This is a genomic window from Dechloromonas sp. A34 (genome assembly GCF_026261605.1).
GTDB lineage: Bacteria > Pseudomonadota > Gammaproteobacteria > Burkholderiales > Rhodocyclaceae > Azonexus.
The window spans coordinates 1,521,455-1,576,483 of the sequence record NZ_CP102486.1; the positions used below are offsets into that span (position 1 = coordinate 1,521,455).

Consider the following 55,029-nt stretch of genomic DNA (forward strand, 5'->3'; position numbering starts at 1 on the left):
TTTTGTCGATGACTCGATCGTTGCCCGGCGCAAAATTGCCGAGGTTCTCGATAAACTCGGGGTGCGGCACAAGCATGCGACCAATGGCATGGAGGCCTGGACTCGTTTGCAGGGCATTGCCGCGCATGCGCTGCAGAGTGGAACCAATATCCGTGACGAGATTCGCCTGATCCTGGTCGACGCCGAAATGCCGGAAATGGATGGCTATGTGCTGACCAAGAATATCAAGCTGGATCCTCGCTTCGAGGGCGTGCCCGTCGTGATGCACTCTTCGCTCTCGTCGGAAGCCAATCGTGCCATGGGCAAGTCGGTGGGGGTGGATGCCTATGTTGCAAAATTTGATGCCGAGGCGCTGGCCGATACCTTGCGCCCGCTGATTGAACGATGAAAAGTAATAAAAACTTCGGAGTACCGCATGGCAGCTGATCCAAAAATGAGATTTCTGGTGGTGGATGATTTTTCCACCATGCGTCGCATTGTTCGCAATCTGCTCAAAGAACTTGGCTTCACCAATGTGGACGAAGCTGAGGACGGTGCCATCGCCCTCCAGAAACTGCAGGCCGGGGGTTTCGAGTTTGTCGTGACTGACTGGAATATGCCCAACATGGACGGTCTGACTTTGTTGCAGACCATCCGTGCAACGCCCAATCTTAAGCATTTGCCTGTCCTGATGATTACTGCCGAGGCCAAGAAGGAAAACATCATTGCCGCAGCCCAGGCCGGAGCCAGCGGCTATATCGTCAAGCCTTTCACGGCGGGAACCTTGTCGGAAAAACTCAACAAGATTTTCGAGAAAATGGGCCACGCCTAAGGTGGAATCATGACTGCAAATAACGATTCCAACGACCTCGAAGCCCTGTTCGACTCCATCGCAGCCGACTTTTCGCCGCCAGCGCCGACTCCCGTTGCTCCCAAGGCACCGGCCTCGGTCAGTGCTCCGTCGTCCGACGCCGATAGCGACGATTTACAGGCGCTGTTCGACAGCGTTGCGGCTGATGCGCAGGCTGCCACGGCGCAGGGCTCGGACGAGTCCGACACCGACTCGTCTACTGATGCCTGGCCACAGCAGGAAGTGGTGTTCAATCGTATCGGCCATATGGCCCGTGCGCTGCACGATACCCTCGGGCAGCTCGGGTACGACAAGGTGCTCGAAAAAACGGTATCGGCCCTGCCCGATGCCAAGGATCGCCTGGCCTATGTCGCCAACCTGACTGAGCAGGCAGCTTGCCGCGTGCTCAACGCCACCGATATTGCCAGTCCGCTGGTCGATGATATCGAAAACCGCTCGCGTGCACTCGGGGCTGGTTGGGACAAGGTATTTGCCAATCAAATGGGCCCGGAGGCATTCAAGCAATTGGCTACCGAAACCCGCGCCTTCCTGAATGAGCAGTTGCCGCAAAAGGCACAGGCCACGCACGCGCAACTGACCGAAATCATGATGGCGCAGGATTTTCAGGATCTGACTGGTCAGGTCATCAAGAAAATCGTTGCTTTGGCGCAGGAGCTGGAAGCTGGGCTGATGACCGTCCTCCTAGAGGTGGTGCCGGAAACCCGGCGGACCGACGAAGTGAATAGCCTGATGAATGGCCCGGTAGTGAATGCTGAAGGCCGCACCGACGTGGTGGTTAATCAGGAGCAGGTTGATGATTTGCTTGATAGCCTCGGTTTCTGAGGGGGAGCGAAAATGAGCGACTTTGCCGGAATGGAAGACCTACTGCAGGACTTTCTACAAGAGGCCTCCGATTTGCTGTCCGATGTGGACAACAAGCTGGTTGATCTTGAAAAGACGCCTGATGATCGCGGGCTGCTCAACGACATTTTTCGCGGGTTTCACACCGTCAAGGGAGGGGCCGGGTTTCTCAACGCCGCCGAACTCGTGACGCTGTGCCACCTCACCGAAAATCTGTTTGATCGCCTGCGCAATGGCGAATTGGAGCTGACTCCGGAGCTGATGGATATCATCATGGCGGCCACCAAAGGGGTGCGCGACATGTTTGGCGAGTTAGGCCAGATGGTGCTGCCGCAACCGGCGGATCCACAGGTTATCGCGGCGCTGAAGGGAGTTTTGAGCGGCGAGCCGCCGGCTGCTGTGGCGACTCCGGATTTGGGGGAGGGCGAGCCCGTTGCTTCGGTAGCGCAGGCGGCCACTGTGGCCTCGGGGGAGCCCGACTGGAATGTTTTGCACGCTACCTTGACTGGGGTCTCTACTGCTGCGGCGCAGGGCGAATTGATCACCAAGGCGGAAACCGAGACGCAGCAGGCCGTTGCGACAACGCTGGCGACGACGGCTGAGGGGGCAGCGGCCGCGGTTGCTGCCCAAGCGGGGGCGCCGTCGGCTTTTGGTCGGCGGGCAACTGACCGGCCGGGCGGGCAGCCCACCACGGCACGGCGCGCTGAAGAGCGCGGGGTCCGGGAAAACACAATACGGGTTGATACTTCACGCCTTGATCAGGTTTTGAACCTGTCGGGGGAAATTGGCCTGACCAAGAATCGACTGACCAGCTTGCGGGCCGATATCCTGGCCGGCAAGAACGATTCGGAAACGCTGCATGCACTCGATCAGGCGGTCAGCCAGCTCGACCTGCTGGTGTCCGATCTGCAGAATTCGGTAATGAAGACGCGGATGCAGCCGATTGGCCGGCTGTTCCAGAAATACCCGCGGATCGCTCGCGATCTGGCACGCCAGTTGGGCAAGGACGTTGAATTGGTGCTGGCTGGCGAGGAAACCGAAGTCGACAAGACGATGATCGAGGATCTCGCCGATCCGCTGATTCACCTGATTCGCAATGCAGTCGATCATGGTGTCGAAATGCCGCTCGAACGGCAGGCGGCAGGTAAGCCCCAGAAGAGCCTGGTGCGGTTGGAGGCGCGTCAGGAGGGGGATCATATCGTCCTGATCATTGCCGACGACGGCAAGGGTATGAGTGCCGAGCGCATCCGGGCTAAGGCGGTCGAGAAGGGTCTGATTTCCGAAGAGGAGGCCAATACTCTCGACGAACGGCAAAGTCTGAATTTGATTTTCCTGCCAGGGTTCTCGACCAAATCCCAGATTTCCGACGTTTCCGGGCGCGGAGTCGGGATGGATGTCGTCAAAACCAACATCCAGAAGCTCAACGGCTCGATCGAAATTCGCTCGGAGCCGGGCAAGGGATCGATCTTCATCATTTCCCTGCCGTTGACCCTGGCCATTCTGCCGGTGCTGCTGGTCCTGCTCGGCGATCAACCGTTCGCGTTGCCGCTGTCGCTGGTCCGGGAAATCCTGCCGATCGAGCAAAGCCGGATCCAGGAGGTCGGGGGTAAGGAGACCCTGGTCGTCCGCGGCGAGGTTTTGCCGGCCATCTCGCTGGCACGTATGCTGGGCTGGCCGCTGACGCAATATCCTGAATACGGCGTCTTCATGCAAACGGCCGAGCGCAGCTTCATTCTCGGCGTCGACAGCTTCGCTGGACGCGACGATGCGGTGATCAAGTCGCTTGAAGATTTCCGGCCGAAGGGAGTGGCGGGGGTGACCACGCTGTCGAACGGTCAGATTGTGTTGATTCTGGACATGAAAGAATTGCTGGCTGATCTCGGGCAGCATCCGGACATGGCTGCTGGTTTGCGGGCGCTCGACTTCGCCTGATTCCCGTTTTAGGTCAACGAGTTGAGAGGGGGCTTGCCCCCTCTTTTCTTTTTTGCAGGTTTACCATGTTGTCATGCGCTTGCAGCTGGCATCTGAGAAACCGGCTAAATAAACACACGTACCTCTTTAATTTTTCTAGTTTTTTCCTATAATAGCCTCATCGATACCTGATGACGGCTATGGCGGAAGAGAGCGACCTCGAGAAAACAGAAGAGCCTACTGGCCGCCGCCTAGAGCAGGCGCGCGAGAAGGGTCAGGTCCCCCATTCCCGCGAACTAGGTACTTTCCTGGTCCTGATCTCGGCCGGTGCCGCGTTCTGGATGATGGGCAGTTGGTTCATGCAGCGTTCCATGGCTATCACGCGCAAGGCCTTGTCGATTGAGCCCGAATTCATGCGCGAACCTTCTCTGATGTTGCCGCGCCTGGTGGAGATTTCCGGCGACGCCCTGCTTGCCTTCTCGCCCTTTTTTGCCTTGCTGCTCCTTGCCGCGGTGCTGCCGCCATTTTTCCTGAACGCCTTCGTGTTTTCAACGCAGGCGCTGACCCCCGATTTGAAGCGCCTGAATCCGCTGGCCGGCATCGGCCGGATGTTCTCCTGGGGAAGCCTGATGGAATTGGGCAAGGCGGTCCTCAAGGCCAGCCTGGTGGGTGGCGTTGCCATCCTGCTGATCTGGAAGGAGCGCGACGAGATCTTCGGCCTGCTGGCTGAGCCGCTCGAAGCCGGATTGGCGCATGCCGGGCAGCTGGTGACATTTTCTTTTCTGATGCTGGTCGCGACGCTGATCCTCGTTGTTGCAGCCGACGTGCCTTTCCAGCTCTGGCAGTACTTCGACAAGCTGAAAATGACCAAGGAAGAGGTCAAGCAGGAAATGAAGGAAATGATGGGCGACCCGCAGCTCAAGGGACGCATCCGTAGCCTGCAGATGCAGGCCGCCCGTAAGCGCATGATGGCGGCGGTGCCGCAGGCCGACGTGATCGTCACCAACCCGACGCACTATGCCGTGGCGCTGTCCTACAAGGCCGGAATGTCGGCACCCAAGGTGGTGGCCAAGGGAATGGGCGCGATTGCCCTGAAGATCCGAGAAGTCGGGATGGCGAACGCCGTACCGATCATGGAAGCGCCACCGCTGGCGCGGGCGCTGCACAAGCATGCCGACCTCGACCGCGAAATACCCGGCGCCCTCTATAACGCAGTTGCCGAAGTACTCGCCTACATCTATCAGCTGGCCAACTGGCGGCAGGCGGGCGGGGCCTATCCGACGCCCCCGCGTGAGTTGCCCGTGCCGCTAGAACTTGTGCCGGAGGCCGCATAAATGGCCGCCTCCTCACTCAGCATGCAGGGCATCCTCGGGCGTCTGACCGGCACGCAGATTGCTGCACCGGTACTGATCCTGATGATCCTGTCGATGATGGTCCTGCCCTTGCCGGCCTTCGTCCTGGATTTGTTTTTCACCTTCAACATCGCCATCTCGGTGCTCGTGCTGCTGGTCGCCGTCAATACTCAGAAAACTCTCGATTTCTCGGTGTTTCCCACCGTCTTGCTGGTGACGACCCTGATGCGGCTGTCGCTCAATGTCGCCTCGACCCGAGTCGTGATGCTCGAAGGCCACACCGGTCCGGATGCCGCCGGCAAAGTGATCGAGGCCTTCGGTCACTTCCTGGTCGGGGGTAATTTTGCGGTCGGGATCATCGTTTTCATAATTCTCGTCGTGATCAACTTCGTCGTGATCACCAAGGGTGCCGGGCGGGTTGCCGAAGTCGCCGCCCGCTTCACCCTCGATGCCATGCCCGGCAAGCAGATGGCCATCGATGCCGACCTCAATGCCGGGCTGATCGGTGAAGAGGACGCTCGTCGCCGTCGTTCCGAGATTTCCCGCGAAGCCGAGTTCTTTGGCTCGATGGATGGTGCTTCGAAGTTCGTGCGTGGCGACGCGATCGCCGGCATCGTCATCATGTTGCTCAATGTTGTCGGCGGCTTGATCGTCGGGGTCCTTCAGCACGACATGGCGATAGCCCAGGCCGCCAAGAACTACACCTTGCTGACCATTGGCGATGGCTTGGTGGCGCAGATCCCCGGCCTGATCATTTCGATTGCCGCCGGCATGGTCGTCACCCGGGTCTCCGATGATCGCGATATCGGCCAGCAGGTGGTGAGCCAGATGTTCGGCAACAGCAAGGCGATTGCCATTACCGCCGCGATCGTCGGCACCCTCGGTCTGATCCCGGGTATGCCGAACCTGGTCTTCCTGCTCCTGGCGTCGACCTTGGGCTGGCTGGCCTGGACGATGGCGAAGGCCGAACGGACGATCGTCGAAACACCGGTCAAAGTCGCGCCGGCACCGATGCAGGAAGCGGTCGAGGCCAGCTGGAGCGATGTCGCACCGCTCGATGTGCTTGGTCTGGAAGTGGGCTATCGCCTGATTCCACTGGTCGACAAGTCGCAGGATGGCGAGTTGCTGCGGCGTATCCGTGGGATTCGCAAGAAATTTGCCCAGGAAGTTGGCTTCCTGGTGTCGCCGGTCCATATCCGCGACAACCTCGAATTGAAGCCGAATGCCTACCGCATCCTGCTCAAGGGGGTCGAAGTCGGCACCGGCGAGGCTTTTGCCGGTCAGTTCCTGGCCATCAACCCGGGACGCGTTGCCGGAACGCTCAACGGTGCAGCGACCAAGGACCCGGCCTTCGGCCTGCCGGCGGTGTGGATCGATGCCGCCCAGCGCGAGCAGGCCCAGGCCTATGGCTACACTGTGGTCGATGCCTCGACTGTGGTCGCCACCCATCTCAATCACCTGATCCTGACGCACGCCGCCGAATTGCTGGGACGTCAGGAAGTGCAGCAACTGCTTGATCACCTGGCCAAGGACATGCCCAAGCTGGTCGAAGATCTGGTGCCCAAGGTGCTGCCCCTGGGCACGCTGCAAAAAGTTTTGCAGAACCTGCTCGACGAGGGCGTCCATATCCGTGATATGCGTACCGTCATCGAGACGGTGGCCGATCACGCCACACGTACCCAGAATGCCGACGAACTCACGACCCAGGTCCGCAATGCATTGGGCCGGGCGATTGTCCAGCAGATCTTCCCGGGTAATGCCGAAATGCAGGTCATGTCGCTCGATCCCACCCTGGAACGGCTGCTGGCTCAAGCCGTCAGCGGCGGATCGGATAACACCAGTTTCGAGCCCGGGCTGGCGGATACGCTGGTCCGCGAGACTGCGGCGGCGGCCCAACGACAGGAAGGCCTGGGGCTGCCCGCCGTCCTGCTCGTTCCGGCCAGCCTGCGCCTGCTGCTTTCCCGTTTCCTGCGCCGCACCGTGCCGCAACTGAAGGTGCTGGCCCATAACGAAGTTCCAGAAAATCGAATTATCAAGGTGACCTCGGTTATCGGAGGTAGAACATGAACGTCAGAAAATTCATCGCCGCCAATGCAAGGGACGCCTTGAGAAAAGTGAAGGAGACGCTCGGCAACGACGCGATCATCCTTTCCAATCGTGGCATTCCCGGAGGGGTCGAGATCATGGCGGTGGCCGCCCGTGACATGGCCATGATCGTGCCGACCCAGGTTGCTGATTCAGCCGCCGCCGAACGTCGTCCGTCGCCGCTGGAAGTCGAAGACGACTACCGGGTTTCGCTGAGTAGCGCTCGCGCCCAGGCCGCCCAGCCGATTCAGCGGCACGCCATCCCGCACACGGTGGTTACCCCGCAGCCCCGCCCGCCGATTCAACCGGCACCGGTGCCCGCCGCCCGCCCGCAGGGGTCGGTCAATGCCGGCATTCCGCGTACCGGATCGCTGCGCAACCTCGAGACGGCGCGTCCGCAGCAATCAACCGGCACCATGCCGCCCGCTGCCAATCCCGCCCGGCCACGCGCATGCAGGCTCCGGCCAGCCCGCCGCCGCGCCGGACCGAGGCCGATGTCGTGCCGATGGAAGTCATGGAAGAAATCCGTTCCCTGCGCAAGATGGTCGAACAGCATCTGGCCGGTTTTGCCTGGGGCGAGGCCTCGCGTTCGGAACCCGTGAAAACCGATGTCCTGCGGCAGATGCTGGATGCCGGGTTTTCGCCACAGTTCTCACGCGACCTGCTGACCGATCTGCCGGTCGAAATGGATGCTGTCCAGGCCATGGCCTGGGTCAAGGGAGCGGCCGACCGCGCCTTGTTCACCATCGGCAACGAGGGTGACATCGTCGATCGCGGTGGCGTCTATGCTCTGGTCGGTCCGACCGGGGTCGGCAAGACGACGACGACCGCCAAGCTGGCGGCGCGCTGCGTCCTGCGCCATGGTCCGAGCAAGGTCGCGTTGGTGACAACTGACGGTTACCGGATTGGTGCCCACGAACAATTGCGCATCTACGGCCGGATCCTGGGGGTTTCGGTCTATCTGGTGAAGGACGCAGTCGAACTGCGCCAAACCCTGAAAGAGCTGCAGCACAAGCACATGGTCCTGATCGACACGATGGGCATGAGCCAGAAGGACAAGCTGGTGCCGGAACTCACCGACATGCTGGCCGGTTGCGATGTGCAGCGCCTGTTGTTGCTCTCGTCCACCTCGCGCGGTGATACGCTTGACGACGTTGTGCGTGCCTATGAAGGTGACAATCTGGCCGGCTGTATCCTAACCAAGATCGACGAGGCGGCTACCCTGGCAACGCCGCTCGACGTCATCATGCGCCACGGCCTGAAGCTACATTACGTTTCCAACGGTCAGCGCGTCCCGGAAGACCTGCATCTGCCCAATCGCGGCTACCTGATGCACCGTGCCTTCAAGGATGTGCCGGAAAGCTCTCCGCACAAGCATACCGGTGTCGAGCCTGCGCTGATGATGGCCAATGCCGGCATGGTTTCGGTCGGAGGTCGTCGTGGCTGACTTCCGCGTTGACCAGGCGGCCGGACTGCGCCGCCTGCTCGGAGGTGGTCAGCAGTTGCAGGTGGTGACCTTCGTCGCCGGTTGCGAGGGGGTCGGGCGCAGCGTCGCGGTCGCCAACCTCGGTGTCGCACTGGCGCGTCTCGGCAAAGAGGTGCTGATCATCGACGAGCATGCCTCGCGCGACGACATTGCCTCATCGTTCGGCTTGGTTTCCCGCTACGACCTGCTCAATGTGGTGCAGCGCGAATTGGCCCTGTCGCAGGTTCTGCTTCAGCCGATGCAAGGCCTGCGCGTGCTGCCGGCCGCCAAGGCAGTTCGCAAACTGGGCCGTCTCTCCTTGCCGCAGCAGCAGACCCTGCTCGATGCGATGTCCGGTCTGGAGCGCCCGATCGACATCATTCTGGTCGATGCCTGCATGGCCCACCCCAACGGCTTCTCGCCTTTCGGTCTGGCCTCGCAGGAGGCCGTGGTCGTGCTGTCCGGCAATAGCGCCTCGATCACCGAGGCCTATTCGCTGATCAAGAAAGTCAGTCACGCCTTTGCGCGCAAGCACTTCCGCATTTTGGTGAACAAGGTGCGCAGTCAGCCGGATGCCCGTTCGATCTACGAAAATATCGCTCAGGTCGCAGCGCAGCGTGGTATCGCCCGTCTTGACTATGCTGGCGCCATTCCTCTCGACGAGTCCCTGCGTCAGTCCTTCCAGCTCGGTCGCCCGGTTCTGATCCAGGCGCCCGATTCCGCATCGGCCGCCGCCTTCCGCGATATCGCCTCCGATCTGCTCTACTGGCAGCGTGGCGAAGGCGAGACCGGCGGGGTCGAACATTTCATGCAGCAACTGCTACACTTGAGCCAACGCATAACCCCGAACGTACTACGAGCCTGATGTATACCGCTGCCGGGCAGCCAGACAGGGACCAGTTGGTTCAGCGCTTCGTACCGCTGGTGAAACGTATCGCCTATCATTTGATGGCGCGCCTGCCGGCAAGCGTACAGCTCGATGATCTGGTCCAGAACGGCATGATGGGCCTGCTCGATGCCATGGACCGTTATCAGGAAGGCTTCGGGGCGCAGTTTGAGACCTATGCTACCCAGCGCGTGCGGGGTGCCATGCTCGATGGCCTGCGGGAGAACGACTGGTTGCCGCGCAATCTGCGTCGCGAACTGCGTCGTATCGAAGGGGCGATCAACCAACTGGAGCACGAGCACGGCCGCGCCCCGTCGGAGCGCGAGCTCGCCGACGCCTTGGGCATGTCGCTGGCGGATTACCAGAAGACCCTCCAGGATGCGCGCGGCCATCAACTGGTCTACTTCGAAGATTTTGCCGGCGAAGGTGATGACGACTTTCTCGAGCGCCATTTCACCGACAACAAAGCCGATCCGGCCAATATTCTCGAAGACCGTAATCTCCGGGAGATGTTGGTAAAAGCCATCGGCCAGCTTCCGGACCGGGAAAAAATGATGATGGCGCTCTACTACGAACAGGATCTCAATCTGCGCGAAATCGGCGAGATCATGGAGGTCACCGAATCCCGGATCTGCCAGTTGCATAGTCAGGCGATCGCCCGCCTGCGTAGTCAGGTTCTTGGCGAACTGCCGGCGGTGAAGAAGCGGAGTAAGGAGAAGAAGCTTGGATAAGATCAGTCTGGCCGGCCTTGCTCTAGGCCTGATCGCCATCCTGGGCGGCCAGATTCTCGAGGGCGGGCATGTCGGCTCACTGGTTCAGCCAACCGCACTGCTCATCGTTCTCGGCGGGACCTTGGGTGCCGTCCTGTTGCAAAGCCCATTCCACGTCTTCAAGCGTGGTGTCTTAATGGCGAAATGGGTCTGGGTGCCGCCGGTCATCGAGCAAAAGCGGATGATCGACCAAATCCTGACCTGGAGCCAGCAGTCCCGTCGCGAAGGGCTGCTCGCCCTGGAGAACTACATTCCCGGCATCAAGGATGAATTCACTCGGAAAGGCTTGCAGCTCCTGGTCGACGGCGCCGATCCGGAGCGCATTCGGGAGCTCATGGAAGTTGAGATCGGCACTTTTGAAGACGAGTGGCGGCAGTCGGCAAAAATTTGGGATTCCGCCGGCGGGTATTCGCCGACGATCGGGATTCTGGGCGCGGTCATGGGGCTGATCCACGTCATGGAGAACCTTTCCGATCCGACCAAACTGGGGGCGGGCATTGCCGTGGCTTTCGTGGCGACCATTTATGGCGTCGGTCTTGCCAACCTCATCTACCTGCCGATCGCCGGCAAACTCAAGTATTACATTTCGCGGATGGTAGCCTCCCGTGAAATGCTGATCGATGGCCTGGTCGGCATCGCCCTGGGGGACAATCCGCGGATCATCGAGGGCCGCCTCAGGGGTTATCTGCTCTAATGGCCCGTCGCCGTCGCGAGGAAGAGCACGAAAACCACGAGCGCTGGCTGGTTTCCTACGCCGATTTCATTACATTGTTGTTTGCCTTCTTCGTCGTCATGTACGCCATTTCGTCGGTCAACGAGGGCAAGTACAAGGTGCTCTCCAATTCGCTGTCCAATGCGTTCACCAATACCACCGCCCAACCCGGCGGGCAGCCCATTGCCACCATTCAGGGGCGCCGCCGATTCCGCCGCGGCCGATTGCCAAGCCCGACAAATTGCCTGATCAGAAGAAGGTCGAGCAGCGCAAAAAAATGAAAAATATCGCCAGCGAGATCATGAATGCCTTGCAACCGCTGGTCGCCCAAGGCAAGGTGCGCCTGCTCGAAACCAGCCGCGGCGTGACCATCGAAATCAACGACAGCATCCTGTTTCAGCCTGGGCAGGCCAAGCTCCAGTCCGCGTCGGTCGGTGCGATGCTGGCGATCGCCCAGGTTCTGGCGGTTTCAGATTTTCCGATCACCATCGAGGGGCACACTGACAACATTCCGATCGCGACACCGCAGTTCCCCTCGAACTGGGAATTGTCGGCGATGCGGGCGACTACCGTACTTCGTCTGTTCAATGATGGGGGGGTTGGCGCCGAACGCCTGACGGCAATCGGCTACGGCGAAACGCGGCCGTTGGAAACCAATACGACCGTGGAAGGTCGGGCGCGCAATCGCCGGGTGAGTGTCCTGATCGATTCGAATCGGCCAGAGGAGCCGACCGAAATCGGGGGCATCGCGCCGCCGGGTTAAGCCGCTAGGCCCTCAGGCCGAGTCGACAATGCTGCTCCCGCTACTCGGCGCGGCCTGGCCATCACTGCCGTAGAGCAAATGTTGCGGGGGCTGGCGCGTCAGGATGCTCAGTGCTTCCTTGGTCTGTTGCAGGTGCATGTCCACCAGGCTGGCGTTTATTTGATGTAGTTCCTTGGCCTCGCTCGCCAGGGCGAGCAACTCCGTCCACCGGGCGGCAACCACGTGCTCGGCCGGATGCTCGGCCAACCAGCGCGTCATGGCGGCACGGGTGTTGTCGTCGCCGCTGCCACCCAGCGCCGAGCGCCGTTCGTCTTCCAGGGCGTTGAGTTGGATGACCAGTTCCGCCTTGGCGGCTCCGGTCTCCGGCAGGGCGGAAGCGTCGCCCTGCTTGAGCGCTTCTTGCTCGTTCTTCAGGAGCGCCACAAAGCGCGAAATCAGTTCAACTTCCCGCTTGGTAATCGCTGCAACTGTCGTCATCAGGCTTGGCGATTGCCGCTGATATTCACCAGGTCGCGCGCCGACTCGATCAGGCGGTCAGCGATGGCTTCCGGATTGATCTTGAAGCGACCTTCCGAAATGGCCTGCTTGATTTCCTGAATGCGCGCCGAGTTGATCGGCGGTTTCTCGCTCCCCTGCAGGCTGCCGGCCAGTTGACTCAGACTGACCGCTTCCGCCGTCGTCGCGGCCGGGGCTGGCTGGGCGGCGGGCGCCTTGGGGGCCAGGCTCGGGGTCGTTGGCTTGTATGAACTGTCGATCTTCATGATGGTCATCTCAAAACTTTAGGGCTTGAACTGATTATCGGCTGCAACGGGAGAAACTTTAATCTAATAAGATATTTCAACGCTGCCATCGGCGCGGGCCATACCGCTGACGGTTTGGCCGGAGTTAAGCCGGATTTGTGCCATCTGGCCTTCGGCAGCGTTGTTCATTGCCTTGCCTTCGCCGCTTACGGCAAATCCCGGACCTTTCGAGATGACGCGAACCGACTGCCCCTGACGAACAACCAGGGGGGCGAGCAACTGATCGCTGCGCAGCGGCTGGCCGGCGCCCAGTGAATTGCGCAGGACCTTGCCGATGGCGTTCTGCGGGTCTGTCACGACTCCGGTTGGCAGGCTGGACATGTCGCCGGAGAGCGTTGCCAGATCGGTCTCTTGAACGGACTGGCCGGCAGACAGCGCGCGCGCGGTCGTGACGTAATTGCCGGTGACGGCAATTTGTACCGGCACCAGGACATTCCAGATATTCGGCCCGAGGCAGCGGACGCCGACATGGGTCTTGCCACTCAGGCGAGCCCCCGGTGGCAGATAGGCTTCGTGGGCGGAACAGGCCGGGAGTCGGCTGAGATTGAGACTGCCCATGGTGATCTTCACTTTGCCGGGGAGGCCTTGCGTTTGCAGGCGAACAAAGCGCTCGGCGGTGTCGAGCACGATATCCGCTTCGGCCGCCAGGGTTGGTGCGGCAAGGATGGCGATAAGGATGATCAGGAGATTGCGAGGCAGCATCCGGCTATTTTGCCTGATCGATGAATGTCGTGGGGGCTTCGTCCGGCAAGTTTTGCCGAGCCGGAGCCTCTGGGTTTGCCGAAAATCGCCGGCAAACCCAGACAATTGGCTGTGGCATGGACTGTGCTTTTATTCCATCGAATCTTTGGAGCGAATGATGGCAAGCCTTGAACAGCACGTTTCCGTATTAAGCCAGGCCCTGAATCTGCGGACCCAGCGCCATCAGGTGCTGGCCTCCAATATCGCCAATGCCGATACCCCGCATTTCAAAGCGCGCGATTTCGACTTCGAGGCCGCCATGCAGCAGGCGATGAGTGGTCGAAAAGGCGTCGGCGAGGTCAATCTGGCGACCACCTCGGCCGGGCACCTCCAGGGTAGTGGCAACAGCGGTCCGGCCATCCTCAAGTTCCGGACGGAAACCCAGTCGGCGGTCGATGGTAATACGGTGGACATGGATGTCGAGCGGACCCAGATCACTGAGAACGCCATGCAGTACCAGATTCTTACCCAACTGATCAGCGATAAGTTCCGCGGCGTACGCAGCGCGCTCGCCTCGACCAATAGCTAAGGAGCCATGAATGAGCCTGTTCAACGTCTTCCAGGTTTCATCCAGCGCCATGACGGCGCAGTCGATGCGCCTCAACACCGTGGCTTCCAACCTGGCCAACGCGGACAGCATCGTTTCGTCCGACGGCAAGCCGTACCGCTCGAAACAGGTCGTCTTTGAGGCGACGCCGATGGGCAATGCCGGCGAGATGTCGAAAGGCGTCCGCGTCCGGCAGATCGTCGAGGACGCGGCCCCTCCCCGGATGGTCTATGACCCAAAGAATCCGGCGGCCGACGAAAAAGGTTACGTCGCCTTTTCTAATGTCAATGTGGTCGAGGAAATGACCAACATGATTTCCGCCTCGCGTTCGTACCAGACCAACGTCGAGGTCATGAATACCGCCAAGACCATGATGCTGCGAACCTTGCAGATCGGCCAGGGCTGAACTTAACCGGAGGCAATGATGGCCAATGTAAACAATACGGCAGCAACCAGTTCAGCGGATCTGTTCGCGGCAATCGGTGGCGGCAGCAGCACCAAGTCCACCACCAGTACCACGGCCGACATGGAGAACCGCTTCCTGACCTTGCTGATGACCCAGATCAAGAATCAGGACCCGCTCAATCCCCTCGACAACGCCCAGGTGACGACCCAACTGGCACAACTGAATACGGTCAACGGCATCGAGAAGCTGAATTCGACCTTGAGCACGCTGCTCGACGGCTATAACGAAGCCCAGGCTATGCAGGCGGCCGGCATCATCGGCAAAAATGTGATGGTGGCCGGCAATAATTTGCCGCTGGCCGGCGGTCAGGCGGTTGGTGGCGCTTCGCTCGAGAGTAAGGCGGACAAGGTTACGCTGACCATCAAGGATGCCAGCGGCAAGCTGGTCCAGACTGAGGAACTGGGCGCCAAGGATGCAGGCACCTTCTACTTCGGTTGGGATGGCAAGGATACCGCTGGCAATGTGATGAAGGACGGCAATTACACCTTCACGGTCGAGGCAACGGCGGCCGGCAAGAAAGTGAACGCCTCGGCCATGCAGATTGGCACGGTTTCTGCTGTTGTTAGAAGCAGTAACGGATTCCTCCTTGATCTGGGCGCGTTTGGCGATGTCGCCTTCAAGGATGTGCAGCAAATTCTCTGAATGGAGTAAAAAATGGCATTCCAGCAAGCATTGAGCGGTCTCAATTCCTCTTCCAAGGCGATTGACGCGACCAGCCACAATATAGCGAACTCCAGTACCGTCGGCTTCAAGGCCTCGACCGCCCACTTCGGTGATGTCTATGCGGCATCTCTGGCCGGAGCCGGGGCCAGCCAGATCGGTATCGGCGTCAATCTCGCCGCCGTTCAGCAGCAATTCACCCAAGGCAACATCACCTCGACCAACAATCCGCTGGATATCTCGATCAACGGTGCCGGCTTCTACCGCATGGATCAGAACGGGGCGACGACCTATACCCGCAACGGTCAGTTCCATCTCGACAAGAACGGCTTCATCATCAACGATCAGGCCATGCAGCTGACCGGCTATCCGGCCCAGGCCGGCATCATCGTGCCCACGACGCCGCAGCCCTTGCAGATTTCGGCATCGGACCTCGCGCCGCAGGCGACCGGTCTCAATGCCAGCAGCACTTTCAACGGGATCAAGGCCAATCTGAACTTCGACTCGCGGTCGACCGTGCCCGCCTCGCCCTGGGTCAATGGCGGGGCTGCCGGCAGCGTGGGGGCCTACACCCCCGATCCGCAGACCTATAACTACTCCACGGCCTTGTCGATCTACGACACGCTGGGCAATGCCCACACCATGACCTATTACTTCCGCAAGACGGCAGCTGCTGGTCAGTGGGAGGTTTACGCGAATGTCGACGGGACGACCAACCAGAACATTACCCCTGGCGGTGGCCCGATGGGCACCCTGACATTCGGGACAACTGGTGCGATCACCGCCGGCAACCCGATGAACGTCTCGGTGAACATGCTCGGCATCATGCAGAGTCTGGGCCAGCCCGCAGGCAATGGCGCCCAGGCCGTGCAAGCCTTTCCGGTCGACTTCACCGGGACGACTCAATTCGGCAGCGCCTTCGGCACCAACCGCCTGGAACAGGACGGCTACGCGGCCGGGCATCTGGTCGGGCTTTCGGTCGGCTCGGACGGCATCATCCAGGGGCGCTACAGCAACGGTCAGACCTTTGCCCAGGGCCAGATCGTGCTGGCCAATTTCACCAACCCGAATGGCCTGCAGGCGCTGGGCAACAACCAGTGGAGCGAGAGTTCGAGTTCCGGGGCGCCTTTGGTCGGCGCGCCCAATACCTCCAGTCTGGGCGTCCTCTCCTCATCGACGGTGGAAGAGTCGAATGTCGACCTGACCGCCGAACTGGTCAACCTGATCACCCAGCAGCGCAACTACCAGGCCAATGCGCAGTCGATCAAGACCCAGGACCAAGTGATGCAGACCCTGGTCAATCTGCGTTAATCGACCGACTGAGCCGCTGACATGGATCGTCTGATCTACACCGCAATGACCGGCGCCAAGCATGTCTTCATGCAGCAGGCCGGTACCGCGAACAATCTGGCCAACGCCAGCACGATCGGCTTCAAGGCCCAGGAGCACCGCTTCCGGGCCGTGCCGGTGCTTGGCGAAGGCATGCCCACGCGGGCCTTCGTGGTCGATGCTTCAGTCAGCGACGTAATGAATGAAGGCCCGCTGATGTTCACCGGGCGCAACCTTGATGTCGCGGTCAACGGCAGGGGCTGGATCGCCGTACAGTTGCCCGATGGCAGCGAGGCCTACACGCGTGCCGGTAGTCTGGATGTCGATGTCACCGGCTTGTTGCAAACCAAGAGCGGTCACACGGTGGCCGGCGATGGCGGTCCGATCAACATCCCGCCCGATAACGTCATCGAGATCGCACCGGACGGCACGGTTTCCGTCGTGCCATCTTTCGGTACCCCCAACAACGCCAACGCGATTGGCCGGATCAAGCTGGTCGATCCCCCGGAAACCGACTTGGTGCGCGGTGCCGACGGCCTGTTCCGGCTGCGCGACGGGCAGGCCGCACCGGCCGAGGAACGCGTCAAGCTGGCCTCCGGGACGCTTGAAGGCAGCAACGTCAATGTGACGGATGCCATGGTCAATCTGATCAGCCTGGCCCGTCAGTTCGAGATGCAGATCAAGATGCTGCAGACCGCCGATACCAATGCCCAGCGCGCCGACCAGTTGCTGTCGCTGAACGCCTGATAGGACATAAATCATGATCCGTTCCCTATGGATTGCTCGCACCGGCCTCGATGCCCAGCAGACCCAGCTCGACGTCATCGCCAACAACCTGGCCAACGTCAGCACCAATGGCTTCAAACGCTCGCGGGCGGTATTCGAGGATCTGCTTTACCAGACGCTCCGCCAGCCCGGCGCCCAGTCGTCGCAACAGACGCAGATACCGACCGGCCTGCAACTGGGGACCGGCGCCCGGCCAGTGTCGACGGCGCGCATCTTCACCCAGGGCAATATTCAGAAGACCGACAACGCGCTCGATGTCGCCGTCCAGGGCAATGGCTTTTTCCAGATACTGCTGCCTGACGGAACGACGGGCTATACGCGCGACGGTTCCTTCCAGAAGGATAACCAGGGACAGATCGTGACGTCGGACGGTTATCCCCTGTCACCGAATATCACGATCCCGGCAGACGCGCTGTCGGTTTCGATTGGTAGCGATGGTACGGTGTCCGTTACCCAGCCGGGCAATGCGGCCACGACCCAGATCGGCAGCATCCAACTGGCTACCTTCATCAATCCGGCCGGCCTGCAAAGCATGGGCCAGAACCTGTACCTGGAAACCGCGGCTAGCGGCACGCCGACCCCGAACACCCCGGGAACCAACGGTGCCGGCAATGTCAATCAGGGTTACGTCGAAACCTCCAACGTCAATGTGGCGGAGGAACTGGTGACCATGATCCAGACCCAGCGCGCCTACGAACTGAATTCCAAGGTGATTTCGACATCAGATGCCATGCTCGGCCGCCTGACCCAGCTCTGAGGTAAAGCCATGAAACGTCTTGTCCTGCTCAGCCTGGTGGTGACTGCGGGCTGCACGACGGTACCGCCGACCAACATCCATCAGCCGATGTCGGCCCGCCCGGCGCCGCGCTACGAGAGCACGCTGGCCAATGGTTCGATCTATCAGGCGGCGAGCAGTCGGCCGCTGTTCGAAGACCGGCGGGCGCGCTACGTCGGCGACACGATTACCGTGACCATCACCGAAAACACCACGGCCTCGGCCAAGTCGAACAACAAGCTCGACAAGTCGAATGTCGGCAAGGCGTCGGTCGGTGCGCTATCGGTCTTGCCGGGGCAGAGCCTGCTCGGCCTCGACTACAACACCTCCAGTTCGAATGCCTTCAGCGGCAAGGGCGAGGCGGCCAACAACAACGTCTTCACCGGCAGCATCACGGCGACCGTGATCGATGTCCTGCCCAACGGCAATCTGCTGGTTTCCGGCGAGAAACAGTTGGCCATCGGCCACGAACAGGAGTTCGTGCGGATCTCCGGGGTGATCAATCCGAGCTTTGTCGATGCCAGCAATACCGTGGCTTCATCGAAGATCGCCGACGCCCGTATCGAGTACAAATCGGCCGGGCAGATCAGCGAAGGCCAGATCATGGGCTGGCTGGCACGCTTCTTCCTTAATGTGATGCCATTCTAGGAAAGTTCTCGCGGAGGCGCATCATGATTACCAACAGCGGCAAATGGTACCGGCAGGCGGCAATTGTGGCCGCTTGTCTGCTGCCGCTTTGCAGCCAGCCAGCGCTGGCCGAGCGCATCAAGGACCTGGCCAGCATCCAGGGGGTGCGTAACAACCAGCTGATTGGTTACGGCATCGTGGTCGGCCTCGACAATACCGGCGACCAGACGACCCAGACCCCGTTTACCACCCAGGCGATCGGCAACATGCTGTCGCAGATGGGGGTCAACCTGACCACCGAGCAGTCGCAGAAACTGCAGTTGAAGAATGTGGCGGCGGTGATGATCACCGCCAATCTGCCGGCCTTCGCCAAGCCCGGCCAGCCGATCGACGTCACCGTCTCGTCGATGGGCAATGCCAAGAGCCTGCGGGGTGGCACCCTGTTGTTGTCGCAGCTGAAGGGCGCTGACGGGCAGGTCTATGCCATGGCCCAGGGTAACGTCCTGGTCGGTGGTGCCGGCGCCTCGGCGGGCGGCTCCAAGGTCACTGTCAACCATTTGTCGGCGGGCCGGATTCCCAGCGGAGCGACAGTCGAACGCGCCGTTCCCACCGCCGTTGGGCAAGGCGGCTATGTCTTTTACGAACTGGCCGATAGCGATTTCGGTACGGCCCAGGTCGTTGTCGATGCCATCAACCGGAGCATGGGGCCGGGCACGGCGCAGGCGGTGGATGGCCGGCGGGTTGCCGTCCGGGCGCCAGAAGAGATGGATGCGCGGGTCGCTTTCCTGGGGCGGGTCGACAATCTGGATGTCAAGCGGGGCGCTGGCCTGGCCAAGGTGGTGGTCAATCCGCGTACCGGTTCGGTGGTGATGAATCAGAAAGTCACCCTCGAAGCCTGTGCGGTCGCTCACGGCAGCCTTTCGGTGGTAGTCGAAGGGGCGCAACCCCGGTTTGGGCAGAATGCCGACATTCAGGTCAAGCAAGACAACGGCAGCCTGATGAACATCAAGGCCGGGGCCAACCTCTCCGACGTGGTCAAGGCGCTGAATGCGCTGGGTGCCAACCCGCTTGATCTGCTCGCCATCCTGCAGGCGATGAAAGCTGCCGGCGCGTTGCGCGCCGAGCTCGAAATCATCTGAGGTCCGGCCATGTCGATCAAAATTCAGGACCTCCCGAATCGCGCAGCGTTCGATGTCAAATCGGCGCAGGATTTGCGCACCCAGTTCGCGAAGGATCCACAGCAGGGGCTGAAGGCGGCGGCGCAGCAATTCGAGACCATGTTTCTGCAAATGGTCATGAAGAGCATGCGCGATTCGGTACCCCAGGATGGCTTGCTCAACAGCGAGCAGTCGCGTTTCTATACCGGTCTGCTCGATCAGCAAATGGCCCAGAATCTGGCGACCAGCGGCAAGGGTGTCGGTTTTGCCCGGCTGATCGAACAGCAACTGGGGCGAACGGTCACCAGCCCCGGCGAACTGTCGGCACCGGCTGAAGCGGCAAACACTGCCGGCAACGCCTTGCCGCTGTCCACCTCGGATGGCCGTCATCTGCAATACCGGACCGTGCTGAACAACCTCCCCACTTCGGCCTCCTATGGCGCGCCAGCGGCCGCCCCAGCTGCCAGCAATGGCGACGTGCCGGCCACGAGCAAGGATTTCGTCAATCGGGTCTGGCCGCACGCGGTCGAAGCGTCGCGCTCGACCGGCATCCCGCCGCAGTTCCTGGTCGCCCATTCGGCCCTGGAGAGCGGCTGGGGCAAGAACGAGCTCCGCCGGGCCGATGGCTCGAGCAGCCACAACCTGTTCGGTATCAAGGCCGGAAAGAACTGGTCTGGACAGACGGTTGAGGCGACGACCACCGAGTATGTCGACGGCAAGCCGCAGCAGGTGGTCGAGCGGTTCCGCGCCTATGCCTCGTATGAAGAGGGTTTTCGCGATTACGCCAATCTGCTGCGCGGCAACTCGCGCTATAGCGATGTGATCGGCTCCCAGGATGGCACGGAGTTTGCGAGACGTTTGCAACAGGCGGGTTATGCCACGGATCCGATGTATGCAGACAAACTCTCGCGCATCATCAATGGCCCGACCCTGCGGCAAGCACTGATCGGTTGATCGTCCTAAACTTTTGGGGCAATCGGTCGTTAACCTCAATGAGGTGAATGATGAGCACAGGGATTTTCAGCGTCGGCATCAGCGGTATCGCAGCAGCCCAATTGGGCTTGCTGACGACCGAGCACAATGTCGTCAATGCCAGTACGCCGGGTTATACCCGCCAGCGTACCGTCCAGGCGACCAATCTGGCGGTCAATACCGGGGCCGGGTCTATCGGGCAGGGCGTCCATGTGCAGACGATCGAGCGGCTGTACGATCGTTTTCTGACTGGCCAAGTGACCTCCGCACAGTCTTCATTGAGCGAGATCGAGGCTTACTACACCGAAATCAAGCAAATCGACAATCTGCTGGCCGATCCGAGTGCCGGCCTGAGTCCGGCCTTGCAGGATTTCTTCAGTGGTGTTCAGCAGGTCGCGTCCAATCCTTCGCTGCTTTCCGCTCGGCAGTCGATGATCTCGTCGGCACAGACACTGGTCTCACGGTTTCAGTCGATCGATGCGCGACTCAGCGATCTGACCAGCGAAGTCAATGGGAAAATCCAGGATGCGGTCAGTTCGGTCAATTCCTACGCGACCCAGATCGCCGATCTGAACCAGCGCATCCTGGTTTCCGAGTCGTCCTACGGGCAGCCGGCCAACGATCTGCTAGATCAGCGCGACCAGCTGATCAACGACCTGAACAAGCTGATCAAGGTGTCGACAACGACCAACAGTGATGGCGGTTTCAACGTTTTCATCGGCTCCGGGCAGCAACTGGTGGTCGGTAACATCGCGATGCGAATGAGCTCGACGATGTCGAGTGCCGATCCCGAGAAAATGGTAGTTGGCCTGGAAACGGCAAACGGGGGCGTTCAGGAGCTGCCAGAGCGCTTGATCGTCGGTGGCGAGCTTGGCGGCTTGGTGAAATTCAGATCCGAGTCGCTGGACCGGGCGACCAACGAGCTGGGGCGGCTTGCCGCTTCAGTCGCCTTGACCTTCAATGCCCAGCATGCCTTGGGACAGGATCTGTTGGGACAGGCCAACGGCGATGCCGGCTTTAATGCCGACTTCTTTTCCGTTGGCTTGCTGAAACCTGAAGTCAGCGCCAACGCCAACAACGACAACACCGGTACGCCCGTGATTCAGGCCGCCTTCGCACCGCCGACCTACGGGCCGGAAGTCAATAACGGCAATTTCTTTACGAAGCTGACGACCAGCGATTATCAGCTGGCCAACACGGCGACCGGTTATACCTTGACCCGCTTGAGCGATAACAAGCAATGGGGGCCGTCCGCCCTAGGCGCTCTGTCGACCACGATACAAAGCGAGGAAGGCTTCTCGATCTCGCTTTCCGGCGCCGATGCAGTCGGCAATCGCTATCTGATTCGGCCGACCGAGAGTGCAGCAAAAAATCTGGCGATCAATCCGGTGGTTGCCGCCGACACCCGCATGGTCGCCGCAGCCACACCTTTTCGGACGAGTGCTGCGGGGAGCAATACCGGATCCGGCATTATTTCGAGCGGTACTGGCGTTCCAGGATTCAACACCAGTCTGCTGCCGGCGGCGGGGATCACCATTAGCTATGCTTCGGCGACCACACAGCTGTCCCTTGCCGGGGTGACGGCCGGGCAAACCATCACCTACAAGCCGCCCGGAGCGGCCGAGGTGTCGGTAGTCGCGCCGGCGACGATTCCTTATACGCAGGGGATGGCAGTCGCCGTCTCCGGCATGAGTTTCGTGATCAGTGGGGTGCCGGGTAACGGCGATACATTCAAGCTCGAGCGAAACACGGCGGCGACCAGCGATGGCCGCAATGCCCTGGCTATAGGCAAGTTGCAAACCCAGAATACGGTGGCCGGCGGCAGCGCAACCTTCCAGACGGCTTATGCGGAATTGGTGGCCAATAACGGAGTCAAAACCCGGGAACTCAAGGTCACCGGCGAGGCGCAGCAGGCGGTGCTCGATCAGGCACAAGCCAATCGCGATGCGCTTTCCGGTGTCAATCTCGACGAGGAAGCGGCCAACATGATCCGTTTTCAGCAGGCCTATCAGGCTTCGGCAAAGCTGCTCGAAGTGGGCAAGACCCTGTTCGACACCATACTTCAGATCAGCTGAAGGAGAATAACGTGAGAGTTAGTACTGCGCAGATTTTCGATTCCGGCACCCGCGGCATTGGCCGCAATCAGTCCGATCTCTTCAAGTTGCAGAATCAGATGGCGACTGGACGCAAGGTGCTGACCCCGGAGGATGATCCGATTGCTTCGGCTCAGGCGTTGGTCTTGACCCAGTCAAAAGAGGTTTCGTCGCAATACCTGAAGAATCAGGGTGATGCCAAGGGAAAGCTAGGTACGGTTGACGCACAGTTGAGCTCCCTGACCGACCTGCTGCAGAACGTGCGGGAAAGGGTCGTCCAGGCTGGGAACACGACCTTGACCAATACCGATCGCAGCCATATCGCACAGGAGCTGGAAGCCCGTTTTTCGGAATTGATGGGTATTGCCAATGCCCAGGATGGCGCCGGGAGTTATCTGTTCTCCGGCTACCAGGGGGCAGTCAAGCCGTTTTCGTTGAGCAATGCTGGCGCCACCTACGTCGGCGACGACGGGCAGCGCCTGCTGCAGGTTGAGGGCTCGCGGCAGATTCCCACCAATATTTCGGGACGGCAACTGTTTGAATCGATTCGTAGCGGCAACGGAACCTTCACGACGGCAACCGGCGGCAATACGGGTGGTGGCATCAATCAGGGAACTGCCCTTATTGATCAGGGCAGTGTCAATAACCAGAGCCTGTGGAGTCAGGCGCTGGTCAACGGTTATGGTGATGTCGAGATACGTTTCTCAGTGAATGCCGGGGTTACACAATACGAGCTTTACGATGCGTCGTCGAATACCTTGATTAGTGCCGCGCCCACGGATTTCGTCCCGGGCCAGACGATTTCCTTGCAGAAGACCACCGCGCCGGCTCAGGATTTCGGCGTGTCGGTTACTCTCCAGGGCAGCCCGGCTGCCGGCGACCGCTTCATGGTGGCGCCAAGCGCCAGCCAGAGCGTCTTTACGACCTTGCGCAATACCATCAACACCCTGAAGCAGGGTATAAATAGTGTGGGCTCTGGCAACAGCACAACCGAGTTCGTCAATGATCTGGGCGGAAATTTGCTGAATATCGATCAGGCACTGGAAAATATCACCGGGATGCGCGCCACCGTGGGCAGCCATCTGAAAGAGCTTGATTCGCTGGGCAGCGCCGGTGAGGATTTGCAGCTTCAATACGCCGCGTCGCTTTCCAATCTCCAGGACCTGGATTACGCCAAGGCGATTACCGACATGGCCAGAAAGCAGCTACAGCTCGAAGCCGCCCAGCTTTCCTTCAAGCAGATCAGCCAGCTCAGCCTGTTCAGCATCCTATGAAAGCAGCGCCTCTCCTGATCGCCTCTGCTGTTGCTCTCTCCGGTTGCAGCACAGCCGGGTCGACTGCCTCTCCCCTGATTCCCGACAAAGCGATTCAGCTGACTGCAAAAACTTCGGTATCGCTGTCGACATTGGCGACGGTGGCGGTTATCGCGGCAGCGATTTATATCGTTTACGATCCGCTTGCCCCCAATTGGGAAATCGAGGAGTCCAGACTCAACGAGAGTACCTACCGGTTTTCGCTGAAAATGAAGCGTTATCATACTGGTGGCGCCGGGGAGTCGATTCAGATACTGAAGCGCCGGGCCAGCCAGCTTCAGTACGAACAGGGCTTTGGCAGCTATCAGATTCTTGAATACACCGAAGGCATCGAGTCGCAAACCATCGGCGCACGTCGTATGGCCGAAGGCGTTGTCAAGCTGGTGCAGCCCCAGCAGGCGGACTCGTTCCTGCAGAACTAGTGCCAGCCTCTGGCTCTGTGGTACTAGCCTTACTTGCCGGAGACCGCGAAGCCGAGCATTGCGCTCATCGCGATCTCGAATACTCCCTGAATCGGCGTCGCCAGGTAATTCATACTGATCGCCAGGACTACGAAGCCGCCGATCAGCGTCAGCGGGAAACCGAGCGCAAAGATGTTAAGTTGCGGTGCAGCGCGAGTCAGGACCGCCAGGGCAACGTTGGTGATCATCAGGGCGACGACGATCGGTAGTGCCAGCAGTAGACCGGCCGAGAATATTTTGCCCCCCAGTTCCGCAAGATTTAGCCAGGAGCCATTGCCTAACGGGGTCGGGCTGACCGGAATAGCCGAGAAGCTCTGGGCCAGCGTGGCGAAGTAGAGCAGGTGGCCGTTCATGGATAGAAAGAGCAACAGGGCGATCAAATTCACCAATTCGGCAATCACCGGCGTTTGCGATGCGCTGAGCGGATCGTAAAAGGTGGCGAATCCGAGCCCCATCTGAAATCCAATGAACTCACCCGCCAGATCGAAGGCCGCGAACACGATGCGGGCGGCAAAACCCATGCCGATGCCAATCAACATTTGCTGGAACATGATCCACAGCCCGCCGAGGGAGGCCGGGGCAACCGATGGCATGTCCGGGAGTCCGGGGGCCAGTGCTACGGTGATGGCGAGGGCGAGGATCAGGCGGGTTTGGCGCGGAGCCCCGGCCGTACTCCACAGCGGTGCCGAGGCGACGAAAGCCAGGATGCGAGCGAGCGGAAAGATGAAGGCGACGATCCAGGCATCGATCTGGGTGGATTCGATGCTCAGCATGTCAGCCGATCAATTGCGGAATGCTTCCGAACAGGCGCTGGATGTAATCGACCAGGTACTGAAGCATCCAGGGGCCGACCAGTAGCAGCACGATGAACATCGCAACCAGTTTGGGAACGAATTGCAGCGTCGATTCGTTGATCTGGGTGGCGGCCTGAAAGATACTGATGATCAGGCCAACGACCAGCGCCGTCAGCAAAATGGGGGCAGAGATGATCAAGGTCACCTCGATTGCCTGGCGGCCAATTTCCATGACGGTACCCGGCGTCATGGCGAGAAGCTCTGGACCAGCGAGCCGATGACCAGATGCCAGCCATCGACGAGGACGAAGAGCATCAACTTGAAGGGCAGAGCGACCATCACCGGGGACATCATCATCATGCCCATCGACATCAGCAGGCTGGCTACCACCATGTCGATCACCAGAAAGGGAATGAACAGGATGAAACCGATCTGGAAGGCTGTTTTCAGTTCGCTGATCACGAAGGCCGGGACCAGGATGCGAAGCGGGATGTCGTCGGGCTTTTCGAGCTTGTCGATTTTGGCGATGCCGGCAAAGAGCGCGAGGTCGGATTCGCGGGTCTGCTTGAGCATGAAGCCGCGCATCGGCACAGCGGCGCGCTCCGCTGCCTGCAAGATGTTGATCTTGTTTTCGGAGAGCGGCAGATAGGCTTCGCTATAAACCCTTTCGAGCACCGGACTCATGACGAAAAAAGTCAGAAACAGCGCGAGGCCGACCAGAACCTGATTCGGCGGCGAAGTCTGCGTGCCTAGGGCGTGCCTGAGCAGGGAGAGGACGATGATGATGCGGGTAAATCCGGTCATCATCAGCACGGCGGCCGGGATGAAGGTTAGCGCCGTCATCAGCACCAGCGTCTGGATGGTCAGCGAATAGGTGGTGCCGCCACCGGCCGCCGGGCTGCTGGTAATGGCTGGCAGGCCGCCGGCTCCCTGGGCAAGGGCCAACCCCGCCGGCAGCAGCAGGGCGACGACGGCAAGCAGCCACCTAATCATTTTTGCGGCGCTCGGCAATGCCCTGCAGCCATTGCGTAAACGGCTTCTCCGCCGAGCTTGGCAGGCCGTCAGCAGGAATGGCCGCACCTTTTTCCAGCCGGTGCAGCGTGCGGATCTGTCCGGGAACGATGCCGATGACCAGCCATTCGTCGCCGACCTCCAGGAGGACGATGCGTTCGCGGGGGCCGAGGGCAACCCCGCCGACAATCTTCATTCCGCCCTGGCCGAAGCCCTTGCCCCGGAGACCTTTCTGGCCAGCCAGGCCGTACCGATTAGCAGGGCCACGATCAGGGCCAGGGCCAGCGCCGCCTGGACGTAGGTGCCTGTAGACACTGTCGGGGCAGCCGTTTCGGCGGCGTCGGCAGCAAAAGGTATGAGCAGGGAGAGAAAGCGTAGCAAGCGTGAAGCCCGTGGCATCTGGTAGTCAGGGCGATATCTTAAAGCAAACTTGCCGGGGCGTTTAGCGATTGAGTTTTCGCATCCGCTCGGATGGCGTGATGATGTCGGTCAGGCGAATGCCGAACTTGTCGTTGACGACAACTACTTCGCCCTGGGCGATCAGGGTGCCGTTGACCAGAACATCCATCGGTTCGCCGGCCATGGCATCGAGTTCGACCACCGAGCCGTGTGCCAGCTGGAGCAGGTTCTTGATTGTGATCTTGGTACGGCCGAGTTCAACGGTAATCTGGACCGGGATGTCCAGAATCATGTCGAGCTCGTTCATCATGCCGGCATTGCCCGCATGACCGCCGAACGAGGGGAAGATGTCCGCCGGCTGGGCAGCCTCGGTGATCGTCGAATCGGTGACGGCCTGCTCGGCCATCGCGGCCGCCCAGTCATCCTCACTGATCTGTCCATCGTCCTCGGCGATCGGGTTTTCCACATTTTCCATTTCGTCAGCCATTTTTTTCTCCCATCGCCAGCTCGGGGGCTGGTGCGTCGGGCGATGATGCGACAAATCGCTCGACTTTCAGTGCATATTGACCGTTCTGCTGGCCGTAGGAACATTCCATCAACGGTACGTTGTCGACCAGGGCTTCGATATGCTCAGGGATATGGAACGGAATGACATCGCCCGCCTTGAGTTTGAGTATCTGCCCGAGCGTGATTTTACCGGAACCCAGGTGGGCAACGATTTCGACTTCGGCACCTTGAAGCTGTTTGCGCAGGGTGCCGATCCAGCGTTTGTCGGAAGATAGCTGGTCGCTTTGCATCGTGCTGTAAAGCAAGTCGCGGATCGGCTCCAGCATCGAGTAGGGGAAGCAGATGTGCATGTCGGCCGTCGCCCCGCCGAACTCCAGCGTGAAGGTCGTCGACACGACGATTTCTGACGGCGTCGCGATATTGGCAAACTGGGAATTCATCTCCGAGCGCACGTACTCGAAATTGATGTCGTGTACCGGCTTCCATGATTTGCTGTATTCGGCGAAGACGACGTTGAGCAGGCCCTGAATGATCCGTTGTTCGGTTGCCGTGAAATCACGGCCTTCGACCCGGGTATGGAAGCGACCATCGCCGCCGAACATGTTGTCCACTACCAGAAAAACAAGGTTGGGGTCGAATACGAACAATGCTGTGCCGCGCAGGGGTTTGGCAATCACCAGGTTCAGGTTGGTCGGGACGACCAGATTGCGGATAAATTCGCTGTACTTTTGCACACGGATCGGACCCACCGAGATTTCGGCGTTTCGATGCATGTAATTGAACAGGCCGATCCGGAGATAGCGGGCAAAGCGTTCGTTGACCAGTTCCAGCGTCGGCATTCGCCCACGCACGATACGTTCCTGCGTACCAATGTTGTACGCACGAATCCCCCCGCCGTCACCATCGCCTGCATCAGGCTCGTCGGCTTCGCCGGTGACGCCCTTGAGTAGAGCGTCAACCTCGTCCTGGGAAAGAAAGTCGCCTGCCATGGCTCCTTACTGGATGATGAACGATGTGAATAGAACAGACTTGACCGGACCCTCGGCGTGAATGACTTCACCCTTCTTGTTTTTCTCCGGTGGTTCGGCGACGTTGTTGATTTCTGCCTTCAGCTGTTCGGCAAGGCGCTCCTTGCCTTCCTTCGGCAATAGTTCCGAGGCCTTCTTGGAAGACAGCAGCAAGGTGATGTTGTTGCGAATCTTCGGCATCAGGGACTTCAGCATCGGCTCCGAGGCGACATCCTCAATTTCCAGCGAAAGCATGACCTGGAGGTACTGATCGCCGGTTTCCGGAACAAGATTGACTGTGAAGGCATCAAGGTTGATGAAAACTGGCGCGACATGCGCCTCCTTTTTCTTGTCCTTCTTTTTCGTCTTGGCCGTTTCGGCGGTGACTTCCTCGTCGTCCTCCGCAGGTTCGCTCTTGCTGAGCAGCATGAAGGCGGCGCCACCACCGGCAAGCACGACAACGAGCACGGCCGCCAGAATGATGATCAGCAGTTTTTTGCTTTTTTTCGGGGTTCTACCCCTTCCTCTGCTGGCTTGGCGTCTTTTGCCATGTTATTTCCTCTTTAGACGATCCCTGGTTTGGTCAGGCAAACAAGTCAACCATGCCGCGCCCCCGGTGTATAACCGCGCTGCCAGCTATGTTTGCCGCTTTCTCATTGGCCGGAAGTATAGCGTTTTCGTTTGCTGAGCGGTTCCCGTTCGCGCCTTGGAAGGCATGCTCCTGATTCTGTTGGGACAGATTGGCGCCGACGTTGGACTGGCCGAGATTGATGCCTGCGGAGGAAAGCATTTCTTTTAGTTGCGGTAGGGCGCTTTCGATGGCCTGTCTGACTTCGGCGTGAGGCGAGGCAAAAGCCAGCGTGGCTTGGTCGCCACTCAGATTCAGCGTGATCTGGATCGGGCCCAGTTGCGGCGGGTTGATGTTGATTTGTGCCGATTGTTGATCGTTTTTGGCCATCCAGACGACCTTGTCGCCAAACTGCTTTGGCCAAGCGTTTTCATTCAGATGGGCGGCAATGCCGGGGGGGGCGAGGTGGCGCCTGCGTCCTGCAGCGGACGTCCGCTGGCCAGGCCGCCTGTCGGGTTGGATAGTGTGGTGGGCGAGTTTTCCAGAGGGGACGCTTCGGCGGCAATATTTGCCGCTTCGTTTGGCAGAAGTCGATTGAAGCTCTTCGTAATATTGCCGGCCAGGGCCAATTTTTCAGATGCCTTGGTGGTATCGGCGATGCCGGTTTTGCCCTGCTCGCGAACGTCCGGTAGCTCTCGGATGCCCTTGTCGCCAACCGCCGGCTGTGTCCCAAGTACCCCCTTTGCCGTCTTCTCCGCCAGGGGATCGATTACCCCTGTGCTGCGGATTACCATTTCCGGTGCTTGTTGTGCATTGCCAATCAGTGCGGCAATCTCGGCGGGATCGACCGCTGACGGCTGATCGTCAAGTTCGGTGGTCATCAGGGGCGCCTCAGCGCTTGCCGTTGGGAGTAGGTTCTTGAGCTCCCCGGAGAGCAGTGCGGCAAAGTCGCCGGGAATGCCTTCCGCGCCTGTCGCGGCGGTCGAGGGCGCCGATGCCACGGTAGCAGTGGCGCTGGCGGAGCCTGTGGAAACGACGCTAATACCCATTGCTATTCCTTGAGGGGCAGTTGTTCTGCCAAGGAATAAGCAATGTCTGTGCCGGAGCCGGTTTTTAGTTTTCCGGGTTGTCCTTAATGCTGAATTTTCGGGTGGAGAACTCGTCCTGCAGTTTTTGTTCCTGCTTGTTTTCCCGATAACGTTCCCGCGCATCGTGGCGTTGCGACAAGGTGTCAATCGCCTTGAGCTGCTTGTTCTGGGCTTGCCACTGGGTCTGTCCGGCCTTGGTGCTGCGCTCCGAGGTCTCGACGGCGATGCGCTGCTGAGTGATTGCTTCGTCGATGCGACCGAGAAAATCCTGATAGTTGCGCAGGATCAGGCGGGTGATGCCCTGAGCCGTCGCGTCGCGCATCCGCTGGGCGTATTCCTCGCGGTACTGCTCAAGCATCTGCAGGCGGCTGCGCTGGCTCTGCTCGGCGGCTATCAGCTGGCCCAGCTTGCGCGTTGCCTCGTCGGCACGGGTCTGCATGATTTCAAGCAGCGGCTGCAGGGAAAAGGCTTGGGTCATCCGTTATCAGAACAGTGATTTGAGGGCATGCAGACTGGCCGCGAAGTCCGATTGTTCGGAGAGTTGCTGTTGCAGAAAGCTCTCCATCCGGGGATAGAGTCCGATCGCCTGATCGAGCACCGGGTCGGAACCAGGTACGTAGGCGCCCACCGAAATCAAGTCGCGGGAGCGCTGGTAGCGGGCGAACAATACCTTGAATTTGCGGATCTGGTCCATATGCGGTGCATCAATCAGATTGACCATGGCCCGGCTGATCGACTGTTCGATGTCGATGGCCGGGTAATGCCCGGCATCGGCCAGGGTGCGTGAAAGCACGATGTGGCCGTCGAGAATCGCCCGGGCGGAGTCGGCAATCGGGTCCTGCTGATCATCGCCTTCGGCCAGGACGGTGTAGAAGGCAGTGATCGAGCCGCCACCTTCCTGGCCGTTGCCGGCCCGTTCGACGAGTTGGGGCAGACGGGCGAAGACCGATGGTGGATAGCCACGGGTTGCCGGCGGCTCGCCGATAGCGAGCGCGATTTCGCGCTGGGCCATGGCGTAGCGGGTCAGGGAATCCATGATCAGCAGAACCTGCTTGCCCTGGTCACGGAAATATTCGGCGATCGTGGTGGCGTAGGCTGCTCCCTGCAGGCGCATCAACGGCCCGGTGTCGGCCGGGGCGGCAACCACGACGGCGCGCCGCATGCCTTCTTCGCCGAGGATCTGTTCAATGAATTCCTTGACTTCGCGGCCCCGTTCCCCGATCAGTCCGACGACGATGACCTCGGCTTCGGTATAACGGGCCATCATGCCGAGCAGCACCGACTTGCCGACCCCGGAGCCGGCGAACAGTCCCATCCGCTGGCCTCGGCCCACCGTCAAGAGGCCATTGATGGCACGAATGCCGACATCCAGGGGCTGATCGATCGCGGCCCGCAGCATCGGATTGATTGGTCGGCTTTGCAGAGGGCGCGTGTGGTTTGCCAACAGCGGACCTTTGGCGTCGAGCGGGCGCCCCAGGCCATCGAGCACCCGGCCTAGCAATTCGTCGCCGACCGGACCCTGCTTGACCCGATCGATAGCTCGCCGACGAAACGGCGTCGGGCCGTCGATCCTCGGCTCGGGGCTGGGCGCTTCGAAGGCCACCACGCGTGAGCCGGGAGCCAGGCCGTAGAGATCGTCGGAGGGCATCAGGTAGAGCTTTTCGCCGGCGAAACCGACGACTTCGGCCTCGACCGGGGCGCCACTTTGCGGAAAGATGCGGCAGGAACTGCCGAGCGGTAGTTTGAGCCCGGCCGCCTCCATGACCAGGCCATTGATGCGGGTCAGGCGGCCGACTGCCCACAACGGTTGGGCATTGCCAACGGCCATCCGGCAGTTTTGCAGGAAGGTATTCCAGCGCGCCGTGTGCATCGGCTGTGGCGGAGTCAGGGGGTCAGCCATTCCCGGGGCTCGGTGCCGATGGCCTCGAGGACGCGCTTCCAACGCGTCTCGATGGTCGCATCGATCTCACTGGCGCCGGCCTCGAGCAGGCAGCCGCCGGGGGAGATTGCGCTGTCTTCGACGATCTGCGTGCCAGTCTGGGCGAATTCCTCGCCGAGCAGGCTGCGGACATGTCCGGCATCCCCCGGGTTGAGCCGGAGAACGATATGGGCGTGGTGGAGCGGGAGGGTAGTCACGGCTTCCCGGATGATCGGTAACAGCATATCGGCCTTCGCGGCGATCATGCCGCGGGTCAGTTGCGCTGCCACTTCCAGTGCCAAAGATAGCAACTCGTCGGCAACCGACTGATCGATTCCATCGAGTGCCAGTTTCAGATTGCTGATCAGGGTATTAAAGCGTTGCGCATCCTGCAAGGCACTTTCCCGTGCCTGTTGCTCGCCGGCTATCTTTCCTTCAGCAAAGCCGGCGGCGTACCCGGCGGCATGGGCTGCTTCATGGATGCGTTCGATATCCTCGACGGTAGGCAGCGTGACGGTATTCTCGACCGTGGCCGTGGCCGTGGCCTGGGCTGGCTGTTCCGGGACCGGCTCCGCGACGGTCGGTGCCGGGGCTACGGGGGTGCGGCGGGCTTCTTGTCGAAGGAGCCGGCTTGCCAGCGCTGGAAATTGGCGAGTTCTTCCTTGGGAATAATCACGAGATGGTGCCCCGGGCCTTAAATCATTTGCTCGCCGCCGGCGCCACCGAGCACGATCTGGCCTTCGTCGGCCAGGCGGCGGACGATCTTGAGGATTTCCTTCTGCTCGGCTTCGACTTCGGAGAGGCGGACCGGGCCCTTGGACTCGAGGTCTTCGCGCAGCATTTCGGCGGCGCGTTGCGACATGTTCTTGAAGATCTTTTCGCGCAGATCGGGCGAGGCGCCCTTGAGGGCGAGAATCAGCGAGTCCGACTGAACTTCGCGCAGGATGAGCTGGATCGAGCGGTCGTCGATATCCATCAGGTTCTCGAAAACGAACATTTCGTCGAGAATCTTCTGGGCCAGATCGGGGTCGTACTCGCGAATGGCGTCGACCACCGAGGTCTCGTTGGCGGTGCCGATAAAGTTGAGGATTTCGGCCACCGTCCGCACACCGCCCATGGCGGTCCGCTTGACGCTGGCCGAGCCGGACAGGATGCGCATCATTGCTTCATTCAGTTCGCGCAGGGCAGCCGGCTGGATGCCCTCCAGGGTTGCAATGCGCAGGACGACGTCGTTGCGCAGGCGCTCGGTGAAATGGTTGAGGATTTCACTGGCCTGGTCGTGCTCGAGGTGCACCAGGATGGTGGCGATGATCTGCGGGTGTTCGTTGCGGATCAGATCGGCAACGGTCGGTGCATCCATCCACTTCAGACCCTCGATTCCCGAGGTTTCGCCGCCTTGCAGGATGCGCGAAATCAGGTTGGAGGCCTTGTCGTCGCCCAGAGCCTTGGTCAACACCGAGCGGATGTAGTTGTCGGTGTCGACGTGGACGGCCGAGTGCTCCTCGGCGATCTTGTGGAATTCGTCGAGGACGCTTTCCACCTTGGTTCGCGGTACCGATTTCAGCGTTGCCATGGCGTGACCAAGTTTCTGGACTTCGCGTGGCCCGAGGTGCTTCAAAACCTCGGAGGCCTGGTCCTCACCGAGTGCAATGAGCAGCGTTGCCGCCTTTTCCAGGCCTTCTTCAGGATTAGCCGGCATTGGCACCTATCCAGTCCTTGATGATGTTGGCTACCGCCTTCGGATCGGCCTGGGCAATATCCCGCGCCTTCTGAACCTTGACGGCGTAATGATCGATACGGACCTCGGTGGCGCCTTCTTCGCCTTCCTCGCCGATCGTCGGGCCGCCGAAAAGGCCGCCACCGCCTTCGGCCTGGCCTTCGTGCTCCGCCCTGCCGTGTGGCGGGAACATGGTCTTCAGCGACGGCTGGATCACCTTGAAATAGAGCAGGGCGATGATCGCGGCGATGATCAGGTACTTGATCAGGTCTTTGAGGTAGGAAACGTTCTCTGGATCCTTCCACAGCGGAAGCTCGCTTTCGCTGCGGTCTACTGCCGTAAACGGCGCATTGGCTACCGAAATCGTATCGCCCCGTTCTTTATTAAAACCCATGGCCTCGCGGACCAGGTCGTTGATCTGCTTCATTTCCGCTTCGGCAAGCGGCTTGGTGATCGGCTTGCCATCCTTGGCGACATCCTTACGATGATTGACGACGACGGCGGCCGAGAGGCGGCGAATGTCGCCGATCGCTTGCTTGGTGTGGCGGATCGTCTTGTCGACTTCGTAATTGATGGTGGCGTTCTTGCTGGTACTGATCGGCTGGCCGGCCGCATTGAGCGGGGCGGTGATTCCGCCGACATCGATCTTGCCCTGGATGTCGCCGGGCTTTCCCTGTTGGCCGGGTTGTCCCGGTGTGGTGCCGGTGGCCGGCGAGGTTAGGGGGGCGGTGGCTGGGACCGGCGGCTGGTTGGTCAGGGCGCCGGGAACACCGCCGGCTGCCTGGTTGACGCTCGCCGTTTCGTTGTTTTGCCGGCTGCGGACGGTGGTGCTTTCCGGGGTGCCGTTCGGACGATAGCTTTCCGCCGTTTGCTCACTTTGCGAGAAATCGAGGTCGGCGGCGACCTGAACCTTGAAATTTTCAGCGCCCAGCATGGGTTTGAGAATTTCCTCAATGCGCCGGATGATGCCGCCCTCGATTTCGCGCACGTATTTGACTTGCGTCGGATCCAGGCCGGCTTCGGTGAGCTTGCTCTTGAGTTGGGAGAGCAGTGATCCATTCTGGTCGATCACCGTGACATTGGCCATCGGCAATTGCGGGACGCTCGATGAGATCAGGTGGGCAATACCGGCAATCTGGCTGTTGTCGAGTGCTCGACCGGGATACAGATTGAGCATGACCGAGGCGGTCGGTTTCTGTTCCTCGCGGACAAAGACCGAGGGTTTGGGTATGGCCAGGTGTACGCGGGCCGCCTGAACTGCACCGATGGACTGGATGGTGCGCGCCAATTCACCTTCGAGTCCGCGCTGATAGTTGACCTGTTCGGCAAACTGGCTGGTGCCGAATTTCTGGTTCTCCATCAGTTCGAAGCCGACCATGCCCCGCGGGGCAAGCCTTGAGAGGCCAGCTTCAGGCGAACTTCGTGGACGCGCTCGGCCGGGACCAGCAGGGCGCCGCTATCACTGAAACGGTGGGGAACGTTCTGGGCTTCGAGGATGGCGACAATGGCGCCGCCGTCTTTTTCCGTCAGATTGGAAAACAGCACTTTGTAGTCGGGCTGGCGGCTCCACAAAATGGAACCGACGATGACGGCCACGAGGGCCGCCAAAGCCACCATGAAAATGATTTTCTGCTGGTCACCGAGCCGGTTGAACGCCTCGCGCAGACGCTCCACGGGATTCGCGCCCGGTGCGGTTCCTGCCGTGGTTTCAGTCGTTGCTGCCATCAATGCCTGGTTAAATTGCGGTGAAACAGAAGAAGAATCAATAGAGAAGCCAAATTTTCCTAGAAATATTCTACTATTACCCGCGCCTAAGTCACCTTATCTTTTTCGATGTCCGCCCTGCCGGCAAGCCCTCCTGTAACTGATTCCGAAGCCAAAGCCGCCGAATTGCAGCGGGCCTTTGCCATGTTCAATCAGGTTTCGGCCGAGCTAACGCAAGCCTATGAAGCTTTGCAGGCGCGGGTGGCTTCTCTGACCGAAGAACTGGCCATTGCCAATGGTGAACTGCGGCGGCAGTTCGAGGAAAAGGAGGCGCTCTCCGAGCGCCTCTCTTCGCTGCTCGATGCGCTGCCGGCCGGTGTGGTGCTGCTCGACTCCTCTGCTAGCGTGGTGGCAGCCAATCCCGCCGCGATGGCCATGTTCGGTGCCGACATGGTCGGGCGGCATTGGGGCGATGTCGCTCGGGCTTGTCTGGAGCCGACCCTGACGGTGGGCGAATGGCTGCTCGGCGAGGGGCGGGTGTCGATTGCCGAGAGCCTGCTCGCCTCGGCTGGTGGCAAGATCCTGCTAATTCACGATGTGACGACAGCACACCGAATGAAAGCGGAGCTCGAACGCAATCAGCGATTGGCCGCGATGGGCGAGATGGCGGCGTCGCTGGCTCATCAGTTGCGTACCCCGCTGGCAGCGGCGCTGCTCCATACCTCGAACCTCGGGCGGCCCGGGGTGCCGGACGAGGTGCGCGCCCGCTTTTCCGAAAAGGCGAGTGGACAGTTGCGCCGCCTGGAGCGCCTGATCCAGGATGTTTTGCTCTTTGCCCGCGGTGAAAGCATCGGGCGCGACGTCATGGCGGCTGGTGAGTTATTGGCTGAAACGGCGCAAACCATGGAGCCGCTGATGCGCGAGCACGGCCTTGAGTTTGTCGTGGTCGATGCGTGCGAAGGGGCTGAAATCGTCGGCAGCCGCAAGGCCTTGTTCGGGGCGCTGGTGAATCTGCTGGAAAATGCCCTGCAGGCGACGCCGGCGGGCGGCAAAATTTGCCTCACCGGCAATCGGCGCGGCGATTTGCTGGCGATTGCCGTACGCGACAGTGGCCCCGGCATTACCCGGGAAACCCAGGCGCGAATATTTGAGCCGTTTTTTACCACCAAGGGTCAGGGCACCGGGCTCGGGTTGGCGATTGCCCTTGGTGTGGCACGTGCCCATGGTGGCGCGATAGAGCTGTTTTCGGAACCCGGCGTTGGTGCCGAGTTTGTCATGACACTGCCGATCGGTTTGGCAGAGAGCGGAATGGAAGAGCATGGCTGAACATAGCTTGCCGATACTGGTAGTCGAGGACGATGCCAGCCTGCGTGAGGCGATCGGCGATACGCTGGAACTGGCGGGGCGACCCTATGTCGCGGTCGATGGCGGCGAAGCGGCGCTCAAGGTATTGAATGAGCAGGCATTTTCAATCGTCGTTAGCGATGTGCGGATGATGCCGATGGATGGCATAAGCTTGCTCAAGGAAATTCGTACCCGCCTGCCGCATTTGCCGGTGGTACTGATGACGGCCTATGCCGAAGTCGACAAGGCGGTCGACGCCATGCGCGCGGGGGCCTGTGATTTCCTGTTGAAGCCGTTCGAACCACAGGCGCTGCTCGCCCATATCAACAAGTACGAATTGCCGGAAACCGGCGAGTCGGCTGGTGTGGTGGCCATCGATCCGGCCAGCCGAGAACTATTCGCGATTGCCCAACGTGTGGCGCAGACTGATGCCACGGTCTTGCTGACCGGGGAGTCTGGGGTCGGCAAGGAAGTCGTGGCTCGTTTCATCCATCGCCATTCGGCGCGCAAGAACGGTCCATTCGTCGCTATCAACTGTGCGGCGATACCCGATAGCCTGCTTGAAGCCACCTTGTTCGGCTATGAAAAGGGTGCCTTTACCGGCGCCCAACAGGCGCAGGCCGGCAAGTTCGAACAAGCCCAGGACGGCACGCTGCTGCTCGACGAGGTGACGGAAATGCCAATGAGCCTGCAGGCCAAGCTATTGCGCGTCTTGCAGGAGCGGGAAGTCGAGCGGGTGGGCGGCAAGAAGCCGGTGCCGCTGAATATCCGGATCATTGCCACCTCTAATCGCGAGATGGCCGAGGCCGTGGCTAAAGGGGTATTCCGCGAAGATCTCTATTACCGCCTCAATGTATTCCCGGTGGAAATTCCCGCCTTGCGTCAGCGGCGCGAGGACATCGTCCCGATTGCCCGGCATTTTGCCGTCGACCACGGCGGCCGCTTGGGGCGTTCTGGTGTTTCGCTGTCACCGGCGGCAGAGGCGGTCATGGTGGCCCACGACTGGCCGGGCAATGTGCGGGAGCTGGAAAACGTCATCCAGCGCGCCTTGATTCTTTCGACCGGGGCGACTATCGGTCCCGAGCACCTGCATTTGGCACCGCGTCCTGGCTTCGCCACCGCGCCGCAAACGGCGGCGCGCGGCGAGGTGTCTGCCACAACGCTGCCAGCGGAAGCTGAAAAAAGAGCCGATAATATGAAGGATCTGGAGCGCGAACATATTCTGCGTACGCTGGCCGAGGTCGGCGGATCGCGCAAGCTGGCGATTGAACGACTGGGGATTTCGGAGCGGACGTTGCGCTACAAGTTGCAGCAGTACCGGGACGAAGGGCATTTCAAGGATTGATTCTGGCCTGGAAATTGCATGTAAATGCCCAAGGTTTAAGGAGTGGAAAATGGATACCCAAGGGATCGAACAAATGTTGAGCGTGCTGCGCACTACGGCCGCGCAGGCTTCCGGCAAAACGGCGGAAAGTGCGCCGGTCGCTGGCGCGCCCGATTTCGCTCAGGTTCTGAAGAGTTCGATAGACAAGGTTAACAGCACGCAGCAGCAGGCGGATCAGATGGCCACCCAGCTTGCGGCTGGGGACACCAGCCAGAATTTGCATGAAGTGATGATCGCCCTGCAGACGGCGAGCGTGTCCTTCCAGGAAATGGTTCAGGTCCGTAACAAGCTGGTTACTGCCTATCAGGACGTAATGAACATCCAGGTCTAGTGCCAGCCTTTGCCGGTGTGGTACTAGTCGGCCAGACCGGAGTCGCGGGCTTTGCGCTCGCGTTCGATGCGCGTGATGTAGCGCTCGATAAAAGCCAGTCGGGTGCCGGGCAGACTGACGAATTCGCAGCCGATGCGCAGGCTGTGCTGGCCGTTGCGGTCAGAGATTTCCACCGTCTTGCGGACGCGCAAATTCACCTGAATGACACCCTCGCCGGGAATATCCAGTCGGCACTGTTGAAACAGGGTGTCGCGGGCAAATTGCCCGGCGCTTTCGGTCGGTCCGATCAGACATACGCCACCGCCGCTGATGTCAGATAACGTTAGTTCAAAGGTCTCGAGCCCTCCGTTCGCCTCTCCGATCGCCAGCTTGCAAAGGATGGGGCTGGCCAGCGGCGGTTCGAGACGAAAAAATTCGCGGCGCTGCAGACGCAGTATGCTGGGCGGGATGGGGGCCGAGAGGACGCTCTGGCCCTGATGGATCGCGGTGACTAGGGGCGAGAGGCGGAGTTGTATCTTGACCCGGTCGAGATTGGTGACCAGTGTGATTTGGCGAGCAGCTTGAGCGTCGGTATTGCTCTCGCTGCCGTTCGACGGATCCAGGAAAAAGCTATCGTTAGCCTCGTCGATACCGACAATCGAGGTCAGGAAGAATTGGTGGCCGCCATCGATATAGGCGGTCAGAATGCAGCGCCGCTTGGCCAGCAGATTGAGATAAAAATTAACCTCACGCGGGTTGCTCAGCAGGAACTGGCCAAATACTTCAGGGTGATCGATTTCGAAGTCCGGGATGGGCAGATCGTCAGCGGTTGCGGACATACCAATGGGCCTTGATGGGAATTCGGGCATCTTAAACCATCATCGAGCGGACGAGCCGGGTTTCCGGCGTGGGTGTCAGATCGGTGGCGGGATGGCGCTTTCGCCGTGTTCGAGGCGATACAGCCATGCCAGGAGCTCCGCTACCGCCATGTACAGTTGGGGCGGGATATTCTCGTCGATGTTGACCTGGGTCAGCAGGGCAACCAGTTCAGGCGATTCGTGGACATAGACCCCGTGCTCCTTGGCGCGAGAGATGATCTGCTCGGCGATCAGACCTTTTCCTCGGGCGACGACCCGGGGGGCGGCATCGGTCTGGCTATAGGCGAGGGCAATCGCCTCGCGGGTCGGGTCACTCGGCGGCTTCGCCATGCTGGACGACCAAATTGGTTAAATTCAGGCCGGCAGCATCGAACTGCCGGCGCAATTGTTGAGCGCCATCGCGCAGACTGGCCTCGCTGGTATCCGAGTCGGCGGTCAGTGTGATGCTGACCTCGCCGCCTGCCCGCAGGTTGAGCGCGACATCGATATCGCCCAGCAAGGGGAGGGACAGTTTGAGGCGAGTCTGCCAGCGCTGGGCTTCTTGATCGCCGGACGAGGGTGAGTTATCTAGATCTTCGCCAATTTCCCAGCGCATCTGCTGCCCGGGCCAGACTTGCCCTTGCCAGGCGAAATTCTGGGTGGCCAAGCCATCCAGTTGCTGGTGTACGAGGGGGGCCAGTTCTCGCGGAACCGGATTGCCGCTGGCGGCTTCGCTACGCGCAGCGGCCGCCGGGTTGATCGCCAATGCGTCAGCGTTGGCTGCGCCCGAGGACTTTGCGCTAGCTGCGTCGCCGGTGACCTGGGTCTGAAGGGTGGAAAGCTTGCCCTGCGGTTCATTTTTCAAGGCATCGGTCGGCAGTTCGCCGGCCACCCAGCGCGCCTGATGCGCCTCATAGAACATGCCGCTCTGGGTCAGCGCCTGTTTCAATATCGGGGCCAGATCGGCGGCCGTTTTCGGCATCGATTCGACGAGCGGCTGGCTGCCATTGAGCGGGGCGGGCGGGGCGCGCTTGCCTTCGCCATCGATGCCGCCCATTAGGTCGCCGATCATCTTGCCAGTGGGGCTGAGGGTAGTGGCGACCGATTCCTGGCCGGGCTTGGCGGTGTTATCGGAGCGGTTGGCCACGAAGGCCAGCGTCAGCTTGCCGTCGCTTTCGGTGACCTCCAGTTCCAGCGTATCGCCGGCCTTCGCCGAGAACGGCAGGGCCAGGGTGACGTCGCGCTGGGCAACCACGGCGCGATAGCTGCCGTTGGGCAACAAGGCCTGAATCTCAGCGAGGATGCGCTGGCCGGGAACGAGATTGCTGAGCACATCAGCAATCTTCTGGCTCGAAGCAACCGGCTGGGTCTGGGCGTTGGTCGCGGCTTGCTGGTCCGGCAGCACCAGCCGCAGGCTGCTGGCAACGTCAGGCGGAAGCATGCGGGTTACTTAGCGCGCCGGCGTCAGGCGTGAGAGCAGCGTTGCCGCCTGTTCCCGCCATGGCGTCACGTACTCGAGGATTTCGCGGTCGCAGGCCTGGATCTGCCGGATGGCGGTAGCAACGGCCGTGCTGTCCGCTGGTGACAGCGCGGGCAGTCGGGCTGGTAGCTTGGCCAGCAGAGAAGCCCGAAGGGCTTCGGTTGCGGCCAGTGATTCCCACTCCTGCTGCCGGGCCTGTTCAAGCATTCGCTGCGAAAGTTCAAGCAGCGTCGTATAGCTGGCCAGCAGGCTCATGGTTCAGGCAGCCGCTTGTTCGTTGGGGGCGATCTGGGCCCAGGCTTCGCGCAAGCTCGTCAAGAGTTCGGAAACCTCATCAAGTGCGGCAACGCTATTTTTCAGGTTGGCAAATAACAGGCGCTGAGTCATGTACTCATACAGAGCGGCCAGACGTTCAGCGAGGTCGCCGCCTGATTCCATATCAAGGCTTGCCTGTAAGCCGTTCGAAACCAAGTCGATGGCTTTTGAAATGGCTGCTCCTTTTTGGGGAATCTGGCCTGCTTCCATATGAATCCGTGCCAGTGAAACTGCTGCAATCGCGCCATCAAATAACATCAAGATGAGGCGGTGCGGATCAGCAGTCTCAACGGCGGCATCGACGCTGACTTTGGCGTAACTCTCTGCGGGGCTGCGCATCATGCCAAACATTGTCTGTTTCCCTTTTAGTTCGAAGACGCGCCTGGCAGGTTGGCCAGTTGCTGGGTGAGGTAATTGCTTGTCTTATTCATGTTGGCGACCAGGCTATCCAATGCTGAAAATTGTTTGCGGTAGCGAGACTCAACCTGAGCCAGGCGATCAAGCAACGCCGATTGTCGTTTGCCCAAGTCCTTGATCAGGCGGTTGGCACTGTCAGTCGCTGCCGTAATGTTGCCTGAGGTGCCAACCAGCCCTTCCAGCCCGTTCTTGAAGGCAGTTCCGACGGTGGAGACAAGATTGGTTACGCCTGCGTAGTCAGCCTCGACAGCCTTGCTTAGTTTCGTCGAATCCAATTTCAGCGTGCCGTCTTTTTCTAGCGAAACGCCAATATCCGATAGGGTTTGATAAGCGGAGGTTCCCCCTGCAGCGGTCTGTAGAAAACTACGTACCTGTCCTTGTGCTCCGCGTAGTGCGCTATCGCCTTGGAGGGCGCCAGCCTTTTTTGTTGTGGCGTCATAGAGACCAAGGTCTTTCATCAACTTTGTCGCATCGTTGTAAGCTTTGACAAAGCTGTTGATCGTAGTGGTTAGGGCGGTCGTGCTGTCCTTCGTTACAGTCAGATTTGTGGGCGTGCCAACATTAGTCTTGAGCAAGCTTAGCGTGACGCCATCCAGAACGCCGCTCACCGTATTGGAACTACTCGTCGCCGCAATGCCGTTTAGCTTGAAAGCGGCATCTGCCGCTGATTGACCGCCATTGGCTGCAGCTTGGGAAAGTGTTCCCGAACCCGCGCCGGCAGGATCGAAGTCCAGCCCACCGACGCCGGAAAGTTTCATTACATTGGCAGTGCCGGTTTTGTTACTCGACAGTACTAGCTGTTGGCCATTTGTTCCATTAACAATCGTGGCACTGACACGTCCGTCAGTGGCTGCTGCATTGATAGCGTCGCGTACGTTTTCCAGTGTGGCGCCAGCGGCAACCGTTACGTTCAATTCGCGCGCGCCGTCTGCGGTGAATGCCAGTGCCGGACTGGTTCCCGTTAAGGCACCTAACTCAATTTTAAGAGTGCCCCCCGCTGCCAGGCCAGCTGTCAGGGCAGCTTTGCCGGCGATATCGGTATTGTCGGGGCTGGTCAGGCGATGCGACTGGGCGAGTGCGCTGACTTCAAGGCTGTAATTGCCGGCAACTGCGCCTGTTGATACAGAGGCAGTGGCGATGGAGGTGTCAGCAACACTGGCTTTGAAGGCGGCGTATTTGTTTGCTGCAGTTTGACCCGTCGACGGGATAAATCCTTGGGCAGACGTCTGCAACGAGGATAAGGCACCCTTCAGGGAACCTAGCGCCGAAATCCGTGCCTGGAAGGAGGCCTCCTTCTTCTGCAGGGCAAGCAACGGTTGCTGCTCGGCCTGCATCAAATTGGTGAGCAATCCGTTTAGATCAAGTCCTGAGCCAATACCGAGAGAAGAGACGGCCATGATGGGCCTCCTTGTTGAATCCTGAAACCTAGTTTACGCCTTTTGCTGGACCAGCAAACCCTTCATCTTGTCGATGGCCTTGGCGATTGACAGCATATCCTCTGAAGGAAATTGACGGATAACTTCCTTGGTTGCCACGTCAATAACCTTGACGATGGTCTTGCCCGTGTCGTCATCCAGATTGAACTGGATAGCGTTGTTTATGGGCTTCAGAAAATCATTGACTTGCTTGACGGCGTCCTCGAGTTCCTGGCGGTTCGCTTCAGTTTTCTGTGTCTGTGTGACCGATTGTGCGGTTTGTACGGAGGCTGCGCTGCTAATCTGGGTGGCATGCGCTTGGCGAACCTCTGCAGTAGACGCTTGCACAGCGACAGGTCGGGGTGTAGTCCCCGGCGCGGCGCTGCTATTGATTGAAGAGATGTTCATTGCCAACTCCTTGTTTCATGGGCGAAGGGCGCGGGGCGTTTCCGCCACCGCGCCCGGTTCGTCAAGGCCAGGGGTAGCCTGGCCCGGTTCAGGATTAGCCGCGCAGCAGGGACAGCACGTTCTGCGGTAGCGCGTTGGCTTGAGCCAGCATGGCCGTGCCCGCCTGTTGCAGAATCTGCGAACGGCTCAGGTTGGCGGTTTCGGAGGCGAAGTCAGCATCCTGGATACGGCTGCGGGAGGCAGACAGGTTTTCCGAAGTGGCTTGCAGGTTGGAAACGGTACTCTCGAAGCGGGACTGCAGAGCACCGAAGGCGGCCCGTTGACTATTCACTGTGGCAAGTGCCGCATCAGCAATCTTCAGGGCTTTGGTCGCACCATCGACCGTGGAAACGTCAATCGTGGCAACGTCATTCAGTGTGGCAGCACCGTTCGCAACCAAGGGCGTCGTGGTCGTGGCCTGGATGGAATATCCTCGTTCCGAACTGAACTCCAGATAGCCGGTAGCGTTTCCATTGGCGCCGGCGCCGGCAACGGTCAGCGCGGTTGTGCTGAAATCGGCATTGACTGCGTCATACGAAGACATATCGAAAGTATCGCCAACTGCAGCGGCGTTGTTTTCGATGTCGATATTAGCGCCGGATTCGTTGATCAGTACGATGCCATCCGACGTGTCATTCAGTTTTGCGGTGATTCCGGTTTTGGACGACGCATTGTTGAACGCGGTGACGGCTTCAGCAAGCCCGGCCGCCGTGTTGGCCGATACGGAAAACACAACGTTGGCAGCCGTGGCGTTGTCACCTTTTACCGCCAGCGAAAAACTGTCTACCGTGAAGGCATCAAGCTGAACCTGGTTGCGGGCGCTGGCCGTCACGCCTGTACTCGTCGTCTGGGCGTTTACTTTTGCTGCCGCTGTTGCTGCGGTGTCGCCAGTGACCAACGTTATAGTTTTCGTTTCCAGACCGGCGATGTCAAACGATCCGGCCAGGTCTTCAGCCGTGGCGGCGGCGTCAATCGCCTCAGAGGTTTTCAGTTGGGCACCGTAGTTATTTGTGCGGAAATTGCCGGTGGTCGCCGTGATGGTCTGGTTGGCATTGGCGCCGACCTGGAAGGTGGAGGAACCGAAGGAGCCATCCAGCAGCTTCTGGCCGTTGAATTCGGTGGTGTTCGCGACGCGGTCGAGTTCGGAGAGCAGTTGGCCAACTTCGGACTGGATCGCTTTGCGGTCGCTGGCGGAATTGGAGGCATTGGCGGACTGAACGGCCAGCTCACGTACGCGCTGAAGGATGTCACCGGACGAAGACAGGGCGCCTTCAGCGGTTTGCGACAGGGAGATGCCGTCGTTGGCATTGCGGACGGCCTGGTTGAGGCCCCTGATTTGGGAAGTCATGCGGTTCGAGATGGACAAGCCAGCGGCGTCGTCTTTCGCGCTGTTGATCCGCAGGCCGGTGGACAAGCGTTGCAGGGAAGTGGCGAGCGACGATTGCGAAGTATTCAGGTTGCGCTGAGCATTCAGGGATGCAACGTTGGTGTTGATTGTTTGTGCCATTTTGAATCTCCTTGGAACAGTTTGTCTGTTGGCCAACGTTTGGCGCCGGCCGCTTTAAACCTGGATGGAGCAATCAATTTGTTCCACCGTTGAATCAATTTACGGAGCGCCTGATGGAAACTTTAGGGCCGACTGGAATTATTTTGAGATAGCGGTCGGCGATGGTCAAAGAGCGGGTTGAACACGGTTCTTGCCGGTCTGCTTGGCTTGGTACATGGCTTCGTCGGCCCGCTTGATCACTGTGGCTTGGGTGTCCAACTGCTGCATCTGGGTTACCCCAGCACTGAAGGTGATCAGTATTTTCTCATTGGCATGCAAAAAGAACTTCTTGGTGAGTTCGCGTTGCAGGCGGGTGAGGGCGATGACCGCATCGTCGAGCGAGGTTTCCGGGAGCAGGATGATGAACTCCTCGCCGCCGTAACGGGCCACGGTGTCCTGCGGGCGGAGTGTTTCGCGACAGACGGTGGCGAGATGGATCAGGGCCTGATCGCCGATGTCGTGGCCGAGCGCGTCATTCAGCTTCTTGAAATTGTCGACGTCGAGCAGGCCGACGCAAAGCAGCGTGTCGTGCCGCTTGGAGCGGGCAATTTCCTTGTTGAAAATGTCCTCCAGCCCGCGCCGGTTGAGGACGCCAGTCAACTGGTCGTGGCGAACCAGGTCGCTGGTGGTTTCGAGTTCCTTTTCGAGCTCGCGGATGCGGGCTTCCGATTCCTGGACCTTCTGCTGGGTCAATTTCAGTTCGTCGCGCGAACGTTGCGTGTTGATCTGAACGGTGCGCGTTTCGCGCATGACCTCGCCGAGAACGTCTTCCAGTTCGGAAATGTCCTTGGCCGAACTGATCTTGCCGGCGCAGGCCTCGATCTTGTCATGATAGACGGAAGTGACCTCGGCGAAGTCGGCGAGATGGTCGACGAAGCCCGCCAGCATCTGCTTGATCGTGTCCCTGGCTTCGGACAGGCTGGCCTTGAGCTGGGCTTGCTTGAACAGCACTTCCTTCAGGCGTCGCTCGGCATCGTCAAGGGCGCGCTGGGATAGCGGTTTGTCGATGATGTCGCGGACCACTTCGATCTGGCCGTGCAGCCAGCGGTCGTCGAGAACCAGTTCGGTAATGTTGCCAACCAGCAGGCGGAGCAGGTTAAGCAGGCTACTGCGCAGTTCGGCCTGATCTTCGGCGAGCAATTCGAGCTTGAAGGCAAAGCGCTTCAGGCGGACGAGGAACTCCTGCAATTGCTCGGTGCTGGCAGCAGTGCGAATGTCTTTGGCCAGCGTCTTGGCATCGTTCGAAAGTTGCGGGCTTTCCAGCAACTGGGTGGCGATCGCGGTCTCGAGCGTGAAAGCGAAAAGCTGGCGCAATTCCGGCAGGAGATCAGCGGGAGCGAGAGGTGAAGGTCGGGAAGCGACTGTTTCGTTCGCCGTCGATTCAATGCTGCTTGAAGTCGCCTCGCCTTCCTTGCCGCTTCCCCAAGAACGGAGCAGGCCCTGCAGGCGGTTGTACAAGGTCTCCGGATTCCCTCCGCTACTGGTCAAAACGTGTTCCAGGGATTCGCGTTTGCGCGCTGCAGTGAGGCCGATGTGTTTGGCGTCCCATTGCCGGAGAAGGTCAGCGATCAGGTCTGGCCAGGCAAGTTTCTGGGTGACGGTTAAGGCGCTGATGAATTCGACCAGACGGTTCTGATAATCCTCCCAGTTTGCTGTCTTGACCGCTTCGTCGAGATTTCGCGCCAGACGCAACTGCTCGGGGGTGGCTTTGGGCAAGGCCGCGGCCAGCGAGCGGAGCTGTTTTTCCGGAAAAGCCTCGGTAGCCGGTTTGACGCCCGATATTTCCTGATACAGCGTCAAATAATTGTCGGGGGTTGGCGGAATCCGGCGAACGGCCAGCAACCGTAGGGTTTCGCGGGCGATTTCAAACGGGTTGGAGAGTTTCGTCATTTTGAAAGTCGGGGGATCACGCTATAATCTCGCCCCGCGCTTCTTGCCCCCGTAGCATGAAGGTCGTGCAGTTGATTTGTAATCATCAGGTAGCGGTTCGATTCCGTTCGGGGGCACCAGCCAGATCAAACAGTTAAGCCATTCTGCGGAGTGGCTTTTTTGTTTTCCGGGGTCTGCGTCGCCGCGCTGTAGCCAGTTTCCATCAATGCCTCCGCTTGTTGCTATCGAGTAGTTGCGAAATGATAACCGGCGTCAGCTCGCCGCTAAAAAGGAATTGCAGCGGTAAGCTTGGTCGCCGCTAAAAAATCTCTCTTTGCCCCCTTCTTGGCTATTGCAAAGTTGCGCTGGGAATTTATAATGCGCGGCCTTTTCCTCGATAGCTCAGTCGGTAGAGCGCCGGACTGTTAATCCGTAGGTCCCTGGTTCGAGCCCAGGTCGGGGAGCCAAAAAGCGGCAGTAGCTCAGTTGGTAGAGCGCAACCTTGCCAAGGTTGAGGTCGAGAGTTCGAGACTCTTCTGCCGCTCCAGAATTCCTGGAGCCCGGGCCTGTTTCAGGTCCTCGCCTTCCGCCACGCCTCAAGGTCGACGCGCGCGATGAAGGTTTCCCGGCGGTTGATATTCCCCGGGAGCTGCTTGCCTTCCCATTGCTCGGTCGCCCATCGCTTGACGCTGGCATGCAACTGGCCATGTTCGATGGCCAGGGCCAAGCTGACCTCGAATTCATGGATGGTCGAGGTGTCAGTCGACAGCAGTTGCGCCGCTTCATGTAGCGAAAGCATGGCTTTCTGATCAGCTTGCCGGATGTCCATGATTCACCTCCCTCTGTTACAGTTTGTCTTGTGCCCTGCTCTTTGACCGGCCCGGGGCGCACCCGTTCGCGCATCTTGCCCTGACGGATCGTTGCTGGGAGCTGATTTTCGGACACGGAAAGGGTCGTGCTGAATTTGCCTCGACTGCAATCGCAATAATCTACTCGCGACCTCGCCGGGTTGCCGGTATGTTCGCTAGCGTACAGAAGCACCTCCGGGAATCGTGGATGATGGCTACATTTTGCCCCGCGCGACTATCGTGCTCAGAACCCGTCCCTCACCAACTCTCTGCTGTTGCCGCGCGCGTCTGGCCCACCGAGTGATTGGTAAAACTCTTGTACCGGTTTATCTGTGGCAGGGAGTTTTAGGCTTTGACATGGCCATTGGTTTGGCCTGAAATAACACGACAGAAAACAGGATTTTCACGATGAAACTATTTCTGGTTCGTCAGCCACAGCGGGTGTCAGCACGACTATGCGCCACGGTGGCGGGATCGCCATGGCAAACGGTGCGACTCGGCGGCGAGCCAACAATGTCATCGCATGCGGCGGGGAGGAGCGGTCATGGGGACGAGTGAGGGCGCACTGGCCGTCCTTTGCGCCGATATCGCGCGCAGTGCCCGACTGGCGCCGGAACTCGAACACTCGGAAGCGCTGTACACGGTTCAGCGGTGTGAGAAACGTATCCGGCGTGCGGTTGAAAGCCATGGCGGTCGGCTGGTCGAGCGCTCCGGCAATAAGCTGATGGCATTCTTCGCCAATGATGCAGAAGCCTTGCAGTCGGCCATCGAGATGCAGCACCGGATCGCGGAGTTGCCGCCGCATTCCGGGCACCCCATGGGCGTTCGGGTCGGCGTGTGTACAGGACATCTGGTCAGGGAGCAATGCTATTTCCCCGGGGCAGGTGAAAATCCCGCGGCCAGCCTGTCTGCCGTCGCCACGCCCGGACATATCTTGCTCAGCGTGCCGAAGCGGGCGACCCTCTTTCCCTGGTTGCAACTGGCGGCGAACAGCGTGCCCGACCTGCTGCTCAATTGCGGCCAGCGCCGACTGGGTGTTTTTCAGCTGGACGGCCAACAGCCTGCCCCGATTGCCTTGCGCCTGGCGCTTGCCGAGCCCGGCGACGGCGCCGGCCGGCTTTGCGTGCGGCACAACAACGTAGAAATGGTGCTCGACGAGACCCAACCGCTGACCCGTATCGGCCGTCATCCTGACTGCGATCTGGTCATCCGCGACGCCCGTTGTTCGCGTGATCACGGCACGATAGAGCGCCGCCTCGACCGCTTCGTCTTCGTCGATCGCAGCACGAACGGCACTTTCATCAGCCTTGAAGGCAAGGCAGAAGTTCATATCCATCGCCGGGAGTTGGCGTTGATTGGTCGCGGCGTGCTCAGCCTGGGGGCGCCGGCCTCGGCCAGCGGGGTGGAACAGGTGCATTTCGAGAGCGTCGGATTGTTGCGTTGACCGGGCAAACAATTGGCGAGCGCGGGCCGGCTGGCCGGGAATGAAGGTCTGACCGGTGTGTGCTATCGTACAGATGGTACCGGCGAGAAAAACGACAATCCGCTGATAACCACAGGGTTCGGCAGATCGCCGGGCCGGTGCTGGCAGCATATCTTTTGCGCAAGCCCACGGTTGATTTCTGGAGCAGATCATGTCCAATCCTTTATCAGCTTTCACCATCAAGAGCCATCAACAAACCGCTCGTCGCGCCCTGGCCCGTTCGCTTCTGGCCGTCGCCGCCGCCTTCCTCTGCACGTCGCTACCAGCTGCGGACATCGACGACAATGCCAAATCCAACGTGGTCAGCGCCCCGCAAGCCCAGATTCCCTGGATGAGCGGCGGAATCGGCGACGAGGCGCGTGACGAAATGCGTAAGGCGGCCACCGCCTATAATGTCCAAGTCATTTTCAGCGACCGCCAGGGCAGCTATCTGGCCAACATTCCGTTTGCCGTCACTGGACGTAATGGCAAGGAAGTCGTGGCTGGCGTCAGCGAGGGACCACTCCTTTACATCAAGTTGCCGCCGGGGAGCTATCGACTTTCCGCGCAGATCGACGGCGCCTGGCAACACAAGCAAATCCAGGCCGGGACGACCGGTCGTCCGGTCAGGACGTCGTTTGTCAGCCGGGGAGAATGATGCCGGCAGCGACTTGATCGCTGAATCACGCCAAACACAGTGGAGGGGTCGTGGCGGAATACCGCTTGCAGTCGGTGTGGCGCATCGCAGCGCCTCTCGAAGACGTCTATGCGGCCGTCCACGATTCCATGTATTGGCCAGACTGGTGGCCGGGGGCAGAACAGGTTGAGGCACTGGCTGACGGTGAGCCGGACGGTGTCGATAGTGTTCGGCGCTACGCTTGGCGGGGGGCGTTGCCTTATCGCCTGGTTGTCGAGGTGCGCGTCACCCGCATCGAAGCGCTGGTAGCGATTGACGGCAGCGCAAGCGGCGATCTCGATGGCGTTGGCCGCTGGCGTTTTTCGCGTGAAGGTCCGGTCAGTATCGTTGCCTTCGAGTGGCACGTGCGCACGACCCGCTGGTGGATGAACCTGATCGCCCCGTTCGCCCATTCGGTATTCGTCCGCAATCATGCACTGATCATGGCGCAGGGCGGGGCGGGGCTGGCCCAGCGGCTGGTGGCACCGTTGCTTGGGAAGGATACGGTCGATCTGCTGGCTGACGCGCCGGCGCTGCTGCCCGCGGGTAGGCGGATCGACCTGGCGATGGCCGGGGTCGTTGGCATTGCCGCTGGCGTGATCGCCACTGTGGCGCAACTCGTCTTGTGGTGGCTGGCGAATGTCCCGGTTGCCGAAACCCTGTTACGTGACACCCGCCTGACCGCTGCGCTGCTTATGGGGCCCGCCGTGCTGCCGCCACCGACGACGCTGCAGTGGGACATCCTGCTGGTCGCCACGCTGATTCATTTTGCCCTCTCCATCGCCTACGCGATCATCCCGGCCCAATTGGCCGGGCGTCTGCCGATCGGGCCACTGCTGCTGATTGGGGGCCTGTACGGGCTGGCGATCTACGCCGTCAACCTGTATGGCTTCACGCTGCTCTTTCCCTGGTTTGTCGTAGCCCGCGACTGGGTGACCCTGCTCACCCACCTGGTCTTTGGGGTGACCCTTTTTGGCGGATGCCGCCTGTTCCAGCGAAGCCATGATTCGTTTTGATCGTCGCCTTTGGCAGAGCTTCAAAACCATCGCCGCCCCTTATTGGTCGGGGGACGAGAGGCGGCAGGCCAGGTGGCTGCTCGTCCTGCTCGTGCTCCTGCTGCTGGGACAGACGGGGTTTGCCGTGCTCTTCAACGACCAGACTGGCGAGTTCACTTCGGCGCTGGCCGCCAAGGATGCCGACCGCTTCTGGCTGTCGATGGAAAAGTGCGTTGCCATCCTGATCTTCGGCGTACTGGTCCATGCTTCCTATTACTATGTCCGGGACAAGCTCGGGCTGCACTGGCGGCGTTGGCTGACCCGGCGCTTTCTCGGCGACTACTTCAGCAATCGGGCATATTACGAGCTGAATGCCAGTGTCGAGATCGACAACCCGGATCAGCGCGTTGCCGAAGACATCAACACCTTCTGCCAGAAGTCGCTGCAGTTCCTGCTCGTGCTGGTCGGCTCGCTGTTGCAGCTGATCGCTTTCTCCGGCGTCCTGTGGTCGATTTCGAAGGAGCTGGTCGCCTTTCTGATCATCTATGCCGTGGTCGGCACCGTCGTCACCATCGTCGTCTTCGGCAAGATCCTGATCGGCCTGAATTTCTACCAGCTAAAGCGCGAAGCCAATTTCCGCTTCAGCCTCGTGCGCATCCGCGAGAACGCTGAAGCCATCGCTTTCTATCGTGGCGAGGCCCAGGAGTCGCAGCAGGTTGCCCGCTACTTCAACGAGGCTTTCGAGAATTTCAACAAGCTGATCAAGGTCCAGCTGCGGCTGAACCTGTTTCAGTATGGCTACAGTTTCCTGACTATCATCCTGCCCAGTGCGATCATCGCCGGACGGGTGATCTCCGGCGAACTCGAGGTCGGGCGGGCGATTCAGGCAGCCGGTGCCTTTGCGGCGATTCTCAGCGCCCTGACCGTGATCGTCGACAACTTCGACAGCGTCAGCAAGTTTGCCGCCGGCATCGATCGCCTTGATAGTTTTGCCAAGGTCCTGGCCGGGAAGGGTGAGGGCCAGCCGGACGCAGCGCCGCGCATCACCTTTGTGACCGGACCCGATCTCGCCATCGAGAACCTGACCTTGCAAACCCCGAACTGCGAACGAACCCTGGTTCGGGACTTGTCGCTGCTGGTGGAGCCGGGGCAGGGCGTGATGATCGTCGGGGCCAGCGGTTGCGGGAAGAGTTCCTTGCTACGCGCCATGGCCGGCCTGTGGCGCTCCGGTAGCGGCCGCATCATTGCGCCGGCCGATGGTGAAATGCTGTTCCTGCCCCAACGCCCCTACATGCGCCAGGGCTCTCTGCGCAGCCAGCTGCTGTATCCGCAACAGGAGGGGGCGGTCAGCGACGAGGCTTTGCTCAGCCTGCTCGACAGCGTCAACCTGCCGCAGACTGCCGCCCGGTTTGGCGGGCTGGATGCCGAACTGGACTGGTCCAAGGTGCTCTCGGTCGGCGAACAGCAGCGCGTCGCCTTCGCCCGTGTGCTACTCCAGGCGCCGCGCTACGCCATGCTCGACGAAGCGACCAGCGCCCTGGACATCGCCAACGAACTCAGTCTCTACCGCCTGCTGACCGATACCGGCACGACGCTGATCAGCGTCGGCCACCGACCGGCCATCCTCCAATACCACCCGCAGGTGCTGGAAATCATCGGCGATGGTACGTGGCGGCTCTATGCCGCGGAGAGCTATCGCTTCAATCAGTAGTTCGCGTCACGTTTCTTCCGACCGGACAGACAGCAACCGCAGGTATCCTTGCCGCCGATAGCGATTGTGAATCGCGGCAAACCGAGGATATCCGGCGATGGATGACAAGGCACGACTGGGCCAGGAATGGCTTTCCCTGCACGACCATAGTGAGCAGTACGAAAAGCATGCGCTGCTCATCAAGCTGACCTGCCTAGCGCTGTGCGTTGGCGGACTGGCGGCGAAACTGCCGGTCGGCTGGCTCGGCGCATTGGTCGTGCTGTGCTGGATGCAGGAAGGCATCCTGAAAACCGGCCAGGTACGCCTGGTGGAACGCCTGTTGCGTCTCGAAGCCGTGCTTCGGCAGGCGGCGCCACCCGACGCGCTGGCCATGCAGTTGTACTCGGCGTGGTCGGCCGCCCGGCCGGGGTGGATCGGCCTGCTGCGCGAGTATGCTGTCAATGCTGCCCGGCCGACCGTGGCCTTTCCCTACCTGCCGATACTCTTGCTTGGTTTGCTCACCAGCCTGATCACGGCATGAGGTCCGGCTTCAGAGGATGAAGTGGGTGTTGATGAAGTTCGACTTGTTGCCGAGCACGATGGCATCGAGCAGCTTCTTTGAGGCCTCGGTCTGCTTGGCGGCGACCATGGTGCGGATCGAGAAGGCGCGCAGGGCGTCATGGACGGATAGCGTGCCCTCGGCCGAATCCTTGCGGCCGACGAAGGGGAAGACGTCCGGCCCGCGCTGGCACTGGCAGTTGATATTGACCCGGCAGACCTGATTGACCAGGGTATCGACCAGCGAGGCGATCTGCTCGGGATTGCTGCCGAAGATGGCAACCTGCTGGCCATGGTCGGAAGTGATCACGTAGTCGAGCGGCGTCTCGATGTCCTCGAACGTGGCGACCGGAATGATCGGGCCGAACTGCTCCTCGCGATAAAGCTTCATGCCCGCGCTGACCGGGAACAGCACGGCCGGGTAGAACAGGGTCTCGGCCATGGTGCCGCCGCCGGGGTTGATTACCCTGGCGCCCTTGCTTTGGGCATCGGCGATGCATTCGTTCATGTAGCTGACCATCGCCATGTCGGGCAGCGGCGTCAGCATGACGCCGGGCTCCCACGGCATGCCGATGGCCAGTTTGCCGACTTCCTCGCAGAAGCGGCGCAGGAACTGCTCGGCGATCGACTGGTGCACCAGGATCATCTTGATCGCCGTGCAGCGCTGGCCGTTGAAGGAAAGGGCGCCGGTAATGCATTCCTTGACCGTCAGTTCGATGTCCGCATCGGCCATGATGATCGCCGCGTTCTTGGCGCCGAGGCCGAGGATGGCGCGCAGGCGGTTGGTCTTCGGGTGCGACTTTTTCAGTTGGTCGGCCACCTCGCTCGAACCAATCAGCGCCAACACATTGACCTTGCCTGAGGCCATGATGTGCGGCACGACGACGTGGCCCTGACCATAGACGATGTTGATGACGCCGGGCGGAAATGCGCTGCGAAAGGCCTCCAGCATCGGGTAGTAAAGCAGCACGCCGAAGCGCGGCGGCTTGAAGAGCACGACATTGCCCATGATCAGCGCCGGGATCAGCGTGCTGAAGGTCTCGTTCATCGGGTAGTTGTACGGCCCCATGCACAGCGCGATGCCGACCGGCGAGCGGCGGATCTGGGCGATCGTGCCATCGACGATCTCGAAGCGCGAATTGCTGTTGTCGAGCCGCTTCAGTTCCTCGACGGTGGCGCGGATGTAGTCGATGGTACGGTCGAATTCCTTCTGCGAGTCGGCCAGGCTCTTGCCGATTTCCCACATGATCAGGTTCACGATCTCGCGGCGGCGGGCGACGATCTGGTTGGTGAAGTTGCCGACGCAGGCGATGCGCTCGGCGACCGACAGGTTTGGCCAGCTGCCGCGGCCGTGATCGTAGGCAGCGACCGCTGCGGCCAAGGCGGCATCGGCCTCGGCAGTACCGGTCACCGGGACGCTGCCGAGTTCGACATGGGCCAGGCGGCCATCGCTTCGTTTAATGCAGACTGGCGAATATACGGCGCGCGTTTCCCCTTTCCAGATGCGCATTTCGCCGTTGATCAGGATGGCGCGCTGATGGATCGGCGCCAGGATGCGGCAATCGGCGGGAATCTGCTCTTCGCGCGGAAACAGGGCGCTCAGTTGGGCGACGGTTTTCACAATCAGTAACGGTTCGGGTCGTTCGGACGTCGGTCCATGCGATTCGGCACGCCATCGTTGTCGCGGTCGCGATCGACGCGGTTCGGTACGCCATCTCGGTCGCGGTCGCCGCGGTGTCCACCGTCCCGGTGCGGGGTGTCATAGACAACACAACCCGAGAGGAGAGTGCTCAAGGCAATCAGTAATACTGCCAGTTTTCTCATGTCAGTTCCTCGGCGGTTAAGGTGAAGAGGGCGGAATTTCTAATTTCCGGCAACGGGCCGGTCGGATGCTGCGGGGCAGCCCCAGGGGCGCGCTTTTTAGTTAGGCCGCGTTTGATGACTAATAGTTTCGCTACCGGGTATTTGATCGCGGCCATGCCACCATTTCGTTGAGCTTGCCCGGGGCGGGTCTCTTGTTGGTTACTCACAGAGACTGAGTGGCGATGACAAGCCGTCCGGCGGGGTGGTGCGGAACAACCTCGACTATTACAATCCGGTGACGGACGTGGCGAACTAGGTGCCGAATTTGTAGCTGCGGGCGGCGCCCATCAGCATTGGATGCGCGATAAACTCAACCAGCACACCAACACATCCACGAGCACGGCGCCGAGAGGCCGCCAATGCGCGACTGGAAATGGCCGGAGAACAAGGCTTGAAGAAAAATCCCCTGCTCGCGCTCAAGGCGCGCGGGCAACACGCCTGGCTCGATAACCTGTCGCGGACCTTGCTCCGGGAGGGCA

General features: G+C 60.2%; 63 protein-coding genes, 3 tRNA genes and 1 pseudogene (2 of these 67 only partly in view). 36 read left to right on the plus strand and 31 right to left on the minus strand.

Annotated elements, in window-relative coordinates; translation table 11 throughout:
* From NQE15_RS07625 to NQE15_RS07680, 12 genes are all read left to right on the plus strand, one after another.
* Positions 1–388 carry the end of a chemotaxis protein gene (locus tag NQE15_RS07625; RefSeq protein WP_265948113.1) on the plus strand. The gene continues 551 nt to the left of window position 1, outside the view, so the window shows 388 of its 939 coding nt (coding positions 552–939); its start codon lies beyond the left edge, outside the window; the stop codon is at positions 386–388.
* 27 nt (positions 389–415) lie between these two features.
* Positions 416–811, plus strand: a complete 396-nt coding sequence (gene cheY, locus NQE15_RS07630; protein WP_265948115.1) for a chemotaxis response regulator CheY — start codon at positions 416–418, stop codon at positions 809–811.
* A gap of 9 nt (positions 812–820) precedes the next feature.
* Positions 821–1,672, plus strand: a complete 852-nt coding sequence (gene cheZ, locus NQE15_RS07635) for a protein phosphatase CheZ (RefSeq protein ID WP_265948117.1) — start codon at positions 821–823, stop codon at positions 1,670–1,672.
* A gap of 12 nt (positions 1,673–1,684) precedes the next feature.
* The gene (locus tag NQE15_RS07640; protein ID WP_265948119.1) at positions 1,685–3,622 is read left to right on the plus strand and encodes a chemotaxis protein CheA; all 1,938 of its coding nucleotides are present in this window, start codon (positions 1,685–1,687) and stop codon (positions 3,620–3,622) included.
* A 170-nt stretch (positions 3,623–3,792) separates the two neighbouring features.
* A complete protein-coding gene (gene flhB, locus NQE15_RS07645) occupies positions 3,793–4,935 on the plus strand; it encodes a flagellar biosynthesis protein FlhB (RefSeq protein ID WP_323054957.1) in 1,143 nt (380 codons plus the stop codon).
* Positions 4,936–7,020, plus strand: coding sequence for a flagellar biosynthesis protein FlhA (gene flhA / locus NQE15_RS07650; protein WP_265948121.1), 2,085 nt, complete (start codon positions 4,936–4,938; stop codon positions 7,018–7,020).
* 469 nt (positions 7,021–7,489) lie between these two features.
* On the plus strand, positions 7,490–8,485 hold the full coding sequence (gene flhF / locus NQE15_RS07655) for a flagellar biosynthesis protein FlhF (protein ID WP_265948123.1): 996 nt from the start codon (positions 7,490–7,492) through the stop codon (positions 8,483–8,485).
* Positions 8,478–9,368: a MinD/ParA family ATP-binding protein gene (locus NQE15_RS07660; protein WP_265948124.1), complete on the plus strand. Its 891-nt coding sequence runs from the start codon at positions 8,478–8,480 to the stop codon at positions 9,366–9,368. The genes flhF and NQE15_RS07660 overlap by 8 nt, the downstream gene beginning before the upstream one ends.
* Positions 9,368–10,120, plus strand: coding sequence for an RNA polymerase sigma factor FliA (locus NQE15_RS07665; RefSeq protein WP_265948125.1), 753 nt, complete (start codon positions 9,368–9,370; stop codon positions 10,118–10,120). Before NQE15_RS07660 ends, NQE15_RS07665 begins: the two co-directional genes overlap by 1 nt.
* Positions 10,113–10,853, plus strand: a complete 741-nt coding sequence (locus NQE15_RS07670; RefSeq protein WP_265948127.1) for a flagellar motor protein — start codon at positions 10,113–10,115, stop codon at positions 10,851–10,853. Before NQE15_RS07665 ends, NQE15_RS07670 begins: the two co-directional genes overlap by 8 nt.
* On the plus strand, positions 10,853–11,152 hold the full coding sequence (locus tag NQE15_RS07675) for a flagellar motor protein MotB (RefSeq protein ID WP_265948129.1): 300 nt from the start codon (positions 10,853–10,855) through the stop codon (positions 11,150–11,152). Before NQE15_RS07670 ends, NQE15_RS07675 begins: the two co-directional genes overlap by 1 nt.
* Positions 11,149–11,634, plus strand: coding sequence for an OmpA family protein (locus tag NQE15_RS07680; protein WP_265948131.1), 486 nt, complete (start codon positions 11,149–11,151; stop codon positions 11,632–11,634). Before NQE15_RS07675 ends, NQE15_RS07680 begins: the two co-directional genes overlap by 4 nt.
* Before the next feature lie 12 nt (positions 11,635–11,646).
* Here NQE15_RS07680 and NQE15_RS07685 read toward each other — a convergent pair whose 3' ends face one another.
* The 3 genes from NQE15_RS07685 to flgA are packed head-to-tail and all read right to left on the minus strand — an operon-like array spanning position 11,647 to position 13,136.
* On the minus strand, positions 11,647–12,111 hold the full coding sequence (locus NQE15_RS07685) for a flagella synthesis protein FlgN (RefSeq protein WP_265948132.1): 465 nt from the start codon (positions 12,109–12,111) through the stop codon (positions 11,647–11,649).
* Positions 12,111–12,404: a flagellar biosynthesis anti-sigma factor FlgM gene (flgM, locus tag NQE15_RS07690; RefSeq protein ID WP_265948134.1), complete on the minus strand. Its 294-nt coding sequence runs from the start codon at positions 12,402–12,404 to the stop codon at positions 12,111–12,113. Before flgM ends, NQE15_RS07685 begins: the two co-directional genes overlap by 1 nt.
* Positions 12,405–12,458: 54 nt before the next feature.
* Positions 12,459–13,136 (minus strand): flagellar basal body P-ring formation chaperone FlgA, encoded by a 678-nt coding sequence (flgA, locus tag NQE15_RS07695; RefSeq protein WP_265948136.1) that lies wholly within the window; start codon positions 13,134–13,136, stop codon positions 12,459–12,461.
* Between the two features lie 157 nt (positions 13,137–13,293).
* On the opposite strand from flgA, the gene flgB reads away from it, so the two are divergent.
* The 12 genes from flgB to NQE15_RS07755 are packed head-to-tail and all read left to right on the plus strand — an operon-like array spanning position 13,294 to position 24,322.
* Positions 13,294–13,704 carry a flagellar basal body rod protein FlgB gene (gene flgB, locus NQE15_RS07700; RefSeq protein ID WP_265948140.1) on the plus strand — a complete coding sequence of 137 codons (411 nt, stop codon included), beginning with the start codon at positions 13,294–13,296 and terminating at the stop codon, positions 13,702–13,704.
* A gap of 10 nt (positions 13,705–13,714) precedes the next feature.
* Complete coding sequence (gene flgC / locus NQE15_RS07705; protein WP_265948142.1) at positions 13,715–14,128, plus strand: flagellar basal body rod protein FlgC; 414 nt, start codon at positions 13,715–13,717, stop codon at positions 14,126–14,128.
* Positions 14,129–14,146: 18 nt separating this feature from the next.
* On the plus strand, positions 14,147–14,830 hold the full coding sequence (locus NQE15_RS07710) for a flagellar hook assembly protein FlgD (protein WP_265948144.1): 684 nt from the start codon (positions 14,147–14,149) through the stop codon (positions 14,828–14,830).
* Between the two features lie 12 nt (positions 14,831–14,842).
* Entirely contained in the window at positions 14,843–16,159 is a 1,317-nt protein-coding gene (gene flgE, locus NQE15_RS07715) for a flagellar hook protein FlgE (RefSeq protein WP_265948145.1), read from the plus strand.
* A gap of 21 nt (positions 16,160–16,180) precedes the next feature.
* Entirely contained in the window at positions 16,181–16,924 is a 744-nt protein-coding gene (locus NQE15_RS07720; RefSeq protein WP_265948146.1) for a flagellar basal body rod protein FlgF, read from the plus strand.
* A 13-nt stretch (positions 16,925–16,937) separates the two neighbouring features.
* Entirely contained in the window at positions 16,938–17,720 is a 783-nt protein-coding gene (flgG, locus tag NQE15_RS07725) for a flagellar basal-body rod protein FlgG (RefSeq protein WP_265948147.1), read from the plus strand.
* A 9-nt stretch (positions 17,721–17,729) separates the two neighbouring features.
* Positions 17,730–18,386 (plus strand): flagellar basal body L-ring protein FlgH, encoded by a 657-nt coding sequence (locus tag NQE15_RS07730; protein WP_265948149.1) that lies wholly within the window; start codon positions 17,730–17,732, stop codon positions 18,384–18,386.
* A gap of 23 nt (positions 18,387–18,409) precedes the next feature.
* Positions 18,410–19,504: a flagellar basal body P-ring protein FlgI gene (locus NQE15_RS07735; protein WP_265948151.1), complete on the plus strand. Its 1,095-nt coding sequence runs from the start codon at positions 18,410–18,412 to the stop codon at positions 19,502–19,504.
* 9 nt (positions 19,505–19,513) lie between these two features.
* Entirely contained in the window at positions 19,514–20,476 is a 963-nt protein-coding gene (gene flgJ, locus NQE15_RS07740) for a flagellar assembly peptidoglycan hydrolase FlgJ (protein WP_265948153.1), read from the plus strand.
* A 50-nt stretch (positions 20,477–20,526) separates the two neighbouring features.
* Positions 20,527–22,569, plus strand: coding sequence for a flagellar hook-associated protein FlgK (gene flgK / locus NQE15_RS07745; RefSeq protein ID WP_265948155.1), 2,043 nt, complete (start codon positions 20,527–20,529; stop codon positions 22,567–22,569).
* Between the two features lie 11 nt (positions 22,570–22,580).
* Positions 22,581–23,861 carry a flagellar hook-associated protein FlgL gene (gene flgL / locus NQE15_RS07750; RefSeq protein ID WP_265948157.1) on the plus strand — a complete coding sequence of 427 codons (1,281 nt, stop codon included), beginning with the start codon at positions 22,581–22,583 and terminating at the stop codon, positions 23,859–23,861.
* A complete protein-coding gene (locus NQE15_RS07755; RefSeq protein ID WP_265948159.1) occupies positions 23,858–24,322 on the plus strand; it encodes a hypothetical protein in 465 nt (154 codons plus the stop codon). The genes flgL and NQE15_RS07755 overlap by 4 nt, the downstream gene beginning before the upstream one ends.
* Before the next feature lie 29 nt (positions 24,323–24,351).
* On the opposite strand, the gene fliR is transcribed toward NQE15_RS07755, so the two are convergent.
* From fliR to fliF, 15 genes and pseudogenes are all read right to left on the minus strand, one after another.
* Positions 24,352–25,134 carry a flagellar biosynthetic protein FliR gene (gene fliR, locus NQE15_RS07760; protein ID WP_265948161.1) on the minus strand — a complete coding sequence of 261 codons (783 nt, stop codon included), beginning with the start codon at positions 25,132–25,134 and terminating at the stop codon, positions 24,352–24,354.
* 1 nt (position 25,135) lies between these two features.
* Positions 25,136–25,405, minus strand: a complete 270-nt coding sequence (gene fliQ / locus NQE15_RS07765) for a flagellar biosynthesis protein FliQ (protein WP_265948163.1) — start codon at positions 25,403–25,405, stop codon at positions 25,136–25,138.
* Complete coding sequence (fliP, locus tag NQE15_RS07770) at positions 25,402–26,148, minus strand: flagellar type III secretion system pore protein FliP (RefSeq protein WP_265948165.1); 747 nt, start codon at positions 26,146–26,148, stop codon at positions 25,402–25,404. Before fliP ends, fliQ begins: the two co-directional genes overlap by 4 nt.
* Positions 26,141–26,362: a FliO/MopB family protein gene (locus NQE15_RS07775; RefSeq protein ID WP_265948167.1), complete on the minus strand. Its 222-nt coding sequence runs from the start codon at positions 26,360–26,362 to the stop codon at positions 26,141–26,143. The genes fliP and NQE15_RS07775 overlap by 8 nt, the downstream gene beginning before the upstream one ends.
* Entirely contained in the window at positions 26,359–26,565 is a 207-nt protein-coding gene (locus NQE15_RS07780) for a hypothetical protein (protein ID WP_265948169.1), read from the minus strand. The genes NQE15_RS07775 and NQE15_RS07780 overlap by 4 nt, the downstream gene beginning before the upstream one ends.
* 43 nt (positions 26,566–26,608) lie before the next feature.
* Complete coding sequence (gene fliN, locus NQE15_RS07785; RefSeq protein WP_416336508.1) at positions 26,609–27,052, minus strand: flagellar motor switch protein FliN; 444 nt, start codon at positions 27,050–27,052, stop codon at positions 26,609–26,611.
* Positions 27,045–28,061 carry a flagellar motor switch protein FliM gene (gene fliM / locus NQE15_RS07790; protein WP_265948171.1) on the minus strand — a complete coding sequence of 339 codons (1,017 nt, stop codon included), beginning with the start codon at positions 28,059–28,061 and terminating at the stop codon, positions 27,045–27,047. The genes fliN and fliM overlap by 8 nt, the downstream gene beginning before the upstream one ends.
* Positions 28,062–28,067: 6 nt before the next feature.
* Complete coding sequence (locus NQE15_RS07795; protein WP_265948173.1) at positions 28,068–28,547, minus strand: flagellar basal body-associated FliL family protein; 480 nt, start codon at positions 28,545–28,547, stop codon at positions 28,068–28,070.
* 115 nt (positions 28,548–28,662) lie between these two features.
* Positions 28,663–29,037 carry a flagellar hook-length control protein FliK gene (locus NQE15_RS07800; RefSeq protein WP_416336509.1) on the minus strand — a complete coding sequence of 125 codons (375 nt, stop codon included), beginning with the start codon at positions 29,035–29,037 and terminating at the stop codon, positions 28,663–28,665.
* Positions 29,038–29,081: 44 nt separating this feature from the next.
* Positions 29,082–29,528, minus strand: a complete 447-nt coding sequence (locus NQE15_RS07805; protein ID WP_265948175.1) for a hypothetical protein — start codon at positions 29,526–29,528, stop codon at positions 29,082–29,084.
* A gap of 232 nt (positions 29,529–29,760) precedes the next feature.
* Positions 29,761–30,213 (minus strand): flagellar export protein FliJ, encoded by a 453-nt coding sequence (fliJ, locus tag NQE15_RS07810; RefSeq protein ID WP_265948178.1) that lies wholly within the window; start codon positions 30,211–30,213, stop codon positions 29,761–29,763.
* Between the two features lie 6 nt (positions 30,214–30,219).
* Positions 30,220–31,635, minus strand: coding sequence for a flagellar protein export ATPase FliI (gene fliI / locus NQE15_RS07815; protein WP_265948180.1), 1,416 nt, complete (start codon positions 31,633–31,635; stop codon positions 30,220–30,222).
* Complete coding sequence (locus NQE15_RS07820) at positions 31,620–32,048, minus strand: FliH/SctL family protein (RefSeq protein ID WP_265948182.1); 429 nt, start codon at positions 32,046–32,048, stop codon at positions 31,620–31,622. The genes fliI and NQE15_RS07820 overlap by 16 nt, the downstream gene beginning before the upstream one ends.
* Before the next feature lie 299 nt (positions 32,049–32,347).
* Entirely contained in the window at positions 32,348–33,352 is a 1,005-nt protein-coding gene (gene fliG, locus NQE15_RS07825) for a flagellar motor switch protein FliG (RefSeq protein ID WP_265948185.1), read from the minus strand.
* Positions 33,342–35,095: pseudogene (fliF, locus tag NQE15_RS07830) on the minus strand (flagellar basal-body MS-ring/collar protein FliF). Before fliF ends, fliG begins: the two are co-directional and overlap by 11 nt.
* Positions 35,096–35,278: 183 nt before the next feature.
* On the opposite strand from fliF, the gene NQE15_RS07840 reads away from it, so the two are divergent.
* From NQE15_RS07840 to fliE, 3 genes are read left to right on the plus strand one after another with little or no spacing between them, the layout of a single operon-like run.
* The gene (locus NQE15_RS07840; protein WP_265948189.1) at positions 35,279–36,400 is read left to right on the plus strand and encodes a sensor histidine kinase; all 1,122 of its coding nucleotides are present in this window, start codon (positions 35,279–35,281) and stop codon (positions 36,398–36,400) included.
* On the plus strand, positions 36,393–37,763 hold the full coding sequence (locus NQE15_RS07845; protein WP_265948191.1) for a sigma-54-dependent transcriptional regulator: 1,371 nt from the start codon (positions 36,393–36,395) through the stop codon (positions 37,761–37,763). Before NQE15_RS07840 ends, NQE15_RS07845 begins: the two co-directional genes overlap by 8 nt.
* Positions 37,764–37,812: 49 nt before the next feature.
* Positions 37,813–38,133 carry a flagellar hook-basal body complex protein FliE gene (fliE, locus tag NQE15_RS07850; protein ID WP_265948193.1) on the plus strand — a complete coding sequence of 107 codons (321 nt, stop codon included), beginning with the start codon at positions 37,813–37,815 and terminating at the stop codon, positions 38,131–38,133.
* 23 nt (positions 38,134–38,156) lie between these two features.
* On the opposite strand, the gene NQE15_RS07855 is transcribed toward fliE, so the two are convergent.
* From NQE15_RS07855 to NQE15_RS07905, 9 genes are all read right to left on the minus strand, one after another.
* Positions 38,157–38,951, minus strand: a complete 795-nt coding sequence (locus tag NQE15_RS07855) for a flagellar brake protein (RefSeq protein WP_265948195.1) — start codon at positions 38,949–38,951, stop codon at positions 38,157–38,159.
* 75 nt (positions 38,952–39,026) lie between these two features.
* Positions 39,027–39,320, minus strand: a complete 294-nt coding sequence (locus tag NQE15_RS07860; protein WP_265948197.1) for an EscU/YscU/HrcU family type III secretion system export apparatus switch protein — start codon at positions 39,318–39,320, stop codon at positions 39,027–39,029.
* Positions 39,301–40,410, minus strand: coding sequence for a flagellar hook-length control protein FliK (locus NQE15_RS07865; protein ID WP_265948199.1), 1,110 nt, complete (start codon positions 40,408–40,410; stop codon positions 39,301–39,303). The genes NQE15_RS07860 and NQE15_RS07865 overlap by 20 nt, the downstream gene beginning before the upstream one ends.
* A gap of 9 nt (positions 40,411–40,419) precedes the next feature.
* Positions 40,420–40,704, minus strand: a complete 285-nt coding sequence (locus NQE15_RS07870) for a flagellar protein FliT (RefSeq protein WP_265948201.1) — start codon at positions 40,702–40,704, stop codon at positions 40,420–40,422.
* Positions 40,705–40,707: 3 nt separating this feature from the next.
* Complete coding sequence (fliS, locus tag NQE15_RS07875) at positions 40,708–41,115, minus strand: flagellar export chaperone FliS (protein WP_265948202.1); 408 nt, start codon at positions 41,113–41,115, stop codon at positions 40,708–40,710.
* 14 nt (positions 41,116–41,129) lie between these two features.
* Entirely contained in the window at positions 41,130–42,578 is a 1,449-nt protein-coding gene (fliD, locus tag NQE15_RS07880; protein WP_265948204.1) for a flagellar filament capping protein FliD, read from the minus strand.
* Positions 42,579–42,611: 33 nt separating this feature from the next.
* The gene (locus tag NQE15_RS07885; protein ID WP_265948206.1) at positions 42,612–43,004 is read right to left on the minus strand and encodes a flagellar protein FlaG; all 393 of its coding nucleotides are present in this window, start codon (positions 43,002–43,004) and stop codon (positions 42,612–42,614) included.
* 94 nt (positions 43,005–43,098) lie between these two features.
* Complete coding sequence (locus tag NQE15_RS23825; protein ID WP_323054958.1) at positions 43,099–44,550, minus strand: flagellin; 1,452 nt, start codon at positions 44,548–44,550, stop codon at positions 43,099–43,101.
* 165 nt (positions 44,551–44,715) lie between these two features.
* Positions 44,716–46,479 (minus strand): sensor domain-containing diguanylate cyclase, encoded by a 1,764-nt coding sequence (locus tag NQE15_RS07905; protein WP_265948208.1) that lies wholly within the window; start codon positions 46,477–46,479, stop codon positions 44,716–44,718.
* Between the two features lie 45 nt (positions 46,480–46,524).
* On the opposite strand from NQE15_RS07905, the gene NQE15_RS07910 reads away from it, so the two are divergent.
* From NQE15_RS07910 to NQE15_RS07920, 3 genes are all read left to right on the plus strand, one after another.
* Positions 46,525–46,598, plus strand: a tRNA-Thr gene (locus NQE15_RS07910).
* Between the two features lie 251 nt (positions 46,599–46,849).
* Positions 46,850–46,925, plus strand: a tRNA-Asn gene (locus tag NQE15_RS07915).
* A gap of 4 nt (positions 46,926–46,929) precedes the next feature.
* Positions 46,930–47,005: transfer RNA gene (locus NQE15_RS07920), tRNA-Gly, on the plus strand.
* 24 nt (positions 47,006–47,029) lie between these two features.
* Here NQE15_RS07920 and NQE15_RS07925 read toward each other — a convergent pair.
* Positions 47,030–47,287 (minus strand): hypothetical protein, encoded by a 258-nt coding sequence (locus tag NQE15_RS07925; RefSeq protein WP_265948210.1) that lies wholly within the window; start codon positions 47,285–47,287, stop codon positions 47,030–47,032.
* 563 nt (positions 47,288–47,850) lie between these two features.
* Between NQE15_RS07925 and NQE15_RS07930 the strand changes: the two genes are divergently transcribed.
* The 5 genes from NQE15_RS07930 (at position 47,851) to NQE15_RS07950 (ending at position 52,670) form a co-directional block, all read left to right on the plus strand.
* On the plus strand, positions 47,851–48,750 hold the full coding sequence (locus NQE15_RS07930; RefSeq protein ID WP_265948211.1) for an adenylate/guanylate cyclase domain-containing protein: 900 nt from the start codon (positions 47,851–47,853) through the stop codon (positions 48,748–48,750).
* 190 nt (positions 48,751–48,940) lie between these two features.
* Positions 48,941–49,426, plus strand: a complete 486-nt coding sequence (locus tag NQE15_RS07935; RefSeq protein ID WP_265948213.1) for a hypothetical protein — start codon at positions 48,941–48,943, stop codon at positions 49,424–49,426.
* A 50-nt stretch (positions 49,427–49,476) separates the two neighbouring features.
* On the plus strand, positions 49,477–50,460 hold the full coding sequence (locus NQE15_RS07940) for an SRPBCC family protein (protein ID WP_265948216.1): 984 nt from the start codon (positions 49,477–49,479) through the stop codon (positions 50,458–50,460).
* Positions 50,447–52,150, plus strand: a complete 1,704-nt coding sequence (locus NQE15_RS07945) for an ABC transporter ATP-binding protein/permease (RefSeq protein WP_265948218.1) — start codon at positions 50,447–50,449, stop codon at positions 52,148–52,150. The genes NQE15_RS07940 and NQE15_RS07945 overlap by 14 nt, the downstream gene beginning before the upstream one ends.
* A 97-nt stretch (positions 52,151–52,247) precedes the next feature.
* Complete coding sequence (locus tag NQE15_RS07950) at positions 52,248–52,670, plus strand: hypothetical protein (protein ID WP_265948220.1); 423 nt, start codon at positions 52,248–52,250, stop codon at positions 52,668–52,670.
* Between the two features lie 9 nt (positions 52,671–52,679).
* On the opposite strand, the gene NQE15_RS07955 is transcribed toward NQE15_RS07950, so the two are convergent.
* Genes NQE15_RS07955 through NQE15_RS07965 form a run of 3 tightly spaced genes read right to left on the minus strand, consistent with a single transcriptional unit; the run spans position 52,680 to position 54,666 of the window.
* Positions 52,680–54,308, minus strand: a complete 1,629-nt coding sequence (locus NQE15_RS07955) for an NADP-dependent glyceraldehyde-3-phosphate dehydrogenase (RefSeq protein ID WP_265948222.1) — start codon at positions 54,306–54,308, stop codon at positions 52,680–52,682.
* A 2-nt stretch (positions 54,309–54,310) separates the two neighbouring features.
* The gene (locus NQE15_RS07960; RefSeq protein ID WP_265948224.1) at positions 54,311–54,481 is read right to left on the minus strand and encodes a hypothetical protein; all 171 of its coding nucleotides are present in this window, start codon (positions 54,479–54,481) and stop codon (positions 54,311–54,313) included.
* Positions 54,482–54,507: 26 nt separating this feature from the next.
* Entirely contained in the window at positions 54,508–54,666 is a 159-nt protein-coding gene (locus NQE15_RS07965; protein WP_265948226.1) for a hypothetical protein, read from the minus strand.
* 275 nt (positions 54,667–54,941) lie between these two features.
* On the opposite strand from NQE15_RS07965, the gene tal reads away from it, so the two are divergent.
* Positions 54,942–55,029, plus strand: partial view of a transaldolase gene (gene tal / locus NQE15_RS07970; RefSeq protein WP_265948227.1) — the beginning only. It continues 995 nt past the right edge of the window; 88 of the gene's 1,083 nt are visible here — the first part of the coding sequence; the start codon lies at positions 54,942–54,944; its stop codon lies beyond the right edge, outside the window.

Coding starts and splice junctions, on each gene's coding strand:
- cheY (WP_265948115.1), top strand. CDS start 416: ATGGCAGCTGATCCAAAAATGAGATTTCTGGTGGTGGATGATTTTTCC.
- cheZ (WP_265948117.1), top strand. CDS start 821: ATGACTGCAAATAACGATTCCAACGACCTCGAAGCCCTGTTCGACTCC.
- NQE15_RS07640 (WP_265948119.1), top strand. CDS start 1,685: ATGAGCGACTTTGCCGGAATGGAAGACCTACTGCAGGACTTTCTACAA.
- flhB (WP_323054957.1), top strand. CDS start 3,793: ATGACGGCTATGGCGGAAGAGAGCGACCTCGAGAAAACAGAAGAGCCT.
- flhA (WP_265948121.1), top strand. CDS start 4,936: ATGGCCGCCTCCTCACTCAGCATGCAGGGCATCCTCGGGCGTCTGACC.
- flhF (WP_265948123.1), top strand. CDS start 7,490: ATGCAGGCTCCGGCCAGCCCGCCGCCGCGCCGGACCGAGGCCGATGTC.
- NQE15_RS07665 (WP_265948125.1), top strand. CDS start 9,368: ATGTATACCGCTGCCGGGCAGCCAGACAGGGACCAGTTGGTTCAGCGC.
- NQE15_RS07675 (WP_265948129.1), top strand. CDS start 10,853: ATGGCCCGTCGCCGTCGCGAGGAAGAGCACGAAAACCACGAGCGCTGG.
- NQE15_RS07680 (WP_265948131.1), top strand. CDS start 11,149: ATGAAAAATATCGCCAGCGAGATCATGAATGCCTTGCAACCGCTGGTC.
- NQE15_RS07685 (WP_265948132.1), bottom strand. CDS start 12,111: ATGACGACAGTTGCAGCGATTACCAAGCGGGAAGTTGAACTGATTTCG.
- flgM (WP_265948134.1), bottom strand. CDS start 12,404: ATGACCATCATGAAGATCGACAGTTCATACAAGCCAACGACCCCGAGC.
- flgA (WP_265948136.1), bottom strand. CDS start 13,136: ATGCTGCCTCGCAATCTCCTGATCATCCTTATCGCCATCCTTGCCGCA.
- flgB (WP_265948140.1), top strand. CDS start 13,294: ATGGCAAGCCTTGAACAGCACGTTTCCGTATTAAGCCAGGCCCTGAAT.
- flgC (WP_265948142.1), top strand. CDS start 13,715: ATGAGCCTGTTCAACGTCTTCCAGGTTTCATCCAGCGCCATGACGGCG.
- NQE15_RS07710 (WP_265948144.1), top strand. CDS start 14,147: ATGGCCAATGTAAACAATACGGCAGCAACCAGTTCAGCGGATCTGTTC.
- flgE (WP_265948145.1), top strand. CDS start 14,843: ATGGCATTCCAGCAAGCATTGAGCGGTCTCAATTCCTCTTCCAAGGCG.
- NQE15_RS07720 (WP_265948146.1), top strand. CDS start 16,181: ATGGATCGTCTGATCTACACCGCAATGACCGGCGCCAAGCATGTCTTC.
- flgG (WP_265948147.1), top strand. CDS start 16,938: ATGATCCGTTCCCTATGGATTGCTCGCACCGGCCTCGATGCCCAGCAG.
- NQE15_RS07730 (WP_265948149.1), top strand. CDS start 17,730: ATGAAACGTCTTGTCCTGCTCAGCCTGGTGGTGACTGCGGGCTGCACG.
- NQE15_RS07735 (WP_265948151.1), top strand. CDS start 18,410: ATGATTACCAACAGCGGCAAATGGTACCGGCAGGCGGCAATTGTGGCC.
- flgJ (WP_265948153.1), top strand. CDS start 19,514: ATGTCGATCAAAATTCAGGACCTCCCGAATCGCGCAGCGTTCGATGTC.
- flgK (WP_265948155.1), top strand. CDS start 20,527: ATGAGCACAGGGATTTTCAGCGTCGGCATCAGCGGTATCGCAGCAGCC.
- NQE15_RS07755 (WP_265948159.1), top strand. CDS start 23,858: ATGAAAGCAGCGCCTCTCCTGATCGCCTCTGCTGTTGCTCTCTCCGGT.
- fliR (WP_265948161.1), bottom strand. CDS start 25,134: ATGCTGAGCATCGAATCCACCCAGATCGATGCCTGGATCGTCGCCTTC.
- fliQ (WP_265948163.1), bottom strand. CDS start 25,405: ATGACGCCGGGTACCGTCATGGAAATTGGCCGCCAGGCAATCGAGGTG.
- fliP (WP_265948165.1), bottom strand. CDS start 26,148: ATGATTAGGTGGCTGCTTGCCGTCGTCGCCCTGCTGCTGCCGGCGGGG.
- NQE15_RS07775 (WP_265948167.1), bottom strand. CDS start 26,362: ATGAAGATTGTCGGCGGGGTTGCCCTCGGCCCCCGCGAACGCATCGTC.
- NQE15_RS07780 (WP_265948169.1), bottom strand. CDS start 26,565: ATGCCACGGGCTTCACGCTTGCTACGCTTTCTCTCCCTGCTCATACCT.
- fliN (WP_416336508.1), bottom strand. CDS start 27,052: ATGGCTGACGAAATGGAAAATGTGGAAAACCCGATCGCCGAGGACGAT.
- fliM (WP_265948171.1), bottom strand. CDS start 28,061: ATGGCAGGCGACTTTCTTTCCCAGGACGAGGTTGACGCTCTACTCAAG.
- NQE15_RS07800 (WP_416336509.1), bottom strand. CDS start 29,037: ATGGCCAAAAACGATCAACAATCGGCACAAATCAACATCAACCCGCCG.
- NQE15_RS07805 (WP_265948175.1), bottom strand. CDS start 29,528: ATGACCACCGAACTTGACGATCAGCCGTCAGCGGTCGATCCCGCCGAG.
- fliJ (WP_265948178.1), bottom strand. CDS start 30,213: ATGACCCAAGCCTTTTCCCTGCAGCCGCTGCTTGAAATCATGCAGACC.
- fliI (WP_265948180.1), bottom strand. CDS start 31,635: ATGGCTGACCCCCTGACTCCGCCACAGCCGATGCACACGGCGCGCTGG.
- fliG (WP_265948185.1), bottom strand. CDS start 33,352: ATGCCGGCTAATCCTGAAGAAGGCCTGGAAAAGGCGGCAACGCTGCTC.
- NQE15_RS07840 (WP_265948189.1), top strand. CDS start 35,279: ATGTTCAATCAGGTTTCGGCCGAGCTAACGCAAGCCTATGAAGCTTTG.
- NQE15_RS07845 (WP_265948191.1), top strand. CDS start 36,393: ATGGCTGAACATAGCTTGCCGATACTGGTAGTCGAGGACGATGCCAGC.
- fliE (WP_265948193.1), top strand. CDS start 37,813: ATGGATACCCAAGGGATCGAACAAATGTTGAGCGTGCTGCGCACTACG.
- NQE15_RS07855 (WP_265948195.1), bottom strand. CDS start 38,951: ATGTCCGCAACCGCTGACGATCTGCCCATCCCGGACTTCGAAATCGAT.
- NQE15_RS07860 (WP_265948197.1), bottom strand. CDS start 39,320: ATGGCGAAGCCGCCGAGTGACCCGACCCGCGAGGCGATTGCCCTCGCC.
- NQE15_RS07865 (WP_265948199.1), bottom strand. CDS start 40,410: ATGCTTCCGCCTGACGTTGCCAGCAGCCTGCGGCTGGTGCTGCCGGAC.
- NQE15_RS07870 (WP_265948201.1), bottom strand. CDS start 40,704: ATGAGCCTGCTGGCCAGCTATACGACGCTGCTTGAACTTTCGCAGCGA.
- fliS (WP_265948202.1), bottom strand. CDS start 41,115: ATGTTTGGCATGATGCGCAGCCCCGCAGAGAGTTACGCCAAAGTCAGC.
- fliD (WP_265948204.1), bottom strand. CDS start 42,578: ATGGCCGTCTCTTCTCTCGGTATTGGCTCAGGACTTGATCTAAACGGA.
- NQE15_RS07885 (WP_265948206.1), bottom strand. CDS start 43,004: ATGAACATCTCTTCAATCAATAGCAGCGCCGCGCCGGGGACTACACCC.
- NQE15_RS23825 (WP_323054958.1), bottom strand. CDS start 44,550: ATGGCACAAACAATCAACACCAACGTTGCATCCCTGAATGCTCAGCGC.
- NQE15_RS07905 (WP_265948208.1), bottom strand. CDS start 46,479: ATGACGAAACTCTCCAACCCGTTTGAAATCGCCCGCGAAACCCTACGG.
- NQE15_RS07925 (WP_265948210.1), bottom strand. CDS start 47,287: ATGGACATCCGGCAAGCTGATCAGAAAGCCATGCTTTCGCTACATGAA.
- NQE15_RS07930 (WP_265948211.1), top strand. CDS start 47,851: ATGGGGACGAGTGAGGGCGCACTGGCCGTCCTTTGCGCCGATATCGCG.
- NQE15_RS07935 (WP_265948213.1), top strand. CDS start 48,941: ATGTCCAATCCTTTATCAGCTTTCACCATCAAGAGCCATCAACAAACC.
- NQE15_RS07945 (WP_265948218.1), top strand. CDS start 50,447: ATGATTCGTTTTGATCGTCGCCTTTGGCAGAGCTTCAAAACCATCGCC.
- NQE15_RS07950 (WP_265948220.1), top strand. CDS start 52,248: ATGGATGACAAGGCACGACTGGGCCAGGAATGGCTTTCCCTGCACGAC.
- NQE15_RS07965 (WP_265948226.1), bottom strand. CDS start 54,666: ATGGCCGCGATCAAATACCCGGTAGCGAAACTATTAGTCATCAAACGC.